This window comes from Streptomyces europaeiscabiei, assembly GCF_001550375.1.
Lineage (GTDB): Bacteria > Actinomycetota > Actinomycetes > Streptomycetales > Streptomycetaceae > Streptomyces > Streptomyces europaeiscabiei.
Genome location: NZ_LRTR01000128.1, coordinates 1 through 43,586, shown reverse-complemented (window position 1 = coordinate 43,586; position 43,586 = coordinate 1). Strand labels below are relative to the sequence as shown.

Sequence of the window (43,586 nt, the reverse complement as noted above, 5' to 3'; positions counted from 1 at the left end):
GAGCTCGCCCTGTCCGAGGAACACGAGCACACGCTGTGGAACTACCTGACGTACGCGGCGGCCTCCCGGCACGCCACGGTCATCGAGGTCCGTGCCCAGGACGCCCCCGGGCTGCTCCACCGGATCGGGCGCGCCCTGGAGGACGCGCACGTACGGGTGCGCAGTGCGCATGTCAGCACACTGGGCGCCAACGCCGTGGACGCCTTCTATGTGACCGGGGCGCAGGGGACACCGCTGCCGGGCGACGAGGCGGCGTCCGTGGCGCGGAAGCTGGAGGAGATGCTGCGCGGCTGAACGTGACGGGCACGGGACACCAGGCCCCGTGCCCGTCCCTGTGTCCGTGCTCGTGCTCGTGCCCGTCCCCGTCCCTGTGCCTGTGCCTGTGTGAGGAGGGTTCCGTCACCACTATCCACAGGGGTGGAGACCCGAACACACCCAGACAGATACCCTGGAGGGCGACCCAGACTGCCCCCGACTCCGAGGACCGACACCGCCGTGTTCGATACGCTCTCCGATCGCCTCTCAGCGACTTTCAAGAACCTGCGCGGCAAGGGGCGCCTTTCCGAGGCGGACATCGACGCCACGGCGCGCGAGATCCGCATCGCGCTCCTGGAAGCGGACGTCGCGCTGCCGGTCGTCCGGGGCTTCATCAAGAACGTCAAGGAGCGGGCGCTCGGCGCCGACGTCTCCAAGGCGCTCAACCCCGCCCAGCAGGTCCTCAAGATCGTCAATGAGGAACTGGTCGCGATCCTCGGCGGTGAGACCCGCCGCCTGCGCTTCGCCAAGAACCCGCCGACCGTGATCATGCTCGCCGGTCTGCAGGGTGCCGGTAAGACCACCCTCGCGGGCAAGCTGGGCCACTGGCTGAAGGAGCAGGGCCACTCGCCGCTCCTCGTCGCCTGTGACCTCCAGCGCCCCAACGCGGTGAACCAGCTCAGCGTCGTCGCCGAGCGCGCGGGCGTCGCGGTCTACGCCCCGGAGCCGGGCAACGGCGTGGGCGACCCGGTCAAGGTCGCCAAGGACTCCATCGAGTTCGCCAAGTCGAAGGTCCACGACATCGTGGTCGTCGACACCGCGGGCCGCCTGGGCATCGACCGGGAGATGATGCAGCAGGCCGCCGACATCCGGGACGCGGTCTCCCCGGACGAGATCCTCTTCGTCGTCGACGCGATGATCGGTCAGGACGCCGTCAACACGGCCGAGGCCTTCCGGGACGGCGTCGGTTTCGACGGCGTGGTCCTCTCCAAGCTCGACGGTGACGCCCGCGGTGGTGCCGCCCTGTCGATCGCCTCGGTCACCGGCAAGCCGATCATGTTCGCGTCGAACGGCGAGAAGCTCGACGAGTTCGACGCGTTCCACCCCGACCGGATGGCCTCCCGCATCCTCGACATGGGTGACCTGCTCACCCTGATCGAGCAGGCGGAGAAGACGTTCAGCCAGGAAGAGGCCCAGAAAATGGCCTCCAAGCTGGCGTCCAAGAAGGGGCAGGACTTCACCCTCGACGACTTCCTGGCCCAGATGGAGCAGGTCAGGAAGATGGGCAGCATCAGCAAGCTGCTCGGCATGCTGCCCGGCATGGGGCAGATCAAGGACCAGATCAACAACATCGACGAGCGCGACGTCGACCGCACCGCCGCGATCATCAAATCGATGACGCCGGGTGAGCGCCAGGAACCGACGATCATCAACGGCTCGCGCCGGGCCCGTATCGCCAAGGGTTCGGGCGTCGAGGTCAGCGCGGTGAAGAACCTCGTCGAGCGGTTCTTCGAAGCCCGCAAGATGATGTCCCGCATGGCCCAGGGCGGCGGCATGCCCGGGATGCCGGGTATGCCCGGCATGGGCGGTGGCCCCGGCCGCAGCAAGAAGCAGCCCAAGCAGGCCAAGGGCAAGCAGCGCTCCGGCAACCCGATGAAGCGCAAGCAGCAGGAGCAGGAGGAGGCCGCCCGCCGGGCCGCCGGCGCCCAGGGTGGTGCCCTCGGACTGCCGGGTCAGCCGGCCCCGCAGGACTTCGAGCTGCCGGACGAGTTCAAGAAGTTCATGGGCTGACAGGCCTCATGGCGGACGCCGCGTGACCGGCCGGGGGGTGTGGCCGGGCGCGCGGCGCCGGGTGCCGTGTGCGTGGACGGCATGAGTGTGGTGTCGCTCGTGGTGCTTGTGGTGGCAACTCCCGTACGCAGATGTGTTGTTCCCCTGGACGATGCGTCAGGCTATGGGTGCCGTGCGGCACTTGGCCAAGCGAAAGCGCTACCGACCCGCTTTCTTCACACCATTCACACCCACATCGGAAGAAGTCTCGAAGACCTCCTCGGGGGCTCCCCGAAACGATCGGGGTGCCCCGAAGCGCTCAGTGACTGCCCGAAAGCGCTCGAGGGCTCCCCGAAGTGCTCAGGGACCGACCGAAGCGCTCAGGGGCCGGCCAAGCCGTCGAAACACGCCCCGAGTCCTCAGCGCGTCCGCGTGATCAGGTAGCGGAACACGTTCGGCATCCACACCGTGCCGTCCCGGCGGCGGTGCGGGTGCAGGGCCTCGGTCAGTTCCTTGTCCACCTGAGCCTGGTCGGTGGCCCCGATCGCCGCGTCGAACAGGCCGGTCGACAACAGCCCCCGGACCGCGTTGTCCACGTTGGCGTACCCGAAGGGGCAGGCCACGCGTCCGGAACCGTCCGGCTTCAGGCCGGCCCGCTGGGCGACCTCCTCCAGGTCGTCCCGCAGTGCCGGGCGCCAACTGCCCGCGCTGCGCAGGGGATCGGCGAGCTTCGTGGCCACACGGAGCACGGCGGACGTGGCGCAGCGTTCAGGCGGGCCCCAGCCGGCGAGGACCACGGGGGTGCCGCGTTCCGCGAGCGGGGTCGCCGAGGCGAGCAGTTCACCGAGGCCCTCGGAGTCCCCGGCCAGGCAGCCGATCGGCTCGAAGGCGGTCACCAGGTTGTACAGCGGGTCACCGGGCGTGCGGGCCGCGTCCTCGGGGACGCCTTCGACGACCCGAGCGCCGCCACGCGCGCGTGTGGCCCATGCCTCCGTCTGCAGCCGCTCCCGCGCGAGTGCCGTTCTCTCGGGGGTCCCCGAGTCGACGCCGGTGACCGCGGCGCCCCGCGAGGCGGCCATCAACAGCGCGAGGCCGGACCCGCAGCCGAGGCCGAGCAGTCGGGTGCCGGTGCCGACGTCGAGCCGCCGGTGGACGGCCTCGTACAGCGGTACCAGCATCCGTTCCTGGATCTCGGCCCAGTCACGCGCGCGTGCACACCGGTCCACGCGGGGTGCGGCCCCCGCGCGAGGCAGTTGCTGCCGCACGAGCGTAGGTGTCATATCGAAAGCGCCCCAATCCGCCGTGAGTTGCCGTTGCCGGATTTCCTGGCCCCCGTGGCAGTGCGCGCTCGCACTCCCCCCGTATGTCAGGAAACTCCGCACCCGGCGAGTCGTCCAGGGGTCTCGGACACCGGCTTGCGAACTGTCTGGGAGTGAACAAAAGAATTCACATCCCCGCAACGTGGACCCGTACCATCGCGCCATGGCCAAGGCACCCGTACTCACGCCCCGCGCGGACGACTTCCCGCGCTGGTACCAGGATCTGATCACCAAGGCCGAGCTGGCCGACAACGGTCCGGTGCGCGGCACCATGGTCATCCGACCGTATGGGTACGGGCTGTGGGAGCGGATGCAGCAGGAGATGGACTCCAGGATCAAGGAGACGGGCACGCAGAACGCGTACTTCCCGCTCCTGATCCCGCAGTCGTACCTCGCCCGGGAGGCCGAGCACGTCGAGGGCTTCGCGCCCGAGCTGGCCGTGGTGACGCACGGCGGCGGCAAGGAGCTCGAAGAGCCCGCCGTGGTCCGCCCCACCTCCGAGATGATCATCAACGAGTACTTCTCGAAGTGGGTGCAGAGCTACCGCGACCTGCCGCTGCTGATCAACCAGTGGGCGAACGTGGTCCGTTGGGAGCTGCGCCCGCGTCTGTTCCTGCGCACCTCCGAGTTCCTCTGGCAGGAGGGCCACACGGCGCACGCGACGTACGAGGAGGCGCGCGACTTCGCCGCGCACATCCACCGGGAGGTCTACGAGGACTTCATGGTGAACGTCCTCGCGATGGACGTCGTCCCCGGCCGCAAGACCGTCAAGGAACGCTTCGCGGGAGCCGTCAACACCCTCACCCTCGAAGGCATGATGGGCGACGGCAAGGCCCTCCAGATGGCCACCAGCCACGAACTGGGCCAGAACTTCGCCAAGGCCTTCAACACCCGGTACCTGTCGAAGGAAGGCAAGCAGGAACTCGTCTGGCAGACCTCCTGGGGCTCCACCACCCGCATGATCGGTGCCCTGGTGATGATGCACGGCGACGACAACGGCCTGCGGGTCCCGCCCCGGCTGGCCCAGATCCAGGTCGTCGTGCTCGCGATCAAGGGCGACGACGCGGTTCTGGCCAAGGTCCGCGAACTCGGCGCCCGGCTGAAGGCCGCGGGTGTCCGTGTCCAGGTGGACGACCGCACGGACGTCCCCTTCGGCCGCCGCGCCGTCGACTGGGAACTCAAGGGCGTCCCCGTACGCATCGAGATCGGCCCCCGTGACCTGGAGAACGGCACCGCGATGCTCGTCCGCCGCATCCCGGGCGGCAAGGAACCGGTCGCCGTCGACGCACTCGCACACCTGCTGCCGGCGATCCTCGAGGAGGATCAGGCGCTCCTCCTGAAGCAGTCGCGCGAGCGCCGCGAGTCCCGTACGACCGAGGTTTCCACGCTCGACGAGGCGATCGAGGCCGCAGCTGCCGGCGGCTGGGCGCGTATTCCCTGGTCGACGCTGGGCGAGGACGGCGAGACCAGGCTCGGGGAGCACGCCGTGACCGTACGGTGTCTGGTCGCCGAGGACGGGTCGGTGCCCGACTCCTACGACGCACCCGGTAACGTCGCCGTGGTGGCGCGCGCTTACTAGAGCGCTCCCTTCCGCCGGGAGAGCGGCCGAAACGCCCCTTGCGCATCTGACGACCACAGGTGCCCCAGCGCGTGGACCTCGTCTACGCGCCGGGGCGTACGTGTTACTACGTACCGCCTTGTGGTGAGCTGTGAGGCTTCTCCGCAGATCAGCGCACCCGCCCTCGTCAGGACGCACTAGTGGCAACTGACGGGTACGTGCAAATTATTTGGGATGGCCCGGAATCGGAACACACGGGCACCCCGGCTCGTTGTCATTACGTGAGCACGACACAGACACCACCTGTTCTCGCCGCAGAACTGGCACAGGCGTGGGCCGACATTCAACGGCACCACCCCGAGCTGCCGGATCTTGCCGCTCCCGAGTCACTGATCGGGGAGTCGTCGTCCGCCTGCGGGCACGAACTCTCCTTCGAGCGACTGCTCCATGAGGCAGTCCATGGCATCGCCGCCGCGCGCGGAGTCCGCGACACCTCCCGGGCCGGCCGGTACCACAACCGCAGATTCCTCGCGATCGCCGAGGAGCTCGGCCTCGACCATCCGGAGGAACCGCACCCCAGCAGCGGTTTCTCGCTGGTCACGCTCAACCCCGAGGCCAAGCGTCGCTACCGCCCGACCATCGACAGATTGCAGCGTGCCCTCAAGGCCCACACCGCGGCGACCTCCGCGGACACGGCCCGCAGCTTCCGGGGCCCGGCCGCCCGCCACGGCTCCTCCGGCGGCGGCGTCCGCGTCAAGGCCGTCTGCGACTGCGGCCGCAACGTCCGGGTCGTCCCGTCCGTACTGGCCCAGGCCCCCATCGTCTGCGGCGGCTGCGGCAAGCCCTTCCGTATCCCGGAGGTCGTGGGCGCGGCGTGACGGCCGACGAGCTGGGACGACGACTGCTCGTGGCAGCCGTACACAGCTCGTGGGCTCGGATTCGGCCGCACCGTGGGGTGCCGCTGCAGTCATGCGTGGCTGCGGCAGTTGTGCCGCTGGGAGGCGCCCCGCGCGCCGGGGCAGGCGAAACGCCCTGGCGCCGGGTGCCGCTTCGGCATGGCTTCGTCCGGCCCCGGTAAGAGGCGAAGCCCAGCGTGTGGCACAATGGCTAGCTGTACTCGACAGTCGCACAGGACCCCTCTCTCCTCCGGCTGACGCGTCCATCGGGCACTCGGGTACCGCAACCCCACGCGGCCTTCTCGCCGTGCCCAATCACGTCAAATCCAGGAGAACCCACTCCCGTGGCAGTCAAGATCAAGCTGAAGCGTCTGGGCAAGATCCGTTCGCCTCACTACCGCATCGTCGTCGCCGACTCCCGCACCCGTCGTGACGGTCGTGCGATCGAGGAGATCGGCAAGTACCACCCGACGTACCACCCGTCGGTCATCGAGGTCGACGAGGACCGCGTCGCGTACTGGCTGGGTGTCGGCGCGCAGCCGACCGAGCCCGTGCTCGCGATCCTGAAGAAGACCGGCGACTGGCAGAAGTTCAAGGGCGAGCCCGCTCCGGCGCCGCTCCTCGTGGCCCAGCCGAAGTCCGCGCGCCCGTCGTTCGAGGCCCTGGGCGGCGACGACGAGGGCAAGGGTGAGGCGATCACCCAGAAGAAGAAGGCCGACAAGAAGGACGAGGCTGCCGCCGAGTCCGAGTCGACCGAGGCCTGAGCATGCTCGAGGAGGCTCTTGAGCACCTCGTCAAGGGCATCGTCGACTACCCCGACGATGTGCAGGTGGCTTCCCGCGACCTGCGCCGTGGACGCGTACTCGAGGTCAGGGTCCACCCCGACGACCTCGGTAAGGTGATCGGCCGCAACGGCCGTACCGCCCGCGCCCTGCGTACCGTCGTGGGCGCCATCGGTGGCCGCGGTATCCGAGTCGACCTCGTCGACGTGGACCACGTCCGCTGACAACATGCGCAGCACCGGCTCGGGCCGGGGAGGGCCACTGGGCCGTCCCCGGCCCGTAGTCGTATGACAGGAGATCAAGCACAGTGCAGCTCGTAGTCGCACGGATCGGCCGCGCCCACGGCATCAAGGGCGAGGTCACCGTCGAGGTCCGCACCGACGAGCCGGAACTCCGGCTCGCTCCCGGCGCCGTCCTGTTCACGGACCCCGCCTCGACGGGCCCGCTCACCATCGAGACCGGCCGGGTCCACAGCGGCCGGCTGCTCCTGCGCTTCGAGGGCGTCCGCGACCGCAGCGCCGCCGAGGCCCTCCGCAACACCCTGCTGATCGCGGAGGTGGACCCGGAGGATCTGCCGGAGGAAGAGGACGAGTACTACGACCACCAGCTGATGGACCTGGACGTGGTCACCAAGGACGGAACCGAGGTCGGCCGGATCATCGAGATCTCGCACCTGCCGTCCCAGGACCTCTTCATCGTCGAGCGGCCCGACGGGAGCGAGGTGATGATCCCGTTCGTCGAGAAGATCGTCACCGAGATCGACCTGACCGAGCAGCGGGCGGTCATCGACCCGCCGCCGGGCCTGATCGACGACCGGGCGGAGATCGCTTCCGCCCGGGACGCCGACGAGGAGTCCGCCGCGGATCCCTCCGGACCGGCCGGGAACGAGATCTGATGCGGCTCGACGTCGTCACGATCTTCCCCGAGTACCTCGAACCCCTGAACGTCTCCCTCGTCGGCAAGGCACGCGCGCGTGGACAGCTGAACGTGCACGTCCACGACCTGCGGCAGTGGACGTACGACCGGCACAACACGGTCGACGACACCCCCTACGGCGGCGGCCCCGGAATGGTCATGAAGACGGACCCCTGGGGCGACGCCCTGGACTCCGTCCTCGCCGACGGCTACGAGACGGGTGCCGGCGAGCCCGCGCTCATCGTCCCCACCCCCAGCGGCCGCCCCTTCACCCAGGCGCTCGCCGTCGAGCTCTCCGAGCGCCCCTGGCTGGTCTTCACACCGGCGCGCTACGAGGGCATCGACCGACGCGTGATCGACGAGTACGCCACCCGGATGCCCGTTCACGAGGTGTCCATCGGCGACTATGTGCTCGCCGGCGGCGAGGCGGCCGTCCTCGTCGTCACCGAGGCCGTGGCGCGGCTGCTGCCCGGAGTTCTCGGTAACGCCGAGTCCCACCGGGACGACTCCTTCGCGCCAGGCGCCATGGCCAACCTCCTGGAGGGGCCGGTCTACACCAAGCCCCCCGAGTGGCGCGGCCGCGACATCCCCGATGTGCTGCTCAGCGGGCACCACGGCAAGATCGCTCGCTGGCGGCGCGACGAGGCCCTGAAGCGTACGGCGGCCAACCGGCCCGACCTCATCGAGCGCTGCGACCCCAAGGCCTTCGACAAGAAGGACCGCGAGATGCTCTCCATCCTGGGCTGGGCGCCGGATCCGGAGGGTGCGTCGCACGGCCGATTTTGGCAGCGGCCGGAGGGCGTGGAACAATAGGCCGCTGTTGTGCGTCGTCCGGCGCGCGCCCCTGCCGCAGGGGGACACGACGCCCGCCCCGACACGGACAGCATCCTCTCGATACACCTAGCTCCCGCCTATGACCTGTGGCATGGGCGAAGAAAGCAGACGAAATGTCTCACCTGCTCGACTCCGTCGACTCCGCGTCGCTGCGCAGCGACATCCCGGCCTTCCGCCCGGGTGACACCGTCAACGTCCACGTCCGCGTCATCGAGGGCAACCGCTCCCGTGTGCAGCAGTTCAAGGGCGTAGTCATCCGTCGCCAGGGCGCCGGTGTCCGCGAGACCTTCACGGTCCGCAAGGTCTCGTTCTCCGTCGGCGTCGAGCGCACCTTCCCGGTGCACACCCCGATCGTCGAGAAGATCGAGCTCGTCACCCGCGGTGACGTCCGCCGCGCCAAGCTGTACTACCTGCGCGAGCTGCGCGGCAAGGCGGCGAAGATCAAGGAGAAGCGCGACAACTGATCGCGCGCTCGAGTCACCACTCGAGTCACAAAAGGTCGTCACAGCGGGGCCGGATACGATCTGGCCCCGATGGACACCGACGCACAGCAGCACATGGAGCGCGACCGTTCCCCTCGCCCTTCCGGCGACGAGGTCTCCGAGGAGATCTCCGACACAGGAGGGCCTGAGGAGCGGTCGCGTTTCGCATGGGTGGACCGGGCCACCGAGTGGGTGCCGGGTGGGAATTACACCCTGACCGTGCTGATCTGCCTGCTTTTTCTGGCGCTCTTCAGCAACTTCGTGATGCAGCCGTTCCAGATTCCCAGCAGCTCCATGGCCCGTTCATTGAGGATCGGGGACCGCGTTCTCGTAAATAAGTTGGCGTACCGTTTCGGATCTGAGCCGCAGCGCGGTGACGTCGTCGTGTTCGACGGCACCGGCTACTTCGGGAACGCCGACTACATCAAGCGCGTTGTCGGCGTGGGGGGAGACCGGGTGGTCTGCTGCGACCAGCAGGGGAGGCTTGAGGTGAACGGCCGGTGGGTCGACGAGTCGTCGTTTCTGTACCCGGGCGACAGCCCGTCGAACGTACCCTTCGACGTGGTCGTCCCCGAGGGCAGGCTGTTCCTCCTCGGCGACCACCGCAGTGACTCCAGCGATTCCCGCGACCATCTGGGGTCGCCCGGCGGCGGCATGGTCCCCCTCGACTCCGTGATCGGCAGGGCCGACTGGATCGGCTGGCCCGCCGACCACTGGACGCGTCTGGACCGTCCGGACGCCTACGCGCGTGTGTCCGCCGCCGTCGGCGGTGCGCATGGGTAACCGCGGCAAACCCCGCGGTGCGGCTCCCAGCACCGCCGCCGAGAACCTGCTGCCCACCGGCACGCGGCGGTCCGGCGGGGCCGCCCGGCCGAGCCGGGTCGAGCGGCGGAAGCTCGCCCGCAAGATCAAGGCGCGCCGGCGTCGCTCCGCGGTCAAGGAGATCCCGCTCCTTGTCGGGGTCGCCGTCCTCATAGCCCTGGTCCTGAAGACCTTCCTCGTCCAGGCGTTCGTGATCCCGTCGGGCTCCATGGAGCAGACGATCCAGATCGGTGACCGTGTCCTGGTCGACAAACTCACGCCCTGGTTCGGCTCCAAGCCCACCCGCGGGGACGTCGTCGTCTTCAAGGACCCGGGCGGCTGGCTGGAGGACGAGCAGACGACGGCCGCCACCGAGGACCCGATCGTCATCAAACAGATAAAGGAAGGCCTGCAGTTCATCGGCCTCCTCCCGTCCGACGACGAACAGGACCTGATCAAGCGGGTCGTCGCGGTCGGCGGCGACACCGTCAAGTGCTGCGACACCCAGGGCCGCGTCACCGTCAACGGCATGCCGCTGGACGAGACGGCGTACATCCACCCCGGCAACCAGCCCTCGACCCAGCAGTTCCAGGTGACCGTGCCCCAGGGCCGCCTCTGGGTCATGGGCGACCACCGGGAGAACTCCGCCGACTCGCGCGCCCACCAGAGCGACGATTCCAAGACGGCGCAGTTCGGCGGCACGGTCCCGGAAGATGCCGTCGTCGGCCGGGCCGTGGTCATCGCCTGGCCGGTCGGCCACTGGGGGCAGTTGGAGGAGCCGGACACATTCACCGCCGTGCCGGGCGGGTCGACCACCGCCCTCGGCGCTTCGCATAGGGTGGCCTCCGCGGATCGAAACGGATTGATCCCTCTCCCGACCCCTGCGGAACTCCCGCTCGTTATGGGAGTGGTGGGCCTGCACCGGCTGTGGCGCGGGCGGCGGTACGGAGTGAGGAGTGGATGTGGGGGATTTGGCGGTCGGCGCACGGTCCGGACACGGTGGTTCCGAAGAACGGCCGGAGCGATCCGACGAGGCGGCTTCCCCGGCCGCGGAGAACGTGGAGGGCGCCGTGAATTCCGAGGGTTCGGCCGACTCCGGGAGTGACTCCCCGGGCGGAACGGACGGCGGTGACGGCGCCCGTACCTCGGTCGACGACGGCGACCAGCACGAGAGGCCCAAGAAGAAGCAGCGTTCCTTCTGGAAGGAACTGCCGATTCTGGTCGGTATCGCGCTGGTGCTCGCGCTGCTGATCAAGACCTTCCTGGTGCAGGCGTTCTCCATCCCGTCCGACTCGATGCAGAACACCCTGCAGGAGGGCGACCGGGTCCTGGTCGACAAGCTCACCCCGTGGTTCGGCTCCGAGCCCGAGCGCGGCGAGGTCGTCGTCTTCCACGACCCCGACGGCTGGCTGAACGGCGAACCCACCCTGGAGCCCAACGCCGTGCAGCGCGTCCTCGGCTGGATCGGCCTGATGCCGTCCGCCGAGGAGAAGGACCTCATCAAGCGGACCATCGGCGTCGCCGGCGACACCGTGGAGTGCGACGGCACGGGCCCGCTCAAGGTCAACGGCAAGGCACTGAACGAGCCCTACGTGTACCCGGGCAACACCCCCTGCACCGTCGACGACACCGGCGGTCAGTTCAAGGTGAAGGTACCCAAGGGCAAAATCTGGGTCATGGGCGACCACCGGCAGAACTCGCTGGACTCCCGCTACCACCAGAACGACACGAACGACGGCATGGTCCCCGTGAGCCAGGTCGTGGGCCGCGCCATCGTGGTGGCCTGGCCGCCCACTCGCTGGTCCACGCTGCCGATTCCCGACACCTTCGACCAGAACCTGGGCGCCGCCGCTCCCGGCGCGCTCGGCCTCGCTGGCGCGGTGCCGCTGGTGCTGTGGCGCCGGCGCCGCCTTCTGGCCACCGAGAGCCCGAGGGTTTCTGGTACGCGTACCGCCGGGTAGGGTGCCGTCCCAGATCGCCGATCTTCCGCGGCCCGCAAGGGGCCCGGACGGTCGATTCTCCGACCTGGGGGAGCACTGGGATGAGCGGGACGACTAGTCGTACGGACGAGGGCCACGGACGGCTCGGCAGCAAGCTGTCGGGACTGGCCGTGGCCCTCGGCTGTGTGCTCTTCCTGGGCGGCTTCGTGTGGGGCGCGATCGCCTACGCGCCCTACACCGTGCCCACCGACTCCATGGCCCCCACCATCACCTCCGGGGACCGCATCCTCGCCGAGCGGATCGACGGTGCCGAGATCGAGCGCGGTGACGTCGTGGTCTTCCGGCAGGAGACCTGGGGCAACTCGGCCATGGTCAAGCGGGTCGTCGCGGTCGGCGGAGACACGGTCGCCTGCTGCACCGACGGCAAGCTGACCGTCAACGGCAAGAAGATCGACGAGGCCTATCTGCCCGAGGGCCAGGCGGCCGAACTGACCGGTATCCCGGAGATCGAGGTTCCCAAGGGCCGGCTGTTCCTCCTCGGCGACGAGCGCAGCGGTTCCCTGGACTCCACCGCCCACCTCACCGAGGCCGGCAGCGGCACGGTGCCGCGTGCCCACGTGGACGCGCGCGTGGACGCCGTCGTCTGGCCCATGGAGGGCATGCTGGCCCGTCCCACGGGCTTCGAGAAGCTCGGCGCGCTCTCTTCTCCCGGCCCGCTGCGGCTGATCACCGCCGCGCTGGTCGTGGGCATGGTGCTCGTCCTGGGCGGCGCGGCCTACGGACCCGTGGCCAAGCGGGTCGGCGGGCGTCGGCGCACGACGCAGTCGGAGCCGGCCGTTGTCGGCTGAGGGCACGTACGAGGGCGGGCTGCGCAGGGTGGCCCGGGTGATCCTGCTGGATCCGCGGGAGCGCATCCTGCTGCTGCACGGGCACGAGCCGGACGATCCGGCCGACGACTGGTGGTTCACGCCCGGCGGCGGCGTGGAGGGCGCGGAGACCCGTGAGGAGGCCGCCCTGCGGGAACTCGCGGAGGAGACCGGGATCACGGACGTGGAGCTCGGTCCCGTGCTCTGGCGGCGGGTGTGCTCCTTTCCCTTCGCCGGGCGCCGCTGGGACCAGGACGAGTGGTACTACCTCGCCCGTACCACCGATACGCGGCGGGTGGTGTCCGTCGGGGCGGGCCTCACGGAGCTGGAACGACGCAGCGTCGCCGGAGCACGATGGTGGACGTGCGGGGAACTGGCCCGGGCGCATGAGACGGTGTACCCGACCAGACTCGCCGAACTGCTCCGCACACTGCTCGACGAGGGTCCCCCGGCCAGACCCGTGGTCCTCGACACCGAAATTGTCTAGGGGCTCGCGGGACTGGCGCACAATGGTGGGATCGCACGGCTGAAGGGGAACATGCCATGAGCGCCGAGGACCTCGAGAAGTACGAGACCGAGATGGAGCTGAAGCTCTACCGGGAGTACCGCGATGTCGTCGGTCTGTTCAAATACGTGATCGAGACCGAGCGGCGTTTCTACCTGACCAACGACTATGAGATGCAGGTGCACTCGGTCCAGGGTGAGGTGTTCTTCGAGGTGTCGATGGCGGACGCCTGGGTGTGGGACATGTATCGGCCGGCTCGGTTCGTGAAGCAGGTGCGAGTGCTCACGTTCAAGGACGTGAACATCGAGGAGCTGAACAAGAGCGATCTGGAGTTGCCGGGCAGCTGAGGCCGGTCCGGGGTGGGTGGGGACAGGTGGGTGCGCTGCGGGCTGGTGACCGTGCTCGTCGTGTCGTCATCCGTGTGGGTGATGAAGTTATCCACAATCGGCTGCTTGTCCACCAAGATCCAATAGTGGGCTGAGTCGCCCTCAGTGTTGGCGCCGGAGGTGGTGCCGACATGAGCAAGGCACGAGGTGCACTCGGCAAATACGGCGAGGAGCTGGCCGCGCGGCGGCTGGCCGAGGCCGGTATGACGGTCCTGGAGCGCAACTGGCGCAGCGGCAGGACCGGCGAGATCGACATCGTGGCGCGCGACGGGGACGCGCTCGTCGTCTGCGAGGTGAAGACCCGCAGGGCCGGCCCCTTCGAACATCCGATGGCGGCCGTCACGACCACCAAGGCCCAGCGACTGCGCGGCCTCGCCGAACGCTGGCTCCAGGAACACGGAGGGAGCCCACCGGGCGGCGTCCGCATCGACATCGTGGGCGTCGTCCTCCCCGACCGCGGCGCCCCCGTCGTGGAACACGTGCGGGGGGTGGCCTGATGGGATTCGCCCGCACGTGCTCCGTGGCCCTCGTCGGCGTCGAGGGTGTCGTCGTCGAGGTCCAGGCCGACCTGGAACCGGGGGTGGCGGCCTTCACGCTGGTGGGGCTGCCGGACAAGAGCTTGACGGAGAGCAAGGACCGGGTCAGGGCGGCGTTGGTCAACTCGGGCGCCGAGTGGCCGCAGAAGAAGCTGACGGTGGGGCTCAGTCCCGCATCGGTGCCCAAGGCCGGAAGCGGGTTCGACCTGGCGATCGCCTGCGCGGTCCTGGGGGCCTGCGAGCGGATCGATCCGCGGGTGCTCTCCGACATCGTCATGATCGGGGAGCTGGGACTCGACGGGCGGGTCCGGCCGGTACGCGGCATCCTGCCCGCTGTGCTGGCCGCCGCCGAGGCCGGATACGAGCAGGTGGTGGTGCCGGAGTGCGCTGCCGCCGAGGCCTCGCTGGTGCCCGGCGTCTCGGTTCTGGGCGTGCGCACCCTGCGGCAGCTGATCGCCGTGCTCGCGGATGAACCCGTGCCGGACGAGGAACCCGACGAGGGCCGCCCGGACCCGCTCATGGCGGGACTCCGGCTGCCGGGCACGGGCGCGGCCACCGGGATGCACACCACGGGAGCCGCGCAGCAGGACCTGGGCCACGACCTCGCCGACGTCGTCGGTCAACTCGCGGCCCGGACCGCCGTGGAGGTGTCGGCGGCCGGCGGCCACCACCTCTTCCTGGAAGGTCCGCCGGGTGCGGGCAAGACGATGCTGGCAGAGCGGCTGCCGGCCATTCTGCCGAAGCTGGCCAGGGAGGAGTCGCTGGAGGTCACGGCGGTCCACTCGATCGCCGGTCTGCTGCCGGTGGGGAAACCACTGGTCGACGTGGCGCCCTACTGCGCCCCTCACCACTCGGCCACGATGCAGGCCCTCGTCGGTGGCGGCCAGGGCGTCGCACGGCCGGGCGCGGTCTCCCTCGCCCACCGTGGGGTCCTCTTCCTCGACGAGACCCCCGAGTTCGGCAGTCAGGCCCTGGACGCCCTGCGGCAGCCGCTGGAGGCCGGGCACGTCGTGATCGCGCGCAGCGCGGGTGTGGTGCGGTTCCCGGCGAAGTTCCTGATGGTGCTCGCCGCGAATCCCTGTCCCTGTGGACGCTTCTCGCGCACGGACGACCTGTGCGAGTGTCCGCCCGCGTCGGTCCGCCGCTATCAGGCGCGGCTCTCCGGGCCGCTGCTGGACCGGGTCGACCTGCGGGTCGAGGTCGACCGGATCACCCGGTCCGAACTCACCCGGCGTGGGGCCCGGGGCGAGTCCACGGCGACGGTGGCCGACCGGGTGCGCTCGGCCAGGGAGCGGGCGGCCGCACGTCTGCTCGGCACTCCCTGGCGGACGAACAGCGAGGTACCGGGGCGCGAACTGCGCAGCCGGTGGCACGCGACCCCGGGCGCGATGGACGAGGCCGAGCGCTGCCTGGAGCGGGGAGTGCTGACCGCGCGCGGCCTGGACCGGGTGCTGCGGGTCGCCTGGACCATCGCCGACCTCGTCGGCCACGACCGACCGGACGCGACGGACGCCAACCTGGCCCTGCAACTGCGCACCGGAGTGCCGCGCGGGGTGCCGATGGCGATCGGAGCGTTGACGTGAGGCCCGGCGGGGCCTGTGGCTCGTCGGCGGGTGAGCCATGACCGGCGGCCCGCCGGATGCCGAGCGGCTCGACCGGGCCTTCCTGGCCCGGGTTTTCGAACCCGGGGACGAACTCGGGGGGCGGTGGCTGCGGGAGTTCGGAGCCCGGGAACTGGTGCGGAGGCTTTGCGAGGGCGGGCGATCGCTGCCCGAGGCCTCGGAGAAGCGGTGGGCGGGGCTGTGCGCCCGCTCCGGCCGCGCCGACCCCGAAGGGGACCTGGCCCGTGCGAGGGAAGCGGGAGTCAGGTTCCTCGTACCCGGGGATGCCGAGTGGCCCGGGCAGCTCGATGACCTCGGGGACGGGCGGCCCGTGGGGTTGTGGGTGCGGGGGAGGGCCAACGTGCGGATGTGGGCGTTGCGGTCCGTGGCCGTGGTGGGGGCGCGGGCCTGTACGGAGTACGGGGCCCACATGGCGGCCGCGCTCGGGGCGGGGCTGGCCGAGCGGGGGTGGGTGGTCGTGTCCGGCGGTGCGTACGGCGTGGACGGGGCCGCGCACCGTGGGGTGCTCGGGGCCGGTGGGGCGACCGTCGCCGTGCTGGCGTGCGGGGTGGACCGGCCCTACCCCAGGGGGCACGTGCAGTTGATCGGCAGGATCGCCGAACAGGGTCTGGTGGTGGGGGAGTTGCCGCCGGGGGAGCACCCGACGCCGAGCCGGTTCATCCTGCGGAACCGGGTGATCGCCGCGCTCACCAGAGGGACCGTGGTCGTGGAGGCGGCCCACCGCAGCGGCGCGCTGGTCACGGCGCGGGCGGCGCAGCGGCTGGGCCGCTTCACGATGGGTGTGCCGGGGCCCGCGACCTCGGCCCTCTCGGCAGGCGTGCACGAACTGCTGCGGGGCGATGCCGTGCTCGTGTCCGACGCCGCCGAAGTCGTCGAGCTGGTGGGTGACATGGGAGAGCTGGCGCCCGCCCGACAGGGGCCCGTACTCCCCCGTGACCTGCTGGAACCCGGAGCGCGACAGGTTCTCGCCGCGCTGCCCGGGCGGGGGACCGCGGCCGCCGACGAGGTCGCCCGGGGCGCGGGCACGACCGTCGACGACGCGGTCGGGAGACTGTACGAACTGCGCGCACTCGGATACGTCGAACGACACGGCGACGGCTGGAAGTTGACACGCCAGGCGATGATCTCCGTCTCGTCGGATCGGAGGCGAAGTTGACCGAGCGTGTTCGGCCGTCCGGGGGAACGCCGACAGCCTTGCGGTTTCCGGCAGTTGGCGTCCCGTCCCGGTCACGCAGTGCGATCACCGTGACTCCGCGGGGCGTCCAGCGGAACGTATCTGCGCACCGGCGATCCCCCGCCCTTCGCGCACTGCGACTCTCCAGTCACGCTACGCTCACGAGGATTCCGTCTCAGGACAGGCAACTCGACATCAGACCGACAGCTCACCCAGGCACCCCCAGTTCACGGCAGAACGGCACAAGGCGACGAATGCCCCAGCACACCTCCGGGTCTGACCGGGCGGCGGTACCCTCCGCCGCTCGCGGCACCGTGCGCCCGCCCGCCCCCTCGACACTCGACGAGCTGTGGCGGACGTACAAGACGACGGGCGACGAACGGCTGCGCGAGCAGTTGATCCTGCACTACTCGCCGCTGGTGAAGTACGTCGCGGGCCGGGTGAGCGTCGGCCTGCCGGCCAACGTCGAGCAGGCCGACTTCGTCTCCTCCGGGGTCTTCGGGCTCATCGACGCGATCGAGAAGTTCGACATCGACCGGGAGATCAAGTTCGAGACGTACGCGATCACCCGGATCCGGGGTGCCATGATCGACGAGCTGCGCGCGCTGGACTGGATCCCCCGGTCGGTGCGGCAGAAGGCACGCAACGTGGAGCGGGCCTACGCCACCCTGGAGTCGCGGCTGCGACGCACCCCGAGTGAGGGCGAGGTAGCCGCCGAAATGGGTATCGCGGTCGAGGAACTCCACTCGGTCTTCAGTCAGTTGTCGCTGGCCAACGTGGTGGCGCTGGAGGAGCTGCTGCATGTCGGTGGCGAGGGCGGTGACCGGCTGAGTCTGATGGACACCCTGGAGGACACCGCCGCGGACAACCCGGTCGAGGTCGCCGAGGACCGGGAGCTGCGCCGCTTCCTGGCACGGGCCATCAACACGCTGCCCGAGCGGGAGAAGACCGTCGTCACGCTGTACTACTACGAGGGGCTCACGCTCGCGGAGATCGGGAACGTGCTGGGGGTCACCGAGAGCAGGGTGAGCCAGATCCACACCAAGTCGGTGCTGCAGCTACGGGCGAAGCTGGCGAGTTTCGGCCGTTGACCCCGGTCCGACCTGGCGAGATGTGGTGCGAGGGCCGGGCTTCGGTGGCGTCGGCGGGGCTCCCGCAGGGGGCCGGCCGGGGGAAGGCACTCCCGTGGGTGGCGGTCCGTCCGTAGAGTGGTTGACGTGCCAAGGATTCGAGCGGCCTCCGTGGCCGAGCACCGGTCGATGCAGCGAGCCGCCCTCCTGGACGCGGCGCGGTCCCTGCTGTCCGAGGGTGGGACGGAGGCGTTGACGTTCCCCGCGCTCGCCGAGCGCACGGGCTTGGCGAGGTCGTCCGTGTACGAGTACTTCCGGTCGCGGGCCGCCGTGGTCGAGGAACTGTGCGAGGTCGACTTTCCCGTCTGGGCGGCGGAGGTCGAGGCGGCGATGGCCGCGGTCGCGCGCCCCGAGGACAAGGTCGAGGCATACGTCCGCAAGCAGCTGGAGCTGGTCGGGGACCGACGGCATCGGGCCGTGGTGGCGATCTCGGCGAGTGAGCTGGACGCCGGGGCGCGGGAGAAGATCCGGGCCGCGCACGGCGGGCTCGTCGCGATGATCGTGGAGGCGCTCGCGGCGCTGGGGCATGGGGAGCCGCGATTGGCCGCCATGCTCTTGCAGGGGGTCGTGGACGCGGCTGCGCGCCGTATCGAGCTGGGGGCCGCCGAGGATCCCTCCGCGATCACCGAGGCGGCCGTGGGAATGGCTCTGCGGGGTGTGCGGGGCTGAGTTCCCTCGCGGCTCGGGCGCCTGCCACCGGGGCTCAGCCCTCGCGGCTCGGCGCCTCAACTCCTGCACCTGGGCGGGAACGGGGTTCGCTCACCGGCGCCGGCCGGGCCCCGGCTGCGCCCACTCGTGCCGCTCCAGCGGTACGACTGCCCGCAGCCGGGGAAGCGGCACGACGCTTCGGCGGCACGATCACGCGGGCACCGGCAGCAGGCGTGAGGGGCCCCTCCGCAGCAGCCACGGCGGCAGCAACGACAGCGGGTCCAGGTAGGTCTCCCCTCTGCGCAGGCCCCAGTGGAGGCATGCTGTCGGGCAGTGGGAGGGAGTTGCCTCCAGCGTGCCCAGAAGGGCGCCCGCGGTCACCTCGTCGCCCTTCCTCACCGATGTCAGGACAGGTTCGTAGGTCGTGCGCAGGGGTGGGTCGCCGGTGCCGGTCAGTTCGATCGTGACGACTCCCCGGCCCGCCACCCGGCCCGCGAAGGAGACCCGGCCCGCTGCCACCGCGCGGACCGGGGACCCGGCCGGGGCGGACAGGTCGACGCCTCGGTGGCCCCGGGCGTAGGGGGTGGGCGGTGGCTCCCAGGCACGGACCACCAGGGGGCGCAGGCCCACGGGCCAGGAGCTTCCCACGGCGGGGACGGGCCCCGCGGGGGTCGGTGGTCCCGGCGCCGCGCGCGGCGCCGCCGTCCAGGCCGTGACCAGGAGTGTCGACGCCAGACACAGCAGGGCCGTCCACACCCTCGGGCGTCGTCGGGTCGCTCGCTCGTGGGACATCTCGTGAGACATGGGGCAAGCGTCCCGTGAAGCGGGCGATCATGGCCGGGATCTGTGGAGTACTCGCCGGTTGTGGATATCGGCGTCACCCGGGACCCCGTGGGTCCCGTACACTTCTGGTGGCGATCCGGGTCACCGGGTCGACTTCGCACGCCCCGGTACGAGGCCCGTCTGCGGTCCGTATCAGCGCCCCTCGGTCCTTCGTGGCAACGGCGCATCGCGGGCGTCAGGCGCGGGAGCCGTCCGGTTCCCGCGGCACAACCGAGCAAATCAAGGAGAACGGCCATGGCCGTCGTCACGATGCGGGAGCTGCTGGAAAGCGGCGTCCACTTCGGTCACCAGACCCGTCGCTGGAACCCGAAGATGAAGCGCTTCATCTTCACCGAGCGCAACGGCATCTACATCATCGACCTGCTCCAGTCGCTGTCGTACATCGACCGCGCCTACGAGTTCGTCAAGGAGACCGTCGCCCACGGCGGCACGGTCATGTTCGTCGGCACGAAGAAGCAGGCGCAGGAGGCCATCGCCGAGCAGGCCACCCGCGTCGGCATGCCCTACGTCAACCAGCGCTGGCTGGGCGGCATGCTCACCAACTTCTCGACCGTCTACAAGCGTCTGCAGCGCCTCAAGGAGCTTGAGCAGATCGACTTCGAGGACGTCGCGGCCTCGGGTCTGACCAAGAAGGAGCTCCTGGTCCTCTCGCGTGAGAAGGCCAAGCTGGAGAAGACCCTCGGCGGTATCCGCGAGATGCAGAAGGTGCCCAGCGCCGTCTGGATCGTGGACACCAAGAAGGAGCACATCGCGGTCGGTGAGGCCCGGAAGCTCAACATCCCGGTCGTCGCCATCCTCGACACCAACTGCGACCCCGACGAGGTCGACTACAAGATCCCGGGCAACGACGACGCGATCCGCTCCGTCACGCTGCTCACCCGTGTGATCGCCGACGCGGTCGCCGAGGGCCTCATCTCCCGCTCGCGTGTCGCCACCGAGGGCAAGGGCGACAAGGCCGCCGGCGAGCCGCTGGCCGCGTGGGAGCGCGACCTGCTCGAGGGCGAGAAGAAGGCCGACGAGGCTCCGGCCGCCGCTGAGGCCGAGGCTCCGGCTGCCGCCGAGGCCCCCGCTGAGGCTCCGGCCGAGGCTCCCGCTGCCGAGGCTCCCGCCGCCGAGGAGGCCCCGGCCGCTGCCGAGGCTCCGGCCGCGGACGCCGAGCAGGCCTGACCTTCACGGTCGTAGAGCTGTCGAGGTGACGGCGGGTGGCGCCGAGCGTGCCACCCGCCGTTCACCCACAGCCCGTAGATCTTCGGCGGGCGCCCGCCCTACGAGCGGCGGCGGACGCCGACTTCGAGACTTCGAACTCCGAGAAGAGATTCACAGATCATGGCGAACTACACCGCCGCCGACGTCAAGAAGCTCCGTGAGCTCACCGGCGCCGGCATGATGGACTGCAAGAAGGCCCTGGACGAGGCCGAGGGCAGCGTGGACAAGGCCGTCGAGGCCCTGCGCATCAAGGGCCAGAAGGGCGTCGCCAAGCGCGAGGGCCGCTCCGCCGAGAACGGCGCCGTGGTCTCCCTCATCGCCGACGACAACACCTCCGGTGTCCTGGTCGAGCTGAAGTGCGAGACGGACTTCGTCGCCAAGGGCGAGAGGTTCCAGGCCGCCGCCGCCGCGATCGCCGAGCACGTCGCCAAGACCTCCCCGGCCGACCTGGAGGCCCTGCTCGCCTCCGAGATCGAGGCCGGCAAGACCGTCCAGGCGTACGTCGACGAGGCCAACGCCAACCTCGGCGAGAAGATCGTCCTCGACCGCTTCGCGCAGTACGCGGACGGTTTCGTCTTCTCGTACATGCACCGCACCATGCCCGACCTGCCCCCGCAGATCGGTGTCCTGGTCGAGCTGGACAAGGCCGACGCCGACGTGGCCAAGGGCATCGCCCAGCACATCGCCGCCTTCGCGCCGAAGTACCTCGCCAAGGAGGACGTGCCGGCCGACGTCGTCGAGTCCGAGCGCCGCGTCGCCGAGGAGACCACCCGCGCCGAGGGCAAGCCCGAGGCCGCCCTGCCGAAGATCGTCGAGGGTCGCCTCAACGGCTTCTTCAAGGACGCCACGCTGCTCGGCCAGCCGTACGCGCTGGACAACAAGAAGTCCGTCCAGAAGGTCCTGGACGAGGCCGGTGTCACCCTGAAGCGCTTCACGCGCATCAAGGTCGGCATCTGAGTCCGTTACGCGACGGGCGCCCGGCCCCGATAGGGTCGAGTGCAGTCGTTCGCGTACGCACGCCACGTGCGCGCGTGACGCGCGACGGACGACAGCGGATCTGACGAGGAGGCCATTGCCGCGCATGGGATGCGAACACCACCCCACCGGCAATGGCCTTCTTCGTATGTGCGACACGTAAAGAGGCGAGATCTCCATGACCACCAAGCCCGAGAAGAGCGACGAAAGCAAAGCGGAACGCGGCCGCTTCATGCTGAAGCTGTCCGGAGAGGCGTTCTCCGGGGGCGGTGGCCTGGGCGTCGATCCGGACGTGGTGCACGCCATCGCCCGGGAGATCGCGGCCGTCGTACGCGACGGAGCAGAGATCGCGGTCGTCATCGGCGGCGGCAACTTCTTCCGCGGCGCCGAACTCCAGCAACGCGGCATGGACCGGGCCCGTTCCGACTACATGGGCATGCTCGGCACGGTCATGAACTGCCTCGCCCTCCAGGACTTCCTGGAGAAGGAGGGCATCGACAGCCGCGTGCAGACCGCCATCACCATGGGCCAGGTCGCCGAGCCGTACATTCCGCTGCGGGCCGTGCGTCACCTGGAGAAGGGCCGTGTGGTCATCTTCGGCGCCGGTATGGGCATGCCGTACTTCTCCACCGACACCACCGCCGCCCAGCGTGCCCTGGAGATCGACGCCGAGGCGCTGCTGATGGGCAAGAACGGCGTGGACGGGGTCTACGACTCCGACCCCAAGACCAACCCCGACGCGGTCAAGTTCGACTCCCTCGGCTACGGCGAGGTCATCACCCGCGAGCTGAAGGTCGCCGACGCCACCGCGATCACGCTCTGCCGTGACAACAAGCTCCCGATCCTCGTGTTCGAGCTTCTCAAGGCGGGCAATATCGCGCGGGCCGTCAAGGGTGAGAAGATCGGCACTCTCGTGGGTGATCAGGGAAGCCGGGCCTGACCGGGTCCTTCCCCTGCCCGGGGGACGGAGCCTGACCGGGGGGATGGACAATGTCCTGCCGGTCGGGAACCGTGCAGGAACAAGACGCGACGCAGCCGGCCGCCGACCTGACCAAGTACAGCTGCCGGGCCCACTCAAGACACGCAGGAGCAAGTGGTGATCGAAGAGACCCTCCTCGAGGCCGAGGAGAAGATGGAGAAGGCCGTCGTCGTCGCCAAGGACGACTTCGCCGCGATCCGCACCGGTCGTGCGCACCCGGCGATGTTCAACAAGATCGTGGCCGACTACTACGGTGCGCTGACGCCGATCAACCAGCTGGCCTCGTTCTCGGTGCCGGAGCCGCGCATGGCCGTGGTGACCCCGTTCGACAAGACGGCCCTGCGCAACATCGAGCAGGCGATCCGCGACTCGGACCTCGGCGTCAACCCGAGCAACGACGGCAACATCATCCGGGTGGTGTTCCCCGAGCTGACGGAGGAGCGCCGCCGCGACTACATCAAGGTCGCCAGGAGCAAGGCGGAGGACTCCAAGGTGTCCATCCGCGCGGTCCGCCGCAAGGCCAAGGACGCGATCGACAAGCTCGTCAAGGACGGCGAGGTCGGCGAGGACGAGGGCCGTCGTGCGGAGAAGGAGCTCGACGACACCACGGCGAAGTACGTCGCTCAGGTGGACGAGCTGCTCAAGCACAAGGAAGCGGAGCTCCTCGAGGTCTGATGAACGACTCTTCCTGGGGGGCGCCGTCACAAGCCGGGTACTGGGCGCCGACCGACCGGGGACCTGTCCAGGGGCACGCCCCGGCGGGTCCCACGTACGATGCGCCTGAGGCCCAGCAGACTCGCCCCATGCCCATCGTGCCCGACGTACCCGCGCATGGCGGGAACCAGGACGACGATCGGGGGGCCGCTCGGCAGGCCGGCCCCCTGTTCCGCGACGAGACGCCGTCGGCGCACCCCTACGGGGAGGCGCCGCAGAAGCCGGAGCCCATGCCCGACGCCCCCCAGCCCGCCCCGCCGAAGAAGAGCGCGGGCCGTGACCTCGGCGCCGCCATAGGTGTCGGCGTCGGGCTCGGCGTGGTCATCGTCGCCTCGTTGTTCATCGTCAAGGCGGCCTTCGTCGGCGTGATAGCGGTCGCCGTGGTGGTGGGACTGTGGGAGCTCACCTCGCGTCTGCAGGAACGCAAGGGCATCAAGGCACCCCTCGTGCCGCTCGCGGTCGGCGGGGCCGCCATGGTCGTCGCCGGATACGTACGCGGGCCCGAGGGTGCCTGGGTGGCCATGGCGCTCACCGCGCTCGCCGTCCTCGTCTGGCGGATGACCGAACCGCCGGAGAACTACCTCAAGGACGTCACGGCCGGGGTCTTCGCGGCCTTCTACGTGCCGTTCCTGGCCACGTTCGTCGCGCTCATGCTCACCGCTGACGACGGGCCGCAGCGGGTCCTGGTGTTCCTGTTGCTGACCGTGGTCAGCGACACGGGCGCGTACGCCGTCGGCTGGCGCTTCGGCAGCCACAAGCTCGCGCCGCGCATCAGCCCCGGCAAGACCCGTGAGGGGCTGCTCGGCGCGATCGCCTTCGCCATGGTCGCGGGGGCCCTGCTCATGGAGTTCGTCATCGACGACGGGGCCTGGTGGCAGGGACTGCTCCTCGGCCTCGCCGTCGCGGCCAGCGCCACGCTGGGCGATCTCGGTGAGTCCATGATCAAGCGGGACCTCGGCATCAAGGACATGGGCACGCTGCTGCCGGGCCACGGCGGCATCATGGACCGCCTGGACTCCCTGCTGCCGACCGCGCCGGTGGTGTGGCTGCTGCTGGTGCTGTTCGTGGGTTCCGGCTGACGGACGCGTTGACGTTGTCGTGGGCCCCCGTCCGGTTCGCCTGGGCGGGGGCCCACTGCCGTGGCCCGTCGGGTGGCCGGGTGCGAGTCGACGGAGTCCGCGTGGGAAGGCACGGGTGGGAGCGTCGGTCGCCGACGGGAGCACCGACCCGCGGCAGGTATCACGGTGATCTGCCCTGTCGGTGGTGCGAAACGCTCATCGACCAGGCGGGGCGGCGCAGGCCGCGACTGTACTGCCGTATGTCCCACCACTGGAAGAACTACGGCGCGTGGATCGTGGGCGTGGTCGGCGGGATCCTCTGACCTTCTGCCCGGCTCGGGTCACTCCAGTTGATCTGCGACACTGGGAGGGTTATGCCTGCACCCGGAGAACTGATGTGCTCCGGGCACGAAGAAGCCCCCCACCAGCGATGTTGTCGCCAGTAGGGGGCTGTCTTATGCCCGGTGGGCCGTCCCTGGGCCGTCAGGGCTCCTGGGCCGTGTCGAAGACACCATCCAGGGCCCGGCGGGCACGCTCACTGCTGCTCGGCATCAGGTGGGCGTACACCCGCAGCGTCATCGCCGGATCGGAGTGCCCGAGGTATTCGCTCACGGCCTTGATGCTCTCGCCCGCGTCCAGGAGGACCGAGGCGTAGAAGTGGCGCAGGGCGTGCATCCCGTGGTGCCGGGCGGAGGCGTACGGCTTGCCGGATTCGGGAGTCGGAATGAGGCCGGCGGCCGCAAGAGCGCGCTTCCACTCGTAGACGTTGAAGTTGCTGCGCCAGACGACCCCGTCGGCTGTGTTGGTGAAGATCAGACGCCGTTCGGTGAGCGGGCCGTCCGGTCGCATCCACGGCAGCTTGATTGCCACGGGCGGATGGTTCTTCATGTGCTGCCGCAAGGCGGAGGCGATCGAGGACGGCAGCGGTACGTCACGCTCCTTGTTGCCCTTGGGCGGAGCGAAGACGGCGACGCCCCGGATCAGCTTGATCTGAGTGGTGACCCGAAGGGTGTCGCCGCCGAGCTGCAAGGTGTCTTCGGCCAGGCCGATGATCTCGCCCTGTCGGAGGCCGCAGCCGCTGCCCACGTCGACCATGGCTTGGTAGCGCTCGGGCAGAGCGTCGCGGACCGCACGCACCTGGGACGGGAGCCAGGGCACGACCCGGGTGGCCGAGACGGCGGGCGGGCGGACGGACGCGGCCGAGCATGGGTTCCGGGCGAGGTGGCCGTCATCCACGGCGGCCGAGAGCACCGCGCGGACGTTGGCGTAGATGTTGCGGGCGTAGGCGCCACCTATCGAGTCGTTCTCCAGGTCGCGCACGAACTCGCGGATGTGGACCGGGCGGAAGGACCCGAGCGGACGCGCCCCGATGCGAGGGAAGGCGTGCAGCCGAAGACGGGTCTCCGCTCCGATGCGTGTGTTCAGGTCGGTCGTCTGCCCAGCGAGCCAGCGTTCCGCGTACTGCTGGAAGGTCGTACGGGCAGCCTTGGGGTCGACGTACTGACCACGGGACATGTCGGCAGCAGTCTCGGCCAACCACTCTTCGGCACGTCGCTTCTGCCGGTCCGGGAAGGACTTGCTCTTTTCGGTGCCGTCAGGTCCGACGTACCGGGCCCGGTAACGGAGCCCGTTGCCGTAGCGGTCGGTCTTGGCCTTTACCGGCTTGCCGTCCGGACCGGGCTCGGTCTTGTACCAGCGGTCTTGGATGTGGCCAGCCATCAGGCAGCCTCCCCAAGCTGAGAATCCACCCAGGCCCGTATGTCGCTCGGGTCGAAGCGAAGGTGCCGGCCGACTCGGAAGCCGCGGGGGCCGGTGCGCTTGCGGCGCCACTGGTAGACGGTCTCGACGCTGGGCAGTTCGAACATCTCGACCAAGTCCTCAGGAGTGAGGAACCGGTGCGGCAGCTCTGAGGCCAAGGTCAGCACTCCCTTTCGTCGGCGAGCTGGTCGCGTATGGCTTCGCGGGCGGTTTCGCGGTTGAGCCGGAGGTCTCGGGCGATGGTGGCGGCGAGGGCGGATTCGCCGGGGGTGTGGCCGTGTCCGGCGTACTGCCAGTCGGCGAGGACGAGGACGGTGTCCGGCTCGCGGTCGTCCAGGGCGAGGGCTTGGCGTTCCTGGGCGGCGCGGTAGTCGGCACGTGTCTGGCGGAGGGCGCCGAGGGTGGTGGAGTAGCGGCGGGACTTGGAGGAGAAGTGGCCGCGGAAGCCGAGCATGTGAGCCCAGGCCCAGAGCCGCCGGTCCGGGTACAGGGGGTCGAGTTCCTTGCAGGCCTTGATGAGGCGGCGGGTGTGGTCGGGGACCTGGTGGCGGTCGAGTTCGGAGAGTTCGCCGATGCGGCGGTCGAGGGTGCCCGTGTTCTCGGCCGCCTTGGTGGCGTACTTAGCGACGTAGGAGGCAACGGCCTGTTCGGTGATGTCGGAGCCGTCACCGAAGGCCTTGACCGGGCGTACGTCGAGCTGTTTACCCCAGCGGAAGGTGCGGGCGGGTTGGTCTTCGACGGCGGGGACCGAGACCGAGGTGTAGGAGTGCGCGGCGGCGGCGCGGGTGGCGCCGGTGAGGAGGTCGACTGTCGCCCAGGACGGCGGCGGGGTGTCGGGGCCTTCGGGGCCGTCGATGCGGATCACGGCGTGGAAGTGCAGGGCGCCGCGCTTTTGGAACTCGGCGACCTTGCCGTACGAGACCGTTACGTGGTTTGGCAGTTCGCTGCGGGTGAGCCCAGCGCGCGCGGCGATCTCGCGGCGCAGACGCGTGGTGAAGCGCTGCCACAGGTTGCCCGCGTGGTTATTGAAGAGGACGGCGCCTGCGTAGTCGTAGGTGGCCGGGTCGAGGGCGGTACCGAGGGCGGGATCGTCGGCGGTGTGGTGGGTGCCGCAGCGGCAGGTGCCATAGTCGGGTCGGTTGTGGACCGGGCCGAAGGAGGGGGCTGTGAGGGTGGCGAAGACGCGCGGGTGGTCGCGGACGGTGGCAGGGATGTCACGACGGTCGTCTCCAGCGAGGCCCGCCCGAATGAGGTGGTAGGTGTCGCCCGCGTAGGTCCAGGCGCAGGACGGGCAGCGGGAGGCACGGCGGTTTCCGCAGGCGAGACGGAGGCGTCCACCCGGCTCGTTCTCGGTGGAGTAGTGGTGCAGCGTCTCGCCGGTGACCTTGTCTTTGGCGATCGTCCAGCCGGTGAGGTGGATGGGGTCGGCGCAGCCGCCGGTGCGGCGGATCTGTTCGTGCCAGCGGTCGTAGTCAGAGGCCGAAGCCACCCTCAGCAGATCGCCGAGGGTGGTCGGGTCGAGCAGCAGGTCAGGCACGGGCGCCCTCCCGAGTGCTGCGGGTGCGAGCGGTGCCGGTGCCGTGGCAGGCCGGGCAGTGCGCGGTGATGGTGCGCAGGTGGCCGCGGGCGTCGCGGCCGCCGAGGGTGATGGCGACGGAGGCGTGTCCGTCGCAGTTGGGGCAGATGCGGTGCGTCATGCTGGGGGTTCCTTCCGGCTCTTCGGGTTCGGCAGGGGCAGGGCTCCCGGGCGGCGGAGACTTGGCGGTTGAGGCCGCCCGGGGGCCGGTCAGTACCGCTTGGCTTCGCTGTTGATGAGCGAGCGGATGACCAGGGCGCAGACGGCGACCGAGGCGCCGGTGATGGCGACCGCGAGGAGCATCGAGACCAGAACGGCGCCGACCACCAGGACCACGGCCGTGCCACCACCGACCAGGGCAACGACGGCGCCCGGGGTGAGCTGGACAGTAGGCCGAGCCGACACCGCAGCAGGGGTGACCGGTGCGGGGGTGGTGGTCGGCTGGTGCTGGATCACGGCGGTCGGCTCGACGACGGCGGGCGGAGTGATCAGGCCGGTCGGCTGGGGCATGGTCGGGATCTTCGGGCGGAACATGGCGGAGCTCCTTTCGCGGGCGGGTTACTTGATGGCGGTGTCGATGACGGGGGCGAGGAGGCTGTCTGCGATGAGGTAGCCGCCCAGGAGGAGCACCAGGACCAGCCAGAGCGGCGGGCGGATGAGCTTGATGCCGAGGTAGCCGATGGCGGCGAGGGCGAACCAGAGGGGGACGTCCACGGGTGGTGGCCTCCTAGCGGGCGGTGCAGCGGTGGGTGCGGGCGGCGAGCTGGGCGGCGCTCTGGCTGGAGTAGTCGGCGGACCAGCCGCAGCGGTCGTTGGTGCACACGGCGGCGTGCTTGGTGTGGCCGTTGCGGTCGCGGTGGGTGCCGATCTGCACGGGGCCGATCCGCATGACGGAGTGGAAGTGGTCGCGGGCAGGCATGTCGGTGGTTCTCCCTTCGGGTCAGGCGAGTTGGGCGGCGATGGCGTCGGCCAGCTGCGGCGGGACGCCGAGGCGGGCGCGCAGGGTGTCGCTGTCGATCGGGGATCCGGTCCGGGCCTGGTGGTCGTCGGCGACCTTGCGGGCGTGGTCGACCAGCGCGGCCGGAACCGGTGGAGCGGGAACCGCGGGCGGAGACGGGACGGGCTCAGGTGCGGGAAGGGCCGGAGTTTCCTCGACCGCAGGCGGCAGGGAGGCGGAGGCGTCCAACTCCGCTGCTTCGGTGACCGGTTCGGGGTCGGGGTCGAGGTGGAGCGCGGGTGCCGGCGGATCCGGCGCCCGGTCTTCGGTGGAGTGGGCGAGGAGGGTGCCGCCCATGAAGGCCAGTGCGGGCCAGGCGGCGACGAGAATCCGCAGCCAGGCGGGGACGTTGCCCAGGTCGAGGAGTCCGGCGGTGGCGACGTTGGCGCCGAGGGAAGCCACCAGCGCGATCACGAACCAGCACCAGGCCAGCCGGGACGGTCCATCGGTGCGCAGGCGTCGCCAGGCAGCGACCAGGAGCAGGTCAACTGAGACCGGGTAGGCCCAGGCTTTCCAGCCGTCCTGTCCGGCAGCGGCGGCGAGGTCGTGCAGGTGGGCGAAGGACAGCGCCCCGGCAATGACCGCCTGAACGAGCACGGCGTCGATGCGCAGTCGCGAGGCCATGACGCTCACCCCGCCACGGGTCGGCCGTTGGCCGTAACGATTGCCTTCAGGACCAGGGCGAGGTTGGTGGTGTCGAGACCGGTGACGGCGTCGCCGAGCGGGATGCGGGCGGCGGTGTCGGCGAGCGATGCGGCGAGGGCCAGGATGCGCAGTTCCCCGCTGGAGGCGGGCAGTTCCTTCGCGGCCAGGGCTTCGACGACCTTGAGCCAGTCGACGCCGTACGGCTCGGGGTCGGGCCCGGAGTAGTCGATCAGGAGCAGTCCGGGCCGCTCCGCCAGGCGCTTGATCCACAGGCCGTGATCGATGAGGAGGCCGACCGCGGCACGCAGGGCCGGGGAGCCGTCGGCGCCGGTCTGGAGGGTGATGGTCAGCTGGTCGGGGTCGATGGTCACGGCGCCGTTGTCGGTGTCGTACCAGGGGCAGTCACGTTCGTCGTGGTCGATGCCGGTCTCTTCGCCGTCGACGTCGCCGCAGTGCTCGCAGAACACGGGGCGCTCCTTCCTGTCGTGAGGCATGGAGGGGGTAGGGACGTGGCGCGAAGCGGTCGCGCCGAGCCGGGGAAGCGGGAGTGTCAGGCCGTAGCGGGGGCTGTCTTGGACAGCGGCACCGGGGCCGAGGGCGCCGGGGCGAGCGCGGGGCGGAAGGCTGCCAGGGCGGGCAGGTCCGGGGTGCGCTCAGCGTGCTTGTTGCAGATGTTCACGGCCTCGCGCAGCGAGGTGTGCGGGGCGCGGATACGGGCCCAGCCGCCGGAGGCGTCGCCCGTGACGGCGATGCCGGGGGTGTCGGTGGGGATCTGGATGGCGGCCAGGACGGCGTCCGGGGCGATGTCGCCGAAGGCCATGTTCGCCGAGGATTCGTCGTTGACGCGGTGGGCGGTGCGGCCGGTGAGCTGGGCGCGGAGCATGGTGATGCCCTTGCCGAGTTCGGAGCCGAAGCGCTGTCCGCAGATTTCAAGGTAGATCCCGGCGGCGCGGCCGAGCTGGGCGAGCCGGACCAGGGCGGTGATGATGCGGTCGCGTCGTTTCTCGTCGTCCTTGGTGGCGAAGAGGGCGAGTTCGGCGACCTCGTCGACCAGGACCACGACCGGGACCGGGCGCAGGTCGGCGGGCAGGTCCCAGATGTCGGCGGCGATCTCCGCATCCGGGACGTTCACCGTGATTCGCTGGTTGGCCCGGATCAGCTGGTACACCTCCTCCATGTGCGTGACGAGCGCTTCCAGGAGAGCGAGGGCGGTGTCAGGGTTGTCGGCGAGCGCGGAGAACCGCCGTGCCAGCGGGAAGAGTTCCACCCCTTGCTTGCAGTCGATGCCCACCAGCGCGACATCCAGCGGAGCCAGCCCGGCGACCAGGTTGCGCTGGTAGACGGACTTCCCGGATTCCGTGGCGCCGAGGGTGAGGCCGTGCGGGACGGTGCGGTAGTCGCGGTAGTGCACCGAACCGTCCTCGCGCAGGGCGACCGGGACCCGCATCGGACGGGCGTCGGTCTTCGCGGGCATCTGCACCCGCCTGAGGACGTCGTAGCCGGTCATGCGCACCTCGACCACACCCGAGCGCAGCTCACGCGAGGTGACGCCGTACAGGCCGAAGGAGTGGCGCAGTCGGTCTGCGGACGCGGCGACGTCGAAGGCGTCCTGTCCGGGGCGCAGGCCCAGGCGCAGGACCAGGCCGGTGCGGGTCGGGCGGATGCGCAGGATGCGCGGCGGGCGGGACTGCGGGACGTCCCGGTTGGCGACCCGGGCCAGGGCCAGACGCCAGCGGGAAGGCGGGACGGTGAGCCCGCAGGCGTCCATGACCGAGGTGTAGCGGACCAGGACCCGCAGCGTGGCGAGGGTGACCCCGAAGGTCAGCCAGTACCAGGCGGGGCGCCGCCACCGCAGGAGACCCGCAGTGGCGACGACCAGCACCAGAGCGACCGTGAACCAGGTCATGATCAGGCAGCCTTGGGCTTCGAGGCAGCGGCTGCGAGCGACGTGACCGCGACCGCGCGGAACGCGATGCCGTGGCGCTTCTGACCGTTGAACTCGTTCTCCCACGCCGAGGCGACCAGGCCCGTCAGCGCGACCGGGGTGCCCATGGTCAGGTCCTCGGAGACGCCCGGCTGAGGAACGGTGAGCTTGAGGATCTCGACCTCGTCCGGCGTGGAGAACATGACCTCCACGGTCATCAGCGTCACGCCGTCCTTGTCGAGGGCGATCTCACCGGTACGGCGGTCCTTGACCTTCGGCTGCGGAGCCTTGGCGACCATCACGGTGGCGGCGGAGGTGTCGACGGGAATCTGACGCACAGCAGATCACTCCTCTATAGAGGCTGGACTCCGTCACTCATGTATATGAGTGACATGAAGAAGAGTGCATCACTCCTGTATATGAGTCAACCCGCCGCGAAGACGAACTCGCGACGGGCCGAGGGGAGTTGAGCGCGCGTCAGTCGGCGGCCGGGATCCGGTACTCGAAAACGAACTGGTCAGCGGCCATGAGCGTGTCGCAGACCTCGACTACGAGACCTTCGGTCGTACGCGCCTCGCGGACCAGGTGAACCACTGGGGCACCGGGGCTGAGCGCCAGCTCGGACGACTCCGCCTTTGAGGCCGGGCGCGCTTGCAGCGTCTCGACGAACTCCGCGAACTCGTGTCCGTGGTCTTCGAGTCGAGCGTAGATGCCACCGCCGCCGGGGTTCTCGGCGAACAGCTCGGGGATCTCCTTCACGACGTCCCACGGGAGGTACGAGGAGGCGGTCTCGACCGGGGTGCCGTTGCGGAAGTAGAGACGCCGCCGGGCGAGCACCTGAGTGCCGGCGGATACGCCCAACCGCCGCGCGACATCCTCGGGAGCTTCCATGGGGCCGATGTAGAGGACGCTCACCTTGGCTGTGGCGCCGGACTGCGCGGACTCGGCGAGGTAGGCGGCCTTGCCCCCTTGCCGCAGCGAGCGCCGGAAGCGATCGGAGGAGCGATGCCGGACAGGCGGCCGATCCTTCACGATCGAGCCCTTGCCGTGCCGGGTCTCGACAAGCCCGCTTGCACGCACCTCGACCATGGCCTTGCGGATCGTCCCGCCTGAGACGTTGTAGCGATCGACGAGTTCCGACTCGCTCGGCACCATCTCGCCAGGCTTCAGGACGCCTGCCCGGATCTGCTGGATGATCTCCTCGGCGATCTGCACGTACCGAGGTACTGACCTCTGGCCTCCTACTGCAGTTCCCATAGTCCTTCTCTGCCTCCTATGCTCCTGTATATGAGTCAATCACAGGAAGCCACTCCGCCGCCGCTGCACTCCGTTTCTGTGGCCGGAGTAGTGGTACGCGAGGACGGCCGCCTCCTGGCGATCCGCCGCGCCGACAACGGCACTTGGGAGCTTCCGGGCGGAGTGCTCGAACTCAACGAGACCCCTGAGACCGGCGTAGCCCGCGAGGTCCTGGAGGAGACGGGCATCCACGTCGAGGTGGACGAACTGACCGGGGTCTACAAGAACACGACCCGGGGCATCGTGGCGCTGGTCTTCCGCTGCAAGCCCTCCGGTGGCATGGAGCGCACGTCGAGCGAATCGACCGCGGTTGCCTGGCTCACGCCCGACGAGGTGGCGGAGCGCATGTCCGAGGTCTTCGCAATCCGACTTCTGGATGCCTTGGACGGCAACGGCCCCCACGTTCGGAGCCACGACGGTAAGCGCCTCATCCCAGCGGGATAGAACTTTCCCTACTTCATCAAGGCCCGCGCACGGCGCGGGCGCGCGCCGCCTCTGCGGCGCGGCCTGCCTCCTGTCTGCGCCCCGGCTGGCCGCGCCCGGCGGCGCGCTACGTGCATGCGGGCAGAAGCGAGGAAGTCACCCGCGGGTCAAAGACATGCCTCCGGCGGGGGCGCTCAGGCTCCGAGATGGCGGGGGCGCCGTTCGCGAGTGCCGGCCGTTTGTGGTGTGCGCGGGGAGCTCCCATCCCGTCTGCCGTCGACCCAGGCAGAGCCGAGCAGGCGCGGCCCCTGGCGTCCAGGTCGTTCGTACAGTGGCGCGCTCCACCTGGACGCCAGGAACCACGCCCGCTCCACGGTGTGTGGGTCGACGGCAGACGGGATGGGAGCTTGGGTGGTCTGTGGCTGGGGTGGCATGCGCAGTGGCTTCGGGGCCGAACTAGGTCGCTTCGGGAGGTGGCCAAGGGTAAAGAATCTCTAAAGGATCGGGTGATTCGTAGTGCTTGTCGGGTCCCAGCGATACGCTCCGTCACCGTAGGTGCAGCGTAGCGACGGAGCGTATCGCTGGGACCCGACAAGCACCGTTCAATGCCTGGATTGCGGATGCCCTGTGTAATCGCCGCAGGTCATGGGTGCTGTCACCAGACTCGGCGTTCAGGGAAAGAAAAAACCTGACCCACAAGGGGTCAGGTGAGTTATGAGAAGACCGTACCGCCGGGGAGCTAGGCCGTCAAGTTTCGGCGTAATGAGTCCTGAAAGATCTACCAACCAGTTGGGCGACTGTAGAGCCCGACGGGGTCGGGCATCTGGTGCTGCTGGAAGTCTGCGGGAGTTAGCTGCTTCCACCAATGTAGGCCCACACCATCCTGCGGGTTACCTCTCAAGTCGCCGGCCAGGAAACCCTTGCCCGGGTTGACCAGTCCAACCGGTACGCGCTGGCGCGCCTGAGCGAGTGGGAAGCGTAGGTCGCTGTCGTTGGAGATCACGATGGCCCCGTCTATCGCTCCGCCGAGCACATCGATTAGGAGATGGGATGCAACGTTGACGTCACTGCCCTTCTCCTCACTGTTTGCGACCGACGCCATGAAGATCCCCGCTTGTAGGGGTATGCCACCATCCTGGACCATGATCGGCCAGTCTGGAGCGACAAGCTGAGGACGGCCCCTGCGGTCCTTTCGTGCCAGGGGCGCACTTTTGACCCGGTAGACGTACTTGCCGTACTCAATGTGATCGACGCTGTGGTGGGCCACCAGAGCCTTCAGGTAAATGTCCTGGTCGCGCTGCGCGGAGGGGTTCGTTGCAGTGCTAATACGAGCTGTGCAGTACACGATCCTTTCAAGGGTCGCGCCGGTCCAGTTTGGGCTCGCGTTGAGCAGCGAGCCTGCCAACCCTCGAATGTCTAGCCAGCGCCAACCGGCTGTTCCTCGGCCACACAGTCCACGACCGCCGTAGTAGACGTTGTACGCGTCTACGTACACCCCAATGCGCATCCTGGAAACCTAGCATCAGGCCAGTGCTGCTGACCCCCAGAAAGCACCGCTGACGATGGCCACCGATCCTTCCTCCGCTCATGCGGCCACCGTCGACCGTAGGGACGGTTGCGACTACGCGCTCGGCCAGTCACTCCTTCCGTTCAAGCATGTCCACTCGTCCCCCTCCGGAGAGGCCATCCCGTCCCCAGAGCGCGCGCCCCTGGGCCGTCCCTGGGCCGTGCGAAGCCGACCAACGCTGACAGTCGGCACCCACGGGTGACCACCCCCACCCTGCTGTGGCCTGGGCTACTGGAGTTGATCTGCGACACTGGGAGGGTTATGCCTGCACCCGGAGAACTCACATTCGTCGCCCCCCGCGGAGCCAAGAAGCCGCCGCGGCATCTTGCTGATCTTTCGCCTGTGGAGCGTAAGGAGGCTGTCGCCGCGATCGGGGAGAAGCCTTTTCGCGCCAAGCAGCTGTCTCAGCACTACTTCGCGCGGTACGCGCACGACCCGGAGCAGTGGACGGACATCCCCGCGGGTGCGCGCGCGAAGCTTCAGGAGGCGCTGCTTCCGGAGCTGATGACGGTCGTGCGGCATCTGTCGGCCGACCAGGAGACCACGCGGAAGACGCTGTGGCGGCTGTTCGACGGGACGCTCGTCGAGTCGGTGCTGATGCGGTACCCGGACCGGGTCACCATGTGCATCAGTTCGCAGGCCGGGTGCGGGATGAACTGTCCGTTCTGTGCCACGGGGCAGGCGGGTCTCGACCGGAATCTGTCGACCGCGGAGATCGTCCATCAGATCATCGACGGGATGCGTGCGCTGCGCGACGGGGAAATCCCCGGTGGGCCCGCACGGCTCTCCAACATCGTCTTCATGGGGATGGGCGAGCCGCTCGCCAACTACAACCGGGTCGTCGGGGCCATTCGTCGGCTCACCGACCCGGAGCCGGACGGGCTGGGGCTGTCGCAGCGCGGGATCACCGTGTCCACGGTCGGGCTGGTGCCCGCCATCCACCGGTTCTCGGACGAAGGGTTCAAGTGCCGGCTCGCCATCTCGCTGCACGCCCCGGACGACGAACTGCGCGACACGCTCGTCCCCGTGAACACACGGTGGAAGGTGCGCGAGGTGCTGGACGCCGGGTGGGAGTACGCGGCCAGGTCCGGGCGTCGGCTGTCCATCGAGTACGCGCTGATCCGGGACATCAACGACCAGGCGTGGCGCGGTGACCGGCTGGGCCGGCTGCTCAAGGGCAAGCCGGTGCATGTGAACCTGATTCCGCTGAACCCGACTCCGGGGTCGAAGTGGACGGCCTCCCGGCCCGAGGACGAGAAGGCGTTCGTCGAGGCCATCGCCGCCCATGGGGTGCCGGTGACCGTCCGGGACACCCGGGGTCAGGAGATCGACGGGGCGTGCGGGCAGCTGGCGGCCACCGAGAGGTAGGCCGAGGGCGGGCGGAGGGTCGGCCCGTGGCCACCGGTAGGAGTCGGAATCAGGCCACGGGGTACTCTGACCTTCGTACACATCTTCATATTCCGACAGGGGAGCGCCACAGCGCTGAGAGTGCGGCAAGCGGGCCGCAGACCCTCTGAACCTCGCCCAGGTCATTCTGGGTAGGAAGTTCGGTCATCACTCAAGCTGTTGCGCCCTGCCCGGGAGCCTTCGAAACCTCCGACGGCCCCCGGGCAGGGCCGCGTCTCTTCCTGGTCACCTCCAGGAGGAATCGACTCAGTGCACATCACCAAGAAGGCAACGGTCCTGGTCGTCGGGCTGGGCCTGGTCACGCTGTCCGCGTGCGGGTCGTCCGGCTCGGGCGACAGCGGCACCGGCTCGAAGACCGTCACCCTCGTCAGCCACGGCTCCTTCGCCTACTCCAAGGACGTGCTGAAGGCGTTCGAGAAGCAGTCCGGGTACAAGGTCAAGGTCCTCAAGAGCGGGGACGCGGGGCAGGCCGTCAACCAGGCGATCCTGACCAAGGGCAACCCGCAGGGCGACGTCTTCTTCGGCGTCGACAACACGCTGCTGTCCCGCGCGCTCGACAACGGCCTCTTCCAGCCGTACGAGGCGAAGGGGCTCGACAAGGTCGGCGCCGCGTACCAGTTGGACCAGGGCAAGCACCGGGTCACGCCCATCGACTCCGGTGACATCTGCGTCAACTACGACAAGGCGTACTTCAGCAAGAACAAGATCGAGCCGCCGCAGTCGTTCGACGATCTCGTCAAGCCCGAGTACAAGGACCTCCTCGTCACCGAGAACGCCTCCACCTCCTCTCCGGGGCTCGGATTCGTCCTCGGTACGGCCGCGAAGTACGGGGACGACGGCTGGGAGGGCTACTGGGAGAAGCTCAAGGCCAACGGTGTGAAGGTCGTCGACGGCTGGGAGCAGGCGTACTACCAGGAGTTCTCCGGGTCCACGGACGGCAAGAAGGCCGGTGGCGACCGGCCGCTCGTCGTGTCGTACGCCTCCTCGCCGCCCGCCGAGGTCGTCTACGCGGACCCGAAGCCGAAGACCGCGCCCACCGGGGTCGCGACCGGCACCTGCTTCCGGCAGGTCGAGTTCGCGGGGCTGCTGAGCAATGCCGAGAACGCCGAGGGCGGCAAGGCGCTGATCGACTTCCTGATCTCGAAGAGGTTCCAGGAGGACATGCCGCTCAACATGTTCGTGTACCCGGTGGTCGAGGGGGCGTCCGTGCCCGCCGAGTTCACCGAGTACGGGCCCGCGGCGAAGGACCCCGAGACGATGGCGCCGGAGAAGATCGCCGAGAACCGTGACCAGTGGGTCAAGTCGTGGGCCTCGCTCGTACTGAAGTGACCGAATCAGCCGAGGAGGCCGTGGCCGCACCGCGTGGACCCCGTCGGCCGGGGAGCGCGGCGCGGCTCGGGCTCATGGTGCTGCCCGTCGCGTTCTTCGGGTTGTTCTTCGCCTATCCCGTCGCCGCGATCGTCGTGCGGGGGCTGAAGGCCGACGGGACCTGGGACCTCGGGCGGATCGGGGAGGTGCTGGGGGACTCCGGGATCCGGCACGTGCTGTGGTTCACCACCTGGCAGGCGCTCGTCTCGACCGCGCTCACGCTGCTGATCGCGCTCCCCGGCGCGTATGTGTTCGCGCGCTTCGATTTCAGGGGCAAGGACATCCTGCGGGCGGTCGTGACCGTGCCGTTCGTGCTGCCGACCGTGGTCGTCGGCACGGCGTTCCTGGCCCTGGTCGGGCGTGGCGGACTGTTCGACGAACTGTGGGGCGTGCGGCTGGACACCACGGTCTGGGCGATCCTGCTGGCGCATGTGTTCTTCAACTACGCGGTCGTCGTACGGACCGTCGGCGGGCTGTGGTCGCAGCTCGACCCGCGGCAGGAGGAGGCCGCGCGGATGCTCGGGGCCTCGCCGTCGGCGGCCTGGCGGAGGGTGACGCTCCCGGCGCTCGCACCCGCCGTGGCCGCCGCCGCGCTGATGGTCTTCCTCTTCACCTTCACGTCGTTCGGGGTGGTGCAGATCCTCGGCGGGCCGACCTTCTCGACCCTCGAAGTGGAGATCTACCGGCAGACCTCGGAGATCTTCGACCTGCCGGCGGCAGCCGTGCTGACGCTCGTGCAGTTCGTCGCGGTCGGGCTGATTCTCGCCGTGCACGCGTGGACCGTACGGCGGCGGGAGACCGCGTTGCGGCTGGTGGACGCGTCGCTCACGGCCCGGCGACCGCGGGGGGTGGGGCAGTGGGCGCTGCTGGGCGGGGTCCTCGCCACCGTCGTCGTGCTGATCCTGCTGCCGCTCGGCGTGCTGGTGGAGCGGTCGCTCGACGCGCCCGGGTTCGGCTACTACAAGGCCTTGACCAGAGACGACAGCGGGATTTTCCTGGTGGCGCCGATCGAGGCGGTCGGGAACTCGCTCACGTACGCGCTCGCCGCGACCGCCATCGCCCTGCTGATCGGCGGGCTCGCCGCCGCCGCGCTCACACGGCGGGCCGGCCGGCTCGTCCGGGGCTTCGACGCGCTGCTCATGCTGCCGCTCGGGGTGTCCGCGGTGACCGTCGGCTTCGGCTTTCTGATCGCGCTGGACGAGCCGCCGCTGGACCTGCGGTCCTCCTGGATCCTGGTGCCGCTCGCCCAGGCCCTGGTGGGCGTCCCCTTCGTCGTACGGACCATGCTGCCCGTGCTGCGCGCGGTGGACCAACGGCTGCGGGAGGCGGCGGCCGTGCTCGGGGCGTCGCCGTGGCGGGTGTGGCGCGAGGTCGATCTGCCGATGGTGCGGCGGGCGCTGCTGATCGCGGCCGGGTTCGCCTTCGCCGTGTCGCTCGGGGAGTTCGGGGCGACCGTGTTCATCGCGCGCGCCGACAACCCGACGCTCCCGGTCGCCGTGGCACGGCTGCTCGGTCGTCCCGGTGACCTCAACTACGGCCAGGCGATGGCCCTTTCGACGATTCTCATGGTGGTGTGCGCAGTGGCTCTGCTGGTGCTGGAGCGCCTCCGTACCGATCGCACGGGGGAGTTCTGATGTTGCTCGGGCTTGAGGACGCGACCGTACGGTTCGGCGGGCGGGCCGTGCTCGACGCGGTCGATCTGGAGGTCGCCGAACACGAGATCGTGTGCGTGCTGGGGCCCAGTGGCAGCGGCAAGTCGACGCTGCTGAGGGTGGTCGCCGGGCTGCAACCGCTGGACGGCGGGCGGGTGTTGCTGGACGGCCGGGACCAGCGGGGTGTGCCCGCCCACAAGCGCGGTGTGGGCCTGATGTTCCAGGACCACCAGCTCTTCCCGCAGCGGGACGTGGCGGGCAACGTCGCCTTCGGGCCCCGTATGCGCGGTGCGGCGAAGGACGAACGAGCCGTGCGGGTGCGGGAGTTGCTGGACCTGGTGGGGCTCCCCGGAGCCGCTCGGCGACAGGTCGGGGAACTGTCCGGCGGCGAGCAGCAGCGGGTCGCACTGGCGCGCGCCCTCGCCCCGCGCCCCCGGCTGCTGATGCTCGACGAGCCCCTCGGCCAGCTGGACCGGTCGTTGCGGGAGCGCCTGGTCGTCGAACTCCGGCAGTTGTTCGGCGAGTTGGGGACGACCGTGCTGGCGGTCACGCACGACCAGGGTGAGGCCTTCGCGCTGGCCGACCGGGTCGTGGTGATGCGGGACGGGCGGATCGCCCAGTCCGGTACGCCCCTTGAGGTGTGGCAGCGGCCGGTGGACGAGTTCGTGGCCCGCTTCCTCGGCTTCGACAACGTGGTCGAGGCGACGGTGACCGGCACGGTCGCGGACACGGCGTGGGGCAAGGTGCCGGTGCCGGAGGGCTCGCCGCAGGGGGCGTGCGCGCTGCTGGTCCGGCCCGCCGGCGTACGGCTGGTCGACGTGGCCGACGGGCTGCTGCGCTGCACCGTGGCCGCGCGCACCTTCCGGGGCACGCATGTCGCCGTGCACCTCCGGCCTGGGGACGCGCCGCGCCTGGAGGCGGCGTGTGCGCTGCGGGACGCTCCGGAGCCCGGGGAGCAGGTCGGCGTGAGCTTCGACGCGGCCGAAATCGTCGTGCTGGGAGCCGGTCCGGCCGCATAAGGTGCGGCACCATGACGATGCGTACGCAGGAACCCCGGGCCCGGCACGACCGCTACTGCGCCGAGATCGAGCTGCAGGTACGGCGGTTGCGGGACATCGTGACCTCCGGCGCCGATCTGTCGGCGACCGTGCCGACCTGCCCCGACTGGTCACTTGAGCAGCTCGTACGCCACACCGGCGGCGCCCTGCGCTGGGTCGAGCTGAACGTACGGACCCGGTCGAAGGAAGAGGTGCCCGAGCCGGAAGTCCCGCTGTACGAGGGCCCGGAGAAGCAGGGGGACCCGGCCGCGCTGGACGCGTGGCTCGCGGAGACCGGGGAGATGATCGTGGCCACGCTGCGTGAGGCGGGGCCCGAGGCGCCGGTGTGGTCGTGGGGCTGGGAGCAGAGCGCGGGGTTCTGGGCCCGCAGGATGGCCCATGAACAGGTCGTCCACGGTGCCGACGCGGCGCTCACCGTCGGACGGCCGGTCGAGGTGGCGCCGGAGATCGCCGCCGACGCGATGGACGAGTGGCTGGAGATCGTCGAGTTCGTCCAACGGACCATGCCGCACGACGAGGCGGCCGAACTGCGCGGCGCGGGGCGCAGCATCCACCTCCACGCCACGGACACCGGCGACGAGGTGAACGCCGAGTGGTTCGTCGAGCTGACCGAGGACGTCGTGCGCTGGCGTCGCGGCCACGAGAAGGCGACGGTCGCGCTGCGCGGGCCCCTCACCGAGGTGCTGCTCGCCTTCTACCGCCGACTGCCGCCGGACGGTGGGCGGTTGGAGGTGCTGGGCGACCGCGAGCTGCTGGATTTCTGGCTGAAGCGCGCGACGTTCGGGTGAGTGCGGGGCCGTACCCCTCGGGTGGGAGACGCAAGGGCCGGCCGCTTCCCCGGACGAGCGTGTGGCCCGTACCCCTGAGTGAGAGATACGGGCCACAGCCGTGTGGAACGGGTCAGCGTGTGGAGGCCCCACGCCGCCGCATGCTGTAGTACACGGCCCCGGCGCCGAGGGCGACCATCGCCGCCGCGGCGCCGACGATCGGGCCGGTGTGGGAGTCGGCACCGGTCTCGGCGAGGTTGGAGTCGCCCTCGGGGGACGGGGCGTTGTTGTCGTTCGAGCCGACGGGTGTGGTGCCCTCGGACGCGGGCGGTGTGGGGGACGTCCTGGTCTCGGACGGCTCGCCCTTGTCCTTGCCCTTGTCCTTGCCCTTGTCCTTGCCCTTGTCCTCGTCCTTGCCCTCGTCCTCGTCGTCCGCGGGCTTCTCCGGGCTCTTCGAGGCGGCCGGCGGGGTGTCCGCCTTCGCCTCGCAGGCCTTGGCGGGCGCCACCAGGTTCGGCTTGATGTCCTCGTCGACGTAGTTCTCCGCCGTGACGTGGACGCGGTACTCGGCGTTCGGCTCCCAGTCCTCCTCGAAGGTGACGGTGACACCGTCGGCGGTGGAGTTCAGAACCGTCCTGCTGCCGACCTGGCGCAGGTCGGCCCCGTTGTTCTCCAGATAGACGGTGACCTCGGCCTCGATGCCCAGGGCGTCCACGTCGGTCACACGGATGACGCCCTTGTCACCGTCGCACGCGGCGACGGCGGAGAAGTCCTTGATGCTGCAGGCCATGGCGTTGCCCGCGGCGCCGAACACGAGTGCGGCGGACGCGAGAGCAACACCGACATAGCGCGAAGTCCGCGCGGTACGGGGAAATATGGACACTTTTGCCCTTCACGGGAAACACAGGGGAGTGGGGGTGACGGAAGGCCGCCGGAGGGGCGGCTTCCCCCTGTGCCTCACAGGTTTATAAGCGCGCCATAAGTACTGTCAATCCGAAGGAGTGTTTGAGTGGCCGGCTTTGCCCGCTGATGAACCGTCCGAGGGTTTGACGCGAGGTCGGTGACGGGCGTGGTTCTCACGCCCCGAGCCGGGCCAAGGCCTCCGGGGCCTCCTCGATCCGGTCCACCAGGGCGATCCTGGCCTCCATCGCACGTCCCCGGGCCAGCGACCGGAGCAGTGGCCAGGTCGGCAGTGTCTGCGTCCAGTGGGCGCGGTCGACCAGGACCATGGGCGTCGGTTCGCCGCGCGACTCGTAGTAGTTGGGGGTCGCGTTGTCGAAGATCTCCTGGACGGTTCCGGCCGCGCCCGGCAGGAAGACTATGCCGGCGTCGGAGCGGGCGAGGAGGCCGTCCTCGCGGGTGGCGTTGGCGAAGTACTTGGCGATGTGCGAGGCGAACGGGTTCGGCGGCTCGTGGCCGTAGAACCAGGTGGGGATGCCGACGGAGGTGCCGCCCTTCGGCCAGCGGTTACGCACCTCGAAGGCGGCGCTCGCCCACTCGGTGATCGAGGGCGTGAACTTCGGCGCCTTCGCCAGGAGTCGGAGGGACTCGGCGAGCATCTCGTCGTCGTGGGGCGCCGCGTAGGCGCCCAGGTTCGCCGCCTCCATCGCGCCGGGACCGCCGCCGGTGGCGACGGTGAGACCCGAGCGGGCCAGGGTGCGGCCGAGGCGGGCGGCGCCCTCGTACGCGTCAGTGCCGCGCGCCATCGCGTGGCCGCCCATCACGCCCACCACCCGGGCACCGGAGAGGAGTTCGTCGAGGGCGTCCGAGACGGAGTCGTCGTGGACGGCGCGGAGCATGGAGGCGTAGACGTCCCGGTCGGCCTTGGTCCGCTGGAACCAGGCGTACGCGAGGGCGTCGGGTGTCGCCTCGTAACCGCCGTCCGACAGCGACGCGAAGAGCTCGTCGGGGGAGTAGAGCAGGCCACGGTACGGATCGAAGGGCAGGCCGGGGACGGGCGGGAAGACCAGGGCGCCGTCCGCGCGGATCTTCGCGGCGGCCTCCTCGCGCATCGGGCAGCCGAGGAAGACGGCTCCCGTCGTGGCGGTGGCGAGCAGTTCGCGCGTACGGTCCGTCAGGTCGACGGCCTGGACGCGGAATCCGGTGAGGGTGCGATGCGCCGAGACGATCGCGTCGAACTCCTCGATCGTCTCGATCTCGTGGTCGTCGTGGTGGGCCGCATGGGCGGGCATCGTCTGCACCCGCCCATGCTAGGTCGCTCCGCCGGGCCGGGCCGGGCCCTAGGGGGTGGGGGCGACCGTGCGTGAGCGGCTGCGGGTGGGCAGGTGGTTGCTCGCGCGGTTCCCCGCGCCCTCTACGGGGCGCCTGCCTCAGCCCTCGATGGCGGCCGGGTTCATCCACACGACCTCCCAGGTGTGGCCGTCGAGGTCGTCGAAGGCGCGGCCGTACATGAAGTCCATCTCCTGGATCTTCTCCGAGGCGGTGCCGCCGGCTGCGACCGCCTTCTCGACCAGCTCGTCGACCTTCGCGCGGCTCTCGGCGCTCAGACAGAGCATCACCTCGCTGGTCTTCGTGGCGTCCGCGATCTCCTTCGTCGTGAAGGACGAGTAGAACGGCTTGGTGAGCAGCATCGCCACGATGGTGTCGCTGATCACGACGGAGGCCGCGTTCTCGTCGCTGAACTGGGGGTTGAGTGCGTACCCGAGCTCCGTGAAGAACTTCTTCGAGGCGTCGAGGTCGGTCACGGGCAGGTTCACGAAGATCATCTGCTGGTACATGGCGAGGTCTCTCCCGTTCGGTTTCGGTCCGTTCGCAGGGGTAGACCGGGGACTCCTGTGAAACTCATCGCCGGTCCGGGACTTTTTTCGTACGAGTTTCCGGCGTCCCCGGGGCGCGTGTCAGGCGGCCAGCGGCAGCGCCGCCAGCTGTGCGACCGTCCAGGTCAGCGGGCCGAACACGGCGAGCAGGGCGCCCGAGCGGAGCAGGGCCGCCTG

Annotated in this window: 49 protein-coding genes; 31 read left to right on the top strand and 18 right to left on the bottom strand. The window is 69.7% G+C overall.

The window, feature by feature from the left end:
* Positions 1-294: ACT domain-containing protein (locus AWZ10_RS06085; RefSeq protein WP_159058216.1), on the top strand; the 294-nt coding region annotated here is incomplete at its 5' end.
* Between the two features lie 201 nt (positions 295-495).
* Positions 496-2,046 carry a signal recognition particle protein gene (gene ffh / locus AWZ10_RS06080; protein WP_060890619.1) on the top strand — a complete coding sequence of 517 codons (1,551 nt, stop codon included), beginning with the start codon at positions 496-498 and terminating at the stop codon, positions 2,044-2,046.
* A 398-nt stretch (positions 2,047-2,444) separates the two neighbouring features.
* Here ffh and AWZ10_RS06075 read toward each other — a convergent pair whose 3' ends face one another.
* Positions 2,445-3,305 carry an SAM-dependent methyltransferase gene (locus AWZ10_RS06075; RefSeq protein ID WP_408992957.1) on the bottom strand — a complete coding sequence of 287 codons (861 nt, stop codon included), beginning with the start codon at positions 3,303-3,305 and terminating at the stop codon, positions 2,445-2,447.
* Positions 3,306-3,507: 202 nt separating this feature from the next.
* Here AWZ10_RS06075 and proS point away from each other — a divergent pair, with 202 nt between their 5' ends.
* From proS to AWZ10_RS05985, 18 genes are all read left to right on the top strand, one after another.
* The gene (proS, locus tag AWZ10_RS06070; protein ID WP_046705182.1) at positions 3,508-4,923 is read left to right on the top strand and encodes a proline--tRNA ligase; all 1,416 of its coding nucleotides are present in this window, start codon (positions 3,508-3,510) and stop codon (positions 4,921-4,923) included.
* Positions 4,924-5,183: 260 nt separating this feature from the next.
* Positions 5,184-5,780 (top strand): hypothetical protein, encoded by a 597-nt coding sequence (locus AWZ10_RS06065; protein ID WP_033526923.1) that lies wholly within the window; start codon positions 5,184-5,186, stop codon positions 5,778-5,780.
* A 362-nt stretch (positions 5,781-6,142) separates the two neighbouring features.
* Complete coding sequence (rpsP, locus tag AWZ10_RS06060; protein WP_037696010.1) at positions 6,143-6,562, top strand: 30S ribosomal protein S16; 420 nt, start codon at positions 6,143-6,145, stop codon at positions 6,560-6,562.
* Positions 6,563-6,564: 2 nt separating this feature from the next.
* Entirely contained in the window at positions 6,565-6,804 is a 240-nt protein-coding gene (locus AWZ10_RS06055) for an RNA-binding protein (RefSeq protein WP_037696011.1), read from the top strand.
* 83 nt (positions 6,805-6,887) lie between these two features.
* The gene (rimM, locus tag AWZ10_RS06050; RefSeq protein WP_046705183.1) at positions 6,888-7,475 is read left to right on the top strand and encodes a ribosome maturation factor RimM; all 588 of its coding nucleotides are present in this window, start codon (positions 6,888-6,890) and stop codon (positions 7,473-7,475) included.
* On the top strand, positions 7,475-8,308 hold the full coding sequence (trmD, locus tag AWZ10_RS06045) for a tRNA (guanosine(37)-N1)-methyltransferase TrmD (protein WP_046705184.1): 834 nt from the start codon (positions 7,475-7,477) through the stop codon (positions 8,306-8,308). Before rimM ends, trmD begins: the two co-directional genes overlap by 1 nt.
* A 134-nt stretch (positions 8,309-8,442) precedes the next feature.
* Positions 8,443-8,793, top strand: a complete 351-nt coding sequence (gene rplS / locus AWZ10_RS06040) for a 50S ribosomal protein L19 (RefSeq protein WP_013000407.1) — start codon at positions 8,443-8,445, stop codon at positions 8,791-8,793.
* 69 nt (positions 8,794-8,862) lie between these two features.
* Complete coding sequence (lepB, locus tag AWZ10_RS06035; protein WP_046705185.1) at positions 8,863-9,594, top strand: signal peptidase I; 732 nt, start codon at positions 8,863-8,865, stop codon at positions 9,592-9,594.
* A complete protein-coding gene (gene lepB, locus AWZ10_RS06030; RefSeq protein WP_046705192.1) occupies positions 9,587-10,717 on the top strand; it encodes a signal peptidase I in 1,131 nt (376 codons plus the stop codon). Before lepB (AWZ10_RS06035) ends, lepB (AWZ10_RS06030) begins: the two co-directional genes overlap by 8 nt.
* Complete coding sequence (lepB, locus tag AWZ10_RS06025; protein WP_046705186.1) at positions 10,683-11,573, top strand: signal peptidase I; 891 nt, start codon at positions 10,683-10,685, stop codon at positions 11,571-11,573. The genes lepB (AWZ10_RS06030) and lepB (AWZ10_RS06025) overlap by 35 nt, the downstream gene beginning before the upstream one ends.
* Positions 11,574-11,653: 80 nt before the next feature.
* Positions 11,654-12,400, top strand: a complete 747-nt coding sequence (gene lepB / locus AWZ10_RS06020) for a signal peptidase I (RefSeq protein ID WP_046705187.1) — start codon at positions 11,654-11,656, stop codon at positions 12,398-12,400.
* Positions 12,390-12,905, top strand: coding sequence for an NUDIX hydrolase (locus AWZ10_RS06015; protein ID WP_046705188.1), 516 nt, complete (start codon positions 12,390-12,392; stop codon positions 12,903-12,905). Before lepB (AWZ10_RS06020) ends, AWZ10_RS06015 begins: the two co-directional genes overlap by 11 nt.
* 56 nt (positions 12,906-12,961) lie before the next feature.
* The gene (locus AWZ10_RS06010; protein ID WP_005311352.1) at positions 12,962-13,270 is read left to right on the top strand and encodes a DUF2469 domain-containing protein; all 309 of its coding nucleotides are present in this window, start codon (positions 12,962-12,964) and stop codon (positions 13,268-13,270) included.
* A gap of 170 nt (positions 13,271-13,440) precedes the next feature.
* Positions 13,441-13,806, top strand: a complete 366-nt coding sequence (locus AWZ10_RS06005; RefSeq protein WP_046705189.1) for a YraN family protein — start codon at positions 13,441-13,443, stop codon at positions 13,804-13,806.
* Positions 13,806-15,428: a YifB family Mg chelatase-like AAA ATPase gene (locus AWZ10_RS06000; protein ID WP_046705190.1), complete on the top strand. Its 1,623-nt coding sequence runs from the start codon at positions 13,806-13,808 to the stop codon at positions 15,426-15,428. The genes AWZ10_RS06005 and AWZ10_RS06000 overlap by 1 nt, the downstream gene beginning before the upstream one ends.
* 37 nt (positions 15,429-15,465) lie before the next feature.
* Positions 15,466-16,623 carry a DNA-processing protein DprA gene (gene dprA / locus AWZ10_RS05995; RefSeq protein ID WP_060890618.1) on the top strand — a complete coding sequence of 386 codons (1,158 nt, stop codon included), beginning with the start codon at positions 15,466-15,468 and terminating at the stop codon, positions 16,621-16,623.
* A gap of 272 nt (positions 16,624-16,895) precedes the next feature.
* Positions 16,896-17,732, top strand: a complete 837-nt coding sequence (gene whiG / locus AWZ10_RS05990; RefSeq protein ID WP_046704976.1) for an RNA polymerase sigma factor WhiG — start codon at positions 16,896-16,898, stop codon at positions 17,730-17,732.
* 150 nt (positions 17,733-17,882) lie between these two features.
* On the top strand, positions 17,883-18,440 hold the full coding sequence (locus tag AWZ10_RS05985) for a TetR/AcrR family transcriptional regulator (protein WP_046704977.1): 558 nt from the start codon (positions 17,883-17,885) through the stop codon (positions 18,438-18,440).
* A gap of 189 nt (positions 18,441-18,629) precedes the next feature.
* Here the strand turns inward: AWZ10_RS05985 and AWZ10_RS05980 are convergent, their stop codons facing one another.
* A complete protein-coding gene (locus AWZ10_RS05980; RefSeq protein WP_046704978.1) occupies positions 18,630-19,223 on the bottom strand; it encodes a murein hydrolase activator EnvC family protein in 594 nt (197 codons plus the stop codon).
* Positions 19,224-19,496: 273 nt separating this feature from the next.
* Between AWZ10_RS05980 and rpsB the strand changes: the two genes are divergently transcribed.
* The 5 genes from rpsB to AWZ10_RS05955 all read left to right on the top strand — a co-directional run bounded on the left by rpsB (position 19,497) and on the right by AWZ10_RS05955 (position 24,215).
* The gene (gene rpsB / locus AWZ10_RS05975) at positions 19,497-20,429 is read left to right on the top strand and encodes a 30S ribosomal protein S2 (protein WP_060890617.1); all 933 of its coding nucleotides are present in this window, start codon (positions 19,497-19,499) and stop codon (positions 20,427-20,429) included.
* 159 nt (positions 20,430-20,588) lie between these two features.
* Positions 20,589-21,425 carry a translation elongation factor Ts gene (tsf, locus tag AWZ10_RS05970; RefSeq protein ID WP_037696045.1) on the top strand — a complete coding sequence of 279 codons (837 nt, stop codon included), beginning with the start codon at positions 20,589-20,591 and terminating at the stop codon, positions 21,423-21,425.
* 196 nt (positions 21,426-21,621) lie between these two features.
* Positions 21,622-22,383 carry a UMP kinase gene (gene pyrH / locus AWZ10_RS05965; RefSeq protein WP_037696047.1) on the top strand — a complete coding sequence of 254 codons (762 nt, stop codon included), beginning with the start codon at positions 21,622-21,624 and terminating at the stop codon, positions 22,381-22,383.
* A 156-nt stretch (positions 22,384-22,539) separates the two neighbouring features.
* Complete coding sequence (gene frr / locus AWZ10_RS05960) at positions 22,540-23,097, top strand: ribosome recycling factor (RefSeq protein ID WP_037696051.1); 558 nt, start codon at positions 22,540-22,542, stop codon at positions 23,095-23,097.
* Positions 23,097-24,215: a phosphatidate cytidylyltransferase gene (locus AWZ10_RS05955; protein ID WP_107084511.1), complete on the top strand. Its 1,119-nt coding sequence runs from the start codon at positions 23,097-23,099 to the stop codon at positions 24,213-24,215. Before frr ends, AWZ10_RS05955 begins: the two co-directional genes overlap by 1 nt.
* A 462-nt stretch (positions 24,216-24,677) precedes the next feature.
* Here the strand turns inward: AWZ10_RS05955 and AWZ10_RS05950 are convergent, their stop codons facing one another.
* The 12 genes from AWZ10_RS05950 to AWZ10_RS05905 form a co-directional block, all read right to left on the bottom strand.
* Positions 24,678-25,913, bottom strand: a complete 1,236-nt coding sequence (locus AWZ10_RS05950) for a tyrosine-type recombinase/integrase (RefSeq protein WP_060890616.1) — start codon at positions 25,911-25,913, stop codon at positions 24,678-24,680.
* Entirely contained in the window at positions 25,913-26,119 is a 207-nt protein-coding gene (locus AWZ10_RS05945; protein ID WP_060890615.1) for a helix-turn-helix transcriptional regulator, read from the bottom strand. Before AWZ10_RS05945 ends, AWZ10_RS05950 begins: the two co-directional genes overlap by 1 nt.
* Entirely contained in the window at positions 26,113-27,489 is a 1,377-nt protein-coding gene (gene repSA, locus AWZ10_RS05940) for a replication initiator protein RepSA (protein ID WP_060890614.1), read from the bottom strand. The genes AWZ10_RS05945 and repSA overlap by 7 nt, the downstream gene beginning before the upstream one ends.
* Positions 27,482-27,649 (bottom strand): hypothetical protein, encoded by a 168-nt coding sequence (locus tag AWZ10_RS49970; RefSeq protein ID WP_107417389.1) that lies wholly within the window; start codon positions 27,647-27,649, stop codon positions 27,482-27,484. Before AWZ10_RS49970 ends, repSA begins: the two co-directional genes overlap by 8 nt.
* 89 nt (positions 27,650-27,738) lie before the next feature.
* Positions 27,739-28,062 (bottom strand): hypothetical protein, encoded by a 324-nt coding sequence (locus tag AWZ10_RS05935; RefSeq protein ID WP_060890613.1) that lies wholly within the window; start codon positions 28,060-28,062, stop codon positions 27,739-27,741.
* 24 nt (positions 28,063-28,086) lie between these two features.
* Positions 28,087-28,242, bottom strand: coding sequence for a hypothetical protein (locus AWZ10_RS49965; RefSeq protein ID WP_107084496.1), 156 nt, complete (start codon positions 28,240-28,242; stop codon positions 28,087-28,089).
* Between the two features lie 13 nt (positions 28,243-28,255).
* Complete coding sequence (locus AWZ10_RS05930) at positions 28,256-28,447, bottom strand: mobile element transfer protein (RefSeq protein ID WP_060890612.1); 192 nt, start codon at positions 28,445-28,447, stop codon at positions 28,256-28,258.
* A 21-nt stretch (positions 28,448-28,468) separates the two neighbouring features.
* On the bottom strand, positions 28,469-29,149 hold the full coding sequence (locus AWZ10_RS05925) for a DUF2637 domain-containing protein (RefSeq protein ID WP_060890611.1): 681 nt from the start codon (positions 29,147-29,149) through the stop codon (positions 28,469-28,471).
* Positions 29,150-29,154: 5 nt separating this feature from the next.
* Positions 29,155-29,637, bottom strand: coding sequence for a hypothetical protein (locus AWZ10_RS05920; protein ID WP_060890610.1), 483 nt, complete (start codon positions 29,635-29,637; stop codon positions 29,155-29,157).
* 83 nt (positions 29,638-29,720) lie between these two features.
* Positions 29,721-31,076 carry an FtsK/SpoIIIE domain-containing protein gene (locus tag AWZ10_RS05915; protein ID WP_060890609.1) on the bottom strand — a complete coding sequence of 452 codons (1,356 nt, stop codon included), beginning with the start codon at positions 31,074-31,076 and terminating at the stop codon, positions 29,721-29,723.
* 2 nt (positions 31,077-31,078) lie between these two features.
* Complete coding sequence (locus tag AWZ10_RS05910; protein ID WP_060890608.1) at positions 31,079-31,432, bottom strand: SCO3933 family regulatory protein; 354 nt, start codon at positions 31,430-31,432, stop codon at positions 31,079-31,081.
* 139 nt (positions 31,433-31,571) lie between these two features.
* Positions 31,572-32,351: a GntR family transcriptional regulator gene (locus AWZ10_RS05905; protein ID WP_060890607.1), complete on the bottom strand. Its 780-nt coding sequence runs from the start codon at positions 32,349-32,351 to the stop codon at positions 31,572-31,574.
* 18 nt (positions 32,352-32,369) lie between these two features.
* On the opposite strand from AWZ10_RS05905, the gene AWZ10_RS05900 reads away from it, so the two are divergent.
* Positions 32,370-32,834, top strand: a complete 465-nt coding sequence (locus tag AWZ10_RS05900) for an NUDIX hydrolase (protein ID WP_060890606.1) — start codon at positions 32,370-32,372, stop codon at positions 32,832-32,834.
* Positions 32,835-33,591: 757 nt separating this feature from the next.
* Here AWZ10_RS05900 and AWZ10_RS05895 read toward each other — a convergent pair.
* Positions 33,592-34,218, bottom strand: coding sequence for a PIN domain-containing protein (locus AWZ10_RS05895; RefSeq protein ID WP_244172413.1), 627 nt, complete (start codon positions 34,216-34,218; stop codon positions 33,592-33,594).
* 423 nt (positions 34,219-34,641) lie between these two features.
* Here AWZ10_RS05895 and rlmN point away from each other — a divergent pair, with 423 nt between their 5' ends.
* From rlmN to AWZ10_RS05870, 5 genes are all read left to right on the top strand, one after another.
* Complete coding sequence (rlmN, locus tag AWZ10_RS05890; RefSeq protein ID WP_046704983.1) at positions 34,642-35,748, top strand: dual-specificity RNA methyltransferase RlmN; 1,107 nt, start codon at positions 34,642-34,644, stop codon at positions 35,746-35,748.
* A 288-nt stretch (positions 35,749-36,036) separates the two neighbouring features.
* Positions 36,037-37,116, top strand: coding sequence for a thiamine ABC transporter substrate-binding protein (locus AWZ10_RS05885; protein ID WP_060890604.1), 1,080 nt, complete (start codon positions 36,037-36,039; stop codon positions 37,114-37,116).
* Complete coding sequence (locus AWZ10_RS05880) at positions 37,092-38,789, top strand: ABC transporter permease (RefSeq protein WP_409000338.1); 1,698 nt, start codon at positions 37,092-37,094, stop codon at positions 38,787-38,789. The genes AWZ10_RS05885 and AWZ10_RS05880 overlap by 25 nt, the downstream gene beginning before the upstream one ends.
* A complete protein-coding gene (locus AWZ10_RS05875; RefSeq protein WP_046704986.1) occupies positions 38,789-39,826 on the top strand; it encodes an ABC transporter ATP-binding protein in 1,038 nt (345 codons plus the stop codon). Before AWZ10_RS05880 ends, AWZ10_RS05875 begins: the two co-directional genes overlap by 1 nt.
* 11 nt (positions 39,827-39,837) lie before the next feature.
* Entirely contained in the window at positions 39,838-40,653 is an 816-nt protein-coding gene (locus AWZ10_RS05870; protein WP_046704987.1) for a maleylpyruvate isomerase family mycothiol-dependent enzyme, read from the top strand.
* 112 nt (positions 40,654-40,765) lie between these two features.
* Here the strand turns inward: AWZ10_RS05870 and AWZ10_RS05865 are convergent, their stop codons facing one another.
* The 3 genes from AWZ10_RS05865 to AWZ10_RS05855 all read right to left on the bottom strand — a co-directional run bounded on the left by AWZ10_RS05865 (position 40,766) and on the right by AWZ10_RS05855 (position 43,370).
* Positions 40,766-41,515: an LAETG motif-containing sortase-dependent surface protein gene (locus tag AWZ10_RS05865; protein WP_060890603.1), complete on the bottom strand. Its 750-nt coding sequence runs from the start codon at positions 41,513-41,515 to the stop codon at positions 40,766-40,768.
* Positions 41,516-41,708: 193 nt separating this feature from the next.
* Entirely contained in the window at positions 41,709-42,833 is a 1,125-nt protein-coding gene (locus AWZ10_RS05860; RefSeq protein ID WP_060890602.1) for an LOG family protein, read from the bottom strand.
* Between the two features lie 129 nt (positions 42,834-42,962).
* Positions 42,963-43,370 carry a VOC family protein gene (locus AWZ10_RS05855; RefSeq protein ID WP_046704990.1) on the bottom strand — a complete coding sequence of 136 codons (408 nt, stop codon included), beginning with the start codon at positions 43,368-43,370 and terminating at the stop codon, positions 42,963-42,965.
* Positions 43,371-43,586 lie beyond the last annotated feature (216 nt).

Bases quoted from the DNA above. Each gene is read 5' to 3' on its own strand.
- AWZ10_RS49970 (WP_107417389.1), bottom strand. From the start codon at position 27,649: ATGACGCACCGCATCTGCCCCAACTGCGACGGACACGCCTCCGTCGCC.
- AWZ10_RS05930 (WP_060890612.1), bottom strand. From the start codon at position 28,447: ATGCCTGCCCGCGACCACTTCCACTCCGTCATGCGGATCGGCCCCGTG.
- dprA (WP_060890618.1), top strand. From the start codon at position 15,466: ATGACCGGCGGCCCGCCGGATGCCGAGCGGCTCGACCGGGCCTTCCTG.
- AWZ10_RS05955 (WP_107084511.1), top strand. From the start codon at position 23,097: ATGAACGACTCTTCCTGGGGGGCGCCGTCACAAGCCGGGTACTGGGCG.
- rpsB (WP_060890617.1), top strand. From the start codon at position 19,497: ATGGCCGTCGTCACGATGCGGGAGCTGCTGGAAAGCGGCGTCCACTTC.
- AWZ10_RS05855 (WP_046704990.1), bottom strand. From the start codon at position 43,370: ATGTACCAGCAGATGATCTTCGTGAACCTGCCCGTGACCGACCTCGAC.
- AWZ10_RS06000 (WP_046705190.1), top strand. From the start codon at position 13,806: ATGGGATTCGCCCGCACGTGCTCCGTGGCCCTCGTCGGCGTCGAGGGT.
- AWZ10_RS05870 (WP_046704987.1), top strand. From the start codon at position 39,838: ATGACGATGCGTACGCAGGAACCCCGGGCCCGGCACGACCGCTACTGC.
- pyrH (WP_037696047.1), top strand. From the start codon at position 21,622: ATGACCACCAAGCCCGAGAAGAGCGACGAAAGCAAAGCGGAACGCGGC.
- lepB (WP_046705187.1), top strand. From the start codon at position 11,654: ATGAGCGGGACGACTAGTCGTACGGACGAGGGCCACGGACGGCTCGGC.
- AWZ10_RS05950 (WP_060890616.1), bottom strand. From the start codon at position 25,913: ATGGCTGGCCACATCCAAGACCGCTGGTACAAGACCGAGCCCGGTCCG.
- lepB (WP_046705185.1), top strand. From the start codon at position 8,863: ATGGACACCGACGCACAGCAGCACATGGAGCGCGACCGTTCCCCTCGC.
- AWZ10_RS05915 (WP_060890609.1), bottom strand. From the start codon at position 31,076: ATGACCTGGTTCACGGTCGCTCTGGTGCTGGTCGTCGCCACTGCGGGT.
- AWZ10_RS05875 (WP_046704986.1), top strand. From the start codon at position 38,789: ATGTTGCTCGGGCTTGAGGACGCGACCGTACGGTTCGGCGGGCGGGCC.
- whiG (WP_046704976.1), top strand. From the start codon at position 16,896: ATGCCCCAGCACACCTCCGGGTCTGACCGGGCGGCGGTACCCTCCGCC.
- rlmN (WP_046704983.1), top strand. From the start codon at position 34,642: ATGCCTGCACCCGGAGAACTCACATTCGTCGCCCCCCGCGGAGCCAAG.
- AWZ10_RS05980 (WP_046704978.1), bottom strand. From the start codon at position 19,223: ATGTCTCACGAGATGTCCCACGAGCGAGCGACCCGACGACGCCCGAGG.
- AWZ10_RS05925 (WP_060890611.1), bottom strand. From the start codon at position 29,149: ATGGCCTCGCGACTGCGCATCGACGCCGTGCTCGTTCAGGCGGTCATT.
- AWZ10_RS06010 (WP_005311352.1), top strand. From the start codon at position 12,962: ATGAGCGCCGAGGACCTCGAGAAGTACGAGACCGAGATGGAGCTGAAG.
- trmD (WP_046705184.1), top strand. From the start codon at position 7,475: ATGCGGCTCGACGTCGTCACGATCTTCCCCGAGTACCTCGAACCCCTG.
- AWZ10_RS06075 (WP_408992957.1), bottom strand. From the start codon at position 3,305: ATGACACCTACGCTCGTGCGGCAGCAACTGCCTCGCGCGGGGGCCGCA.
- rplS (WP_013000407.1), top strand. From the start codon at position 8,443: ATGTCTCACCTGCTCGACTCCGTCGACTCCGCGTCGCTGCGCAGCGAC.
- AWZ10_RS05905 (WP_060890607.1), bottom strand. From the start codon at position 32,351: ATGGGAACTGCAGTAGGAGGCCAGAGGTCAGTACCTCGGTACGTGCAG.
- AWZ10_RS06005 (WP_046705189.1), top strand. From the start codon at position 13,441: ATGAGCAAGGCACGAGGTGCACTCGGCAAATACGGCGAGGAGCTGGCC.
- AWZ10_RS05900 (WP_060890606.1), top strand. From the start codon at position 32,370: ATGCTCCTGTATATGAGTCAATCACAGGAAGCCACTCCGCCGCCGCTG.
- AWZ10_RS05935 (WP_060890613.1), bottom strand. From the start codon at position 28,062: ATGTTCCGCCCGAAGATCCCGACCATGCCCCAGCCGACCGGCCTGATC.
- proS (WP_046705182.1), top strand. From the start codon at position 3,508: ATGGCCAAGGCACCCGTACTCACGCCCCGCGCGGACGACTTCCCGCGC.
- lepB (WP_046705192.1), top strand. From the start codon at position 9,587: ATGGGTAACCGCGGCAAACCCCGCGGTGCGGCTCCCAGCACCGCCGCC.
- AWZ10_RS06055 (WP_037696011.1), top strand. From the start codon at position 6,565: ATGCTCGAGGAGGCTCTTGAGCACCTCGTCAAGGGCATCGTCGACTAC.
- tsf (WP_037696045.1), top strand. From the start codon at position 20,589: ATGGCGAACTACACCGCCGCCGACGTCAAGAAGCTCCGTGAGCTCACC.